Source organism: Rossellomorea sp. LjRoot5 (assembly GCF_964253455.1).
Classification (GTDB): domain Bacteria; phylum Bacillota; class Bacilli; order Bacillales; family Bacillaceae_B; genus Rossellomorea.
Window position 1 is genome coordinate 1 of record NZ_CAXUQN020000001.1, and the last position, 57,671, is coordinate 57,671.

The 57,671-nt window shown below is 43.7% G+C and carries 51 protein-coding genes, 3 tRNA genes, 4 rRNA genes, 1 other RNA gene and 1 other annotated feature (1 of these 60 running past the window's edge); of the genes, 27 read left to right on the top strand and 32 right to left on the bottom strand.

Features of this window, described 5'->3' with window-relative positions; all coding sequences use genetic code 11:
• From ACSQ2E_RS00005 to ACSQ2E_RS00020, 4 genes are all read right to left on the bottom strand, one after another.
• Positions 1-75 (bottom strand): 16S ribosomal RNA (locus ACSQ2E_RS00005); the annotation flags it as partial.
• Between the two features lie 387 nt (positions 76-462).
• Entirely contained in the window at positions 463-648 is a 186-nt protein-coding gene (locus tag ACSQ2E_RS00010) for a FeoB-associated Cys-rich membrane protein (protein WP_435988804.1), read from the bottom strand.
• A gap of 14 nt (positions 649-662) precedes the next feature.
• Positions 663-2,654 (bottom strand): ferrous iron transport protein B, encoded by a 1,992-nt coding sequence (gene feoB, locus ACSQ2E_RS00015; RefSeq protein WP_435988805.1) that lies wholly within the window; start codon positions 2,652-2,654, stop codon positions 663-665.
• Positions 2,654-2,881 (bottom strand): FeoA family protein, encoded by a 228-nt coding sequence (locus ACSQ2E_RS00020; protein ID WP_435988806.1) that lies wholly within the window; start codon positions 2,879-2,881, stop codon positions 2,654-2,656. The genes feoB and ACSQ2E_RS00020 overlap by 1 nt, the downstream gene beginning before the upstream one ends.
• 181 nt (positions 2,882-3,062) lie before the next feature.
• On the opposite strand from ACSQ2E_RS00020, the gene ACSQ2E_RS00025 reads away from it, so the two are divergent.
• Entirely contained in the window at positions 3,063-3,539 is a 477-nt protein-coding gene (locus ACSQ2E_RS00025) for a PaaI family thioesterase (protein WP_435988807.1), read from the top strand.
• A 65-nt stretch (positions 3,540-3,604) separates the two neighbouring features.
• On the opposite strand, the gene ACSQ2E_RS00030 is transcribed toward ACSQ2E_RS00025, so the two are convergent.
• The 7 genes from ACSQ2E_RS00030 to tadA form a co-directional block, all read right to left on the bottom strand.
• Positions 3,605-3,868, bottom strand: coding sequence for a pro-sigmaK processing inhibitor BofA family protein (locus ACSQ2E_RS00030; protein WP_435988808.1), 264 nt, complete (start codon positions 3,866-3,868; stop codon positions 3,605-3,607).
• Positions 3,869-3,930: 62 nt separating this feature from the next.
• Positions 3,931-4,149, bottom strand: coding sequence for a YaaL family protein (locus ACSQ2E_RS00035; protein WP_435988809.1), 219 nt, complete (start codon positions 4,147-4,149; stop codon positions 3,931-3,933).
• A gap of 17 nt (positions 4,150-4,166) precedes the next feature.
• On the bottom strand, positions 4,167-4,763 hold the full coding sequence (gene recR / locus ACSQ2E_RS00040; RefSeq protein ID WP_435988810.1) for a recombination mediator RecR: 597 nt from the start codon (positions 4,761-4,763) through the stop codon (positions 4,167-4,169).
• A gap of 11 nt (positions 4,764-4,774) precedes the next feature.
• Complete coding sequence (locus ACSQ2E_RS00045; RefSeq protein WP_375162873.1) at positions 4,775-5,101, bottom strand: YbaB/EbfC family nucleoid-associated protein; 327 nt, start codon at positions 5,099-5,101, stop codon at positions 4,775-4,777.
• Positions 5,102-5,131: 30 nt separating this feature from the next.
• Positions 5,132-6,820, bottom strand: coding sequence for a DNA polymerase III subunit gamma/tau (gene dnaX / locus ACSQ2E_RS00050; RefSeq protein WP_435988811.1), 1,689 nt, complete (start codon positions 6,818-6,820; stop codon positions 5,132-5,134).
• Between the two features lie 150 nt (positions 6,821-6,970).
• Positions 6,971-7,235: signal recognition particle sRNA large type (gene ffs, locus ACSQ2E_RS00055), an RNA gene on the bottom strand.
• Between the two features lie 98 nt (positions 7,236-7,333).
• Positions 7,334-7,822 carry a tRNA adenosine(34) deaminase TadA gene (gene tadA / locus ACSQ2E_RS00060; RefSeq protein ID WP_435988812.1) on the bottom strand — a complete coding sequence of 163 codons (489 nt, stop codon included), beginning with the start codon at positions 7,820-7,822 and terminating at the stop codon, positions 7,334-7,336.
• An 88-nt stretch (positions 7,823-7,910) separates the two neighbouring features.
• Here tadA and ACSQ2E_RS00065 point away from each other — a divergent pair, with 88 nt between their 5' ends.
• The 5 genes from ACSQ2E_RS00065 (at position 7,911) to ACSQ2E_RS00085 (ending at position 12,175) form a co-directional block, all read left to right on the top strand.
• A complete protein-coding gene (locus ACSQ2E_RS00065; RefSeq protein ID WP_435988813.1) occupies positions 7,911-8,450 on the top strand; it encodes an isochorismatase family cysteine hydrolase in 540 nt (179 codons plus the stop codon).
• 78 nt (positions 8,451-8,528) lie between these two features.
• A complete protein-coding gene (locus ACSQ2E_RS00070; protein WP_435988814.1) occupies positions 8,529-9,815 on the top strand; it encodes a glycosyl hydrolase family 18 protein in 1,287 nt (428 codons plus the stop codon).
• A gap of 230 nt (positions 9,816-10,045) precedes the next feature.
• On the top strand, positions 10,046-10,702 hold the full coding sequence (locus tag ACSQ2E_RS00075; protein WP_060675048.1) for a deoxynucleoside kinase: 657 nt from the start codon (positions 10,046-10,048) through the stop codon (positions 10,700-10,702).
• Positions 10,686-11,354: a deoxynucleoside kinase gene (locus tag ACSQ2E_RS00080; protein WP_044340684.1), complete on the top strand. Its 669-nt coding sequence runs from the start codon at positions 10,686-10,688 to the stop codon at positions 11,352-11,354. Before ACSQ2E_RS00075 ends, ACSQ2E_RS00080 begins: the two co-directional genes overlap by 17 nt.
• Positions 11,355-11,812: 458 nt before the next feature.
• Positions 11,813-12,175, top strand: coding sequence for a hydrolase (locus ACSQ2E_RS00085; protein ID WP_435988815.1), 363 nt, complete (start codon positions 11,813-11,815; stop codon positions 12,173-12,175).
• Positions 12,176-12,281: 106 nt separating this feature from the next.
• Here ACSQ2E_RS00085 and ACSQ2E_RS00090 read toward each other — a convergent pair.
• The 6 genes from ACSQ2E_RS00090 to guaB form a co-directional block, all read right to left on the bottom strand.
• A tRNA-Ser gene (locus ACSQ2E_RS00090) sits at positions 12,282-12,374 on the bottom strand.
• Positions 12,375-12,489: 115 nt separating this feature from the next.
• Complete coding sequence (gene serS, locus ACSQ2E_RS00095; protein ID WP_435988816.1) at positions 12,490-13,764, bottom strand: serine--tRNA ligase; 1,275 nt, start codon at positions 13,762-13,764, stop codon at positions 12,490-12,492.
• Positions 13,765-13,814: 50 nt separating this feature from the next.
• Positions 13,815-14,024, bottom strand: a binding site (T-box leader).
• 53 nt (positions 14,025-14,077) lie between these two features.
• On the bottom strand, positions 14,078-14,668 hold the full coding sequence (gene pdxT, locus ACSQ2E_RS00100; protein ID WP_435988817.1) for a pyridoxal 5'-phosphate synthase glutaminase subunit PdxT: 591 nt from the start codon (positions 14,666-14,668) through the stop codon (positions 14,078-14,080).
• A gap of 11 nt (positions 14,669-14,679) precedes the next feature.
• The gene (gene pdxS / locus ACSQ2E_RS00105; RefSeq protein ID WP_435988818.1) at positions 14,680-15,561 is read right to left on the bottom strand and encodes a pyridoxal 5'-phosphate synthase lyase subunit PdxS; all 882 of its coding nucleotides are present in this window, start codon (positions 15,559-15,561) and stop codon (positions 14,680-14,682) included.
• A gap of 264 nt (positions 15,562-15,825) precedes the next feature.
• Positions 15,826-17,178, bottom strand: coding sequence for a serine hydrolase (locus tag ACSQ2E_RS00110; protein WP_435988819.1), 1,353 nt, complete (start codon positions 17,176-17,178; stop codon positions 15,826-15,828).
• A 194-nt stretch (positions 17,179-17,372) separates the two neighbouring features.
• Positions 17,373-18,836, bottom strand: coding sequence for an IMP dehydrogenase (gene guaB / locus ACSQ2E_RS00115; RefSeq protein WP_435988820.1), 1,464 nt, complete (start codon positions 18,834-18,836; stop codon positions 17,373-17,375).
• 112 nt (positions 18,837-18,948) lie between these two features.
• On the opposite strand from guaB, the gene ACSQ2E_RS00120 reads away from it, so the two are divergent.
• Complete coding sequence (locus ACSQ2E_RS00120; protein ID WP_435988821.1) at positions 18,949-19,884, top strand: YaaC family protein; 936 nt, start codon at positions 18,949-18,951, stop codon at positions 19,882-19,884.
• Positions 19,885-19,917: 33 nt separating this feature from the next.
• On the opposite strand, the gene ACSQ2E_RS00125 is transcribed toward ACSQ2E_RS00120, so the two are convergent.
• The 14 genes from ACSQ2E_RS00125 to dnaA form a co-directional block, all read right to left on the bottom strand.
• On the bottom strand, positions 19,918-20,403 hold the full coding sequence (locus tag ACSQ2E_RS00125; RefSeq protein ID WP_435988822.1) for a glutathione peroxidase: 486 nt from the start codon (positions 20,401-20,403) through the stop codon (positions 19,918-19,920).
• 963 nt (positions 20,404-21,366) lie between these two features.
• Positions 21,367-21,483, bottom strand: a 5S ribosomal RNA gene (rrf, locus tag ACSQ2E_RS00130).
• A 102-nt stretch (positions 21,484-21,585) separates the two neighbouring features.
• A 23S ribosomal RNA gene (locus ACSQ2E_RS00135) occupies positions 21,586-24,522 on the bottom strand.
• A gap of 188 nt (positions 24,523-24,710) precedes the next feature.
• Positions 24,711-24,786 (bottom strand) — tRNA-Ala (locus ACSQ2E_RS00140).
• A gap of 14 nt (positions 24,787-24,800) precedes the next feature.
• Positions 24,801-24,877 (bottom strand) — tRNA-Ile (locus ACSQ2E_RS00145).
• A 143-nt stretch (positions 24,878-25,020) separates the two neighbouring features.
• Positions 25,021-26,572: ribosomal RNA gene (locus ACSQ2E_RS00150) — 16S ribosomal RNA — on the bottom strand.
• A gap of 318 nt (positions 26,573-26,890) precedes the next feature.
• Positions 26,891-27,976, bottom strand: a complete 1,086-nt coding sequence (locus ACSQ2E_RS00155) for an HD-GYP domain-containing protein (protein ID WP_435988823.1) — start codon at positions 27,974-27,976, stop codon at positions 26,891-26,893.
• Between the two features lie 150 nt (positions 27,977-28,126).
• On the bottom strand, positions 28,127-30,661 hold the full coding sequence (gene gyrA / locus ACSQ2E_RS00160; protein WP_435988824.1) for a DNA gyrase subunit A: 2,535 nt from the start codon (positions 30,659-30,661) through the stop codon (positions 28,127-28,129).
• A gap of 108 nt (positions 30,662-30,769) precedes the next feature.
• Entirely contained in the window at positions 30,770-32,698 is a 1,929-nt protein-coding gene (gene gyrB / locus ACSQ2E_RS00165) for a DNA topoisomerase (ATP-hydrolyzing) subunit B (protein WP_435988825.1), read from the bottom strand.
• 42 nt (positions 32,699-32,740) lie between these two features.
• Positions 32,741-32,995: an extracellular matrix regulator RemB gene (remB, locus tag ACSQ2E_RS00170; protein ID WP_034764730.1), complete on the bottom strand. Its 255-nt coding sequence runs from the start codon at positions 32,993-32,995 to the stop codon at positions 32,741-32,743.
• Positions 32,996-33,004: 9 nt separating this feature from the next.
• Positions 33,005-34,123, bottom strand: coding sequence for a DNA replication/repair protein RecF (gene recF / locus ACSQ2E_RS00175; RefSeq protein ID WP_435988826.1), 1,119 nt, complete (start codon positions 34,121-34,123; stop codon positions 33,005-33,007).
• Between the two features lie 17 nt (positions 34,124-34,140).
• Positions 34,141-34,359: a S4 domain-containing protein YaaA gene (yaaA, locus tag ACSQ2E_RS00180; protein ID WP_034764734.1), complete on the bottom strand. Its 219-nt coding sequence runs from the start codon at positions 34,357-34,359 to the stop codon at positions 34,141-34,143.
• Positions 34,360-34,519: 160 nt separating this feature from the next.
• Positions 34,520-35,656, bottom strand: a complete 1,137-nt coding sequence (dnaN, locus tag ACSQ2E_RS00185; RefSeq protein WP_435988827.1) for a DNA polymerase III subunit beta — start codon at positions 35,654-35,656, stop codon at positions 34,520-34,522.
• A gap of 206 nt (positions 35,657-35,862) precedes the next feature.
• The gene (gene dnaA, locus ACSQ2E_RS00190) at positions 35,863-37,206 is read right to left on the bottom strand and encodes a chromosomal replication initiator protein DnaA (protein WP_435988828.1); all 1,344 of its coding nucleotides are present in this window, start codon (positions 37,204-37,206) and stop codon (positions 35,863-35,865) included.
• Between the two features lie 914 nt (positions 37,207-38,120).
• On the opposite strand from dnaA, the gene rpmH reads away from it, so the two are divergent.
• The 11 genes from rpmH (at position 38,121) to ACSQ2E_RS00245 (ending at position 48,301) form a co-directional block, all read left to right on the top strand.
• Positions 38,121-38,255, top strand: a complete 135-nt coding sequence (gene rpmH, locus ACSQ2E_RS00195; RefSeq protein ID WP_034764748.1) for a 50S ribosomal protein L34 — start codon at positions 38,121-38,123, stop codon at positions 38,253-38,255.
• 164 nt (positions 38,256-38,419) lie between these two features.
• A complete protein-coding gene (gene rnpA / locus ACSQ2E_RS00200) occupies positions 38,420-38,794 on the top strand; it encodes a ribonuclease P protein component (RefSeq protein ID WP_061811180.1) in 375 nt (124 codons plus the stop codon).
• A 140-nt stretch (positions 38,795-38,934) separates the two neighbouring features.
• Positions 38,935-39,723, top strand: coding sequence for a YidC family membrane integrase SpoIIIJ (gene spoIIIJ / locus ACSQ2E_RS00205; RefSeq protein ID WP_435988829.1), 789 nt, complete (start codon positions 38,935-38,937; stop codon positions 39,721-39,723).
• Positions 39,720-40,337 carry an RNA-binding cell elongation regulator Jag/EloR gene (jag, locus tag ACSQ2E_RS00210; protein ID WP_435988830.1) on the top strand — a complete coding sequence of 206 codons (618 nt, stop codon included), beginning with the start codon at positions 39,720-39,722 and terminating at the stop codon, positions 40,335-40,337. The genes spoIIIJ and jag overlap by 4 nt, the downstream gene beginning before the upstream one ends.
• Before the next feature lie 270 nt (positions 40,338-40,607).
• Positions 40,608-41,993 carry a tRNA uridine-5-carboxymethylaminomethyl(34) synthesis GTPase MnmE gene (mnmE, locus tag ACSQ2E_RS00215; RefSeq protein WP_435988831.1) on the top strand — a complete coding sequence of 462 codons (1,386 nt, stop codon included), beginning with the start codon at positions 40,608-40,610 and terminating at the stop codon, positions 41,991-41,993.
• Between the two features lie 57 nt (positions 41,994-42,050).
• Complete coding sequence (gene mnmG / locus ACSQ2E_RS00220) at positions 42,051-43,943, top strand: tRNA uridine-5-carboxymethylaminomethyl(34) synthesis enzyme MnmG (RefSeq protein WP_435988832.1); 1,893 nt, start codon at positions 42,051-42,053, stop codon at positions 43,941-43,943.
• A 21-nt stretch (positions 43,944-43,964) separates the two neighbouring features.
• Positions 43,965-44,681, top strand: coding sequence for a 16S rRNA (guanine(527)-N(7))-methyltransferase RsmG (gene rsmG / locus ACSQ2E_RS00225; protein WP_435988833.1), 717 nt, complete (start codon positions 43,965-43,967; stop codon positions 44,679-44,681).
• Between the two features lie 119 nt (positions 44,682-44,800).
• Positions 44,801-45,664: a nucleoid occlusion protein gene (gene noc, locus ACSQ2E_RS00230; RefSeq protein ID WP_336201483.1), complete on the top strand. Its 864-nt coding sequence runs from the start codon at positions 44,801-44,803 to the stop codon at positions 45,662-45,664.
• A 216-nt stretch (positions 45,665-45,880) separates the two neighbouring features.
• Positions 45,881-46,642, top strand: a complete 762-nt coding sequence (locus tag ACSQ2E_RS00235) for a ParA family protein (RefSeq protein ID WP_435988834.1) — start codon at positions 45,881-45,883, stop codon at positions 46,640-46,642.
• A complete protein-coding gene (locus tag ACSQ2E_RS00240) occupies positions 46,635-47,474 on the top strand; it encodes a ParB/RepB/Spo0J family partition protein (protein WP_435988835.1) in 840 nt (279 codons plus the stop codon). Before ACSQ2E_RS00235 ends, ACSQ2E_RS00240 begins: the two co-directional genes overlap by 8 nt.
• A gap of 113 nt (positions 47,475-47,587) precedes the next feature.
• On the top strand, positions 47,588-48,301 hold the full coding sequence (locus tag ACSQ2E_RS00245) for a DUF554 domain-containing protein (protein WP_435988836.1): 714 nt from the start codon (positions 47,588-47,590) through the stop codon (positions 48,299-48,301).
• Positions 48,302-48,339: 38 nt separating this feature from the next.
• Here ACSQ2E_RS00245 and yyaC read toward each other — a convergent pair whose 3' ends face one another.
• Positions 48,340-48,960: a spore protease YyaC gene (gene yyaC, locus ACSQ2E_RS00250; RefSeq protein ID WP_435988837.1), complete on the bottom strand. Its 621-nt coding sequence runs from the start codon at positions 48,958-48,960 to the stop codon at positions 48,340-48,342.
• A gap of 248 nt (positions 48,961-49,208) precedes the next feature.
• On the opposite strand from yyaC, the gene ACSQ2E_RS00255 reads away from it, so the two are divergent.
• The 9 genes from ACSQ2E_RS00255 to ACSQ2E_RS00295 all read left to right on the top strand — a co-directional run.
• Entirely contained in the window at positions 49,209-50,120 is a 912-nt protein-coding gene (locus ACSQ2E_RS00255) for a mechanosensitive ion channel family protein (protein ID WP_435988838.1), read from the top strand.
• 13 nt (positions 50,121-50,133) lie between these two features.
• Positions 50,134-50,334, top strand: a complete 201-nt coding sequence (locus ACSQ2E_RS00260; RefSeq protein WP_034764770.1) for a DUF951 domain-containing protein — start codon at positions 50,134-50,136, stop codon at positions 50,332-50,334.
• A gap of 252 nt (positions 50,335-50,586) precedes the next feature.
• A complete protein-coding gene (ychF, locus tag ACSQ2E_RS00265) occupies positions 50,587-51,687 on the top strand; it encodes a redox-regulated ATPase YchF (RefSeq protein ID WP_435988839.1) in 1,101 nt (366 codons plus the stop codon).
• Between the two features lie 164 nt (positions 51,688-51,851).
• Positions 51,852-52,139: a 30S ribosomal protein S6 gene (gene rpsF, locus ACSQ2E_RS00270; RefSeq protein WP_201716174.1), complete on the top strand. Its 288-nt coding sequence runs from the start codon at positions 51,852-51,854 to the stop codon at positions 52,137-52,139.
• Positions 52,140-52,218: 79 nt separating this feature from the next.
• Positions 52,219-52,734 (top strand): single-stranded DNA-binding protein, encoded by a 516-nt coding sequence (gene ssb / locus ACSQ2E_RS00275; RefSeq protein ID WP_435994345.1) that lies wholly within the window; start codon positions 52,219-52,221, stop codon positions 52,732-52,734.
• 41 nt (positions 52,735-52,775) lie between these two features.
• Complete coding sequence (gene rpsR / locus ACSQ2E_RS00280; RefSeq protein ID WP_034764780.1) at positions 52,776-53,012, top strand: 30S ribosomal protein S18; 237 nt, start codon at positions 52,776-52,778, stop codon at positions 53,010-53,012.
• A 347-nt stretch (positions 53,013-53,359) separates the two neighbouring features.
• Positions 53,360-55,420: a methyl-accepting chemotaxis protein gene (locus ACSQ2E_RS00285; RefSeq protein ID WP_435988840.1), complete on the top strand. Its 2,061-nt coding sequence runs from the start codon at positions 53,360-53,362 to the stop codon at positions 55,418-55,420.
• Between the two features lie 209 nt (positions 55,421-55,629).
• A complete protein-coding gene (locus ACSQ2E_RS00290) occupies positions 55,630-56,553 on the top strand; it encodes a YybS family protein (RefSeq protein ID WP_435988841.1) in 924 nt (307 codons plus the stop codon).
• Between the two features lie 26 nt (positions 56,554-56,579).
• On the top strand, positions 56,580-57,671 hold the 5' portion of the coding sequence (locus tag ACSQ2E_RS00295; RefSeq protein ID WP_435988842.1) for a DHH family phosphoesterase. 882 nt of this gene lie beyond the right edge of the window; only the first 1,092 of its 1,974 coding nucleotides appear in the window; its start codon is at positions 56,580-56,582; the stop codon falls past the right edge of the window.

Consider the following 57,671-nt stretch of genomic DNA (forward strand, 5'->3'; position numbering starts at 1 on the left):
ATCAATCCGCTCGACTTGCATGTATTAGGCACGCCGCCAGCGTTCGTCCTGAGCCAGGATCAAACTCTCCGATAAAAGTTTGAATAGCTCTTTAAAAATAAATCTAGAATTAACGTTGACGTATTGTCTTGTTTTGTTCAGTTTTCAAGGTTCAATATTTCGTTAGGCTCTCTTGAGCACCTCTTAAATATAACATTTTTCGATATGAAGCGTCAAGCTTTTTTTGAAATTTGTTTCTCGCCTTGTTTTGGCGACAAGGAATATAATAGCATCTTTCACTAATGAGCGTCAATACTATTTTTGCATCTTTACTAATTATTTCAGAAAGTGCTTTTGTTTCTGCCCGATTCCACTCTATTAAGAAGGAGAGATTTAGTGAAGTGCGAATAATGGGTAACGAGTTTCACCCTGATTTTTAAAAAAGGTGTGGCTTCCTTATAAGAAAACCACACCTTCTACCACTCATTTCGAAATGCTTTCCAATACACTCTGTCGCTGGTCCCTGCTTACTGCCCCGCATCCTGATTTACATGTTTTATTTAAAGCACATGTTCCGCATTTGCCTTGGCGGCTTTTCTTAAAGAAGGAAAAGACCATCCAAGTGGCATATCCAAAGATGAGAAGTCCAATAATTATACTGAAAATCATGATAGAACCTCCTATCAGAAAATGAACTGACCTACCCTGTATACGATGAAAGCTACAATATAGGCGACTACAAAAGAATAGACAATCGATAACAGGGTCAACTTCATACTCCCTGTTTCTTTCTTCATGATGGCAACCGTTGCTAAGCAAGGTGTATACAACAAAATAAAGACTAAGAACGTATAGGCAGCGAGCGGCGTGTAGAATTGAGGTAGTAAATGGGCCAATGTCTCCCCTGCCGGAACATGATATAGAATATTCATGGTCGAAACAACGACTTCCTTCGCTAAGAACCCAGTGAATAATGCAGATACCGCTTGCCAGGAAGCAAAGCCGAGCGGTGCAAAGACGGGCGCAAATACTCCACTGACGATCGCCATAAAGCTTTCGTCAATCGGCACACCCGCTCCGTTCGGTCCTAAATAGGAAAAGAGCCAGATAAATACCGTTCCCCCAAAGATAAATGTACCCGCTTTACGCACAAACCCTTTTCCCTTATCCCATGTACTCCTTACTAGCTGTAAAGGCTGTGGGACGTTATATGGAGGAAGCTCCATAACAAAATAAGATTTCTCATTTTTTAAAAACAAGGAAAAGACCTTGGCTACCAAAATGGCTACAACGATCCCTAACACGTAGAGGGATAACACGATAATAGCTTGATGCTCACTAAAGAATGCTGCAACAAACAAAGCATAGACAGACAATCTTGCAGAACAAGACATGAATGGTGAAATAAGGATGGTCAAAAGCCTCTCTTTAGGCTGCTCGATCGTACGCGCTGCCATGATGGAAGGTACATTACATCCAAATCCAATGATCAACGGAATGAACGCTTTCCCATTTAGCCCAATGAATTCCATCAGTCTGTCCATCACCACTGCCACACGGGCCATATACCCAGAGTCCTCCAATAAAGAAATAAAGAAGAACAGGATAAAGATTTGCGGAACGAATACAAGCACTCCACCGACACCGGCGATGATTCCTTCTAGGATGACAGCCTTGATGAATGGCAAGGCATTCACTTGATCCAATAGATATTGGGCACCGGTTGTCAACGGCCCGGCAAAAAAGGAATCAAGGGCATCTGAGATCGGTGTTCCCAGCCAACCGAATGTCAATTGAAAGACGACAAGTAAGACTAATAGAAAGAACGGGATTCCAAATACCGGGTGTGTGGCAATATGATCGAGCCAGGCAGTCAGTGGAAGACTGTCCTGTTTCTTTTCTTCTTTTGTTACTTGAACGACGATTTTTTGAATAAACGACTTCCGTGTGGCATAAAGTGCTTCCTCAAGGAATTGTCCAGCCTCTTTTATAAGAAGAGCTTCTGCCTGTTTTTTCACCGCCTGCATACCGGAATACGATTCGTCCAACGTCTGCTGAACCAGCTCATTCCCGATGAGATACTGAATTGCCACCCAGCGTTTTTTCAGATTTCCTTCTTTTCCCATCAGCAAGAGAAGCCTGGAAATGGCTTCTTCCACAACTGGACCATAATCAATGGTAAAAAGAGAAGCCTGTTCAATGGGGCGTTCCCGGAAGAGTTGAATGATCTCATTGCAGCCCATGCCTTTTCGGGCGATGGTAGAATAACTCTTCACCCCTAAAAGCTCTCCCAGAAGCTGCACATTCACCTTGATCCCACGCTTTTCCGCAAGGTCCATCATATTAAGGACAATCGCAGTCGGAAGATTCGTCTCCAGTAATTCAATTGTTAAATACAAACTGCGTTCCAGCTGATTGGCATTCACGATATTAAGGATTTGCCCAGCTTCTTCCTGCAATAGTGCCATCGATGCCACTCGTTCATCATGCGACAGGGGGTTGAGTGAATATACACCGGGTAAGTCAATTAACGATTGATCAGAATCCTTGATCCGACCAACCTTTTTCTCTACTGTCACTCCACTCCAGTTGCCGACATATTCATATGATCCGGTAATCTGATTAAACAAAGATGTCTTACCGGTGTTGGGATTTCCCAAGAGTGCCGTCTCCATTATATCCGTGCCCCTTTAATGCAATCTGTATCTTTTCTCCGGATCCCCACACGCTGACCTGAGCATTCCAACAGACACGGGCCACCAAACAGACAATAACGGATGACCTTGACCTTACTGCCTTCACATACTCCCATATCCTTTAATCGACGCTTAACAAATGGGTGAAGCTCTGTTAAGTCTATTATTTGAAAAGTTTCATTCCTTTGGATCTGACTTAGGTTCATGGTGTATCACCTCATATATTTGAATCGATACTGATATTCATTATCATTTATAATTCAATTTTAATAGAATTCAGCTAATTCGTAAAGGGAAGAATGAATCGCTTTCCAGTTTAAAGGGGATCGAAGGGGGCTTATAGAAGAGTATGATAGAGAAAGTTGAATCGAGAGAGGAGAATGAGATGTGAAAGAAGTTACTCGTGCAATTCAGGATGACTATCCCGATGATTTTTCGTGGTGTTACGGTTGTGGCCGACTAAATAAAGAAGGGCATCATTTCCGCACAGGAGTTGATGGCAATCAAACCGTCACCATCTATACACCAAAGCCGGAACATACTGCTTTACCGGGTTATGTGTATGGCGGGTTGATTGCTTCTTTAATCGACTGTCACGGTACCGGTTCAGCGGCAATCGCTCTTCACCATAAAAATGGCGGGGAGATCGGGGACGGTCAGGAACCTCCCCGCTTCGTGACGGCTTCCTTGCAAGTTGATTTCATGAAACCGACTCCACACAATGTTCCATTAAAAGCAGTAGGAACCGTTCACGAGGTTCATCCGAAGAAGTTTAAAGTGGAAACAGAAGTGTTCGCAGAGGGGAATCTATGCGCACGAGGAGAAGTAGTGGCGGTTGTTATGCCAAAGACATTCGTCAAATAAAAAGCAGTCAAGACCCGGGTAACCTCCACCTGGATCTTGACTGCTTTTTCAATCATCTTTGACGATTATAAAATCCACATCTGAATCACCGTAAGTCCCACTACCCCGGGAATACCTAATATCCCTGAAATAGATGAGGTGGCGACATTAATCGGAACATGAATTCCGTACTGACTTCCAAAGGCGTTCAGGAAAAATAAAAAAAGCGCTCCGATCATGACCTTCATGGCGACTTGTCCAACAAACCTTAGTGGCTTGATGGGTGTCCCCGTCGCTAACAGCAGTACGATCAGGCCACTGATCACCGCTATGACGATAACTGGATTCATACCCTTCTCTCCTCTCAACAAAGAACATATTTAGTCTCTTATTGAAAGGATATGATGGTTGTCTACCTTTTTATGACGATCTTTCTATGTTTCGCTTCTCTAAAAAGAAAAAAATATTTGGCTTCTGCAATTTCCGAATGACAATGGATGTTCAAATTATAATCCACACTCATCTCTTCTATGGAACGCTGCTGATTCCAATGATCCTTTGTTTCGTCTAAAACGTGAAGTAAGGATTGGTCATACTCTTTTTTCAGCTTTCCTTTTTTCCTGAAAAACATAGGTATCCTCTCCTTCGTTAAACGTCTCTTCTTCCTTCTAAGGCTTTCGATAACGTTACTTCGTCTGCGTACTCGAGGTCTCCGCCGACAGGAAGTCCGTGGGCGATCCTTGTGATCCGGATACCGGATGGTTTAACGAGTCTCGAGATGTACATGGCTGTCGCTTCCCCTTCGATGTTAGGGTTGGTTGCCAGGATGACTTCCTGGACTTCATCATTTTGAAGACGTTTGATGAGGTCAGGTACATTAATGTCTTCAGGTCCGATCCCGTCCATCGGGGAGATGGCTCCATGAAGCACATGATATTGTCCGTTATATTCTTTCATCTTCTCCATCGCAATGACATCCTTGGGATCCTGCACGACACAGATGATGCTGCGGTCACGTCTTTGATCCTCACAGATATAGCAGGGATCTTGATCCGTTATGTGCCCGCAGACGGAGCAGTAACTCAAGTTACGTTTTGCATTGACCAGTGCTTTCGCAAAGTCCAATACGGTATCCTCTTTCATACTGAGAACAAAAAAAGCCAGGCGGGCCGCAGTTTTCGGCCCGATTCCCGGCAGTTTCATAAAGCTGTCGATCAGCTTTGATATAGGCTCAGGATAATGCATATTTTTGCCTCCTAGAACATTCCCGGTAGGTTCATTCCTTTAGTGAACTGACCCATGGTTGAGTTCGTTAGTTCGTCCGCTTTCTTCAGTGCATCATTAGTCGCTGCAAGAACTAGGTCTTGTAACATTTCGACATCATCCGGATCAACCGCTTCTTCATTGATTTTCACATCAATGACTTGTTTGTGACCGGACACGATGACTGTTACCATTCCGCCGCCTGCTGTTCCTTCGATTTGCTTTTCACCCAGTTCTTCCTGAGCTTCAGCCATCTTCTTTTGCATTTTTTGCATTTGCTTCATCATGTTTTGCATATTTCCATTTCCACGCATCATCATCATTACCTCCAGTTTATTATTGAAAAAATATTAATCGTTAAGTTCTATTAAATCCATACCGACAAGCTTTTCAGCTTCCGTTAAGAGAGAATCTTCTTCTTGATCCCCGCCGGGTGAATCTCCATCCTCTGGTTTCGAGTTCCGGATGAAGTCTTCCCTTATGGACATCCACTGATCTTCAGGAATTCCAATAGCCGCATAGCTATTTCCGGTTAACTCTTCCAAAATGGAAGCAATGGCTGAAGTAAAAGCTTGATTCTCCATTGCCATCTGACAATGGATATCATATTTGAATTTTAACACAAATGAGCCATTTGTTGCTGCTACAGGTTCAGCATCATTCAATAATGCCGACTGCGAACGCATCTGACGCTGATTTAAGGTTTCCACCATGTCTCCCCAGCGGCTCTTGATAAGATTTAGATCTTCTTTCGTAGCCGTCCGGAGTACTTCTTGAATCTTACCGGTAGGGGCACGGAACCCTTTCTTTGCCCTTATCGGCTTTTTGGCAGCCTGTGCAGCAGGCTCCGCTTGAACCTTGACTCCATTTGCCTTCAGCTGTTCGACCTCTTTTTCAAGAAGGTTGATCTTTTTCATCAAATCATTTACTTCCGGTGAAGAAGCCGATACCGGCGCTTCCATCTGACAAAGCTTAACGATGGAAACCTCCAGGTATATCCGGGCATGGTTCGTAAACTTCATTTCCTGACCGGCCTGATTCAGGACGTCAATGTACTGATAAATCTGTTCCGGCTGAGTACGCTCTGCCAATTCTTTGAAATCATCGTCGAGCATCACTCGTTCCAGTGATTCTTCAAGGTTCGGGGCTGTCCGGTATAACAACATGTCCCGGAAATAAAGGATGAAGTCTTCTGCGAACCTTGCAGGGTCCTTCCCTTGAAACAGGAGCTCTTCCAGGGCCCCTAAACCAGTTGTTACATCTCGTTCTAAGATAGCTTTTGCCAGGGTATTCAAGTAACCTTGAGAAACGGCTCCCGTTACCGTCAAGGCATCGTCGACTGTGACCCGACCCTGACTGAAGGAGATCGCTTGGTCGAGAAGACTGAGAGCATCACGCATTCCGCCCTCGGCTGCCCTTGCAATGATCGTCAGGGCATTTTCTTCAAAATCCACACCTGATTCTGTCGCAATATGACTCATTCTTCCCACAATATCCATGGCGGTGATCCGTTTGAAGTCAAATCGTTGACAGCGCGAAATGATTGTCAGGGGAATCTTATGGGGCTCGGTCGTCGCCAGGATGAATATGACATGTTTAGGCGGCTCCTCCAATGTTTTCAGAAGCGCATTGAATGCTCCGATGGACAACATATGGACTTCATCGATGATGTAGACTTTATACTCGACAACGTTTGGAGAATATTTGACTTTATCCCGGATGTCCCGGATCTCCTCCACCCCGTTATTGGAGGCAGCATCGATTTCTATGACATCAGGGATCGAACCGTCCGTGATCCCTTTACACGCATCGCACTCATTACAAGGTTCCGCTACAGGTGTACGTTCACAGTTAACGGCTTTTGCCAGGATCTTCGCTGCGCTCGTCTTTCCTGTTCCTCTTGGTCCCGAGAATAAATAGGCATGGGAAATCTTCTGATGAAGGAGGGCATTTTGCAACGTTTTCGTTACATGCTGCTGTCCAACTACATCAATAAATGACTGAGGACGCCACACACGATATAAAGCTTGATATGCCAAAATACTCCCCCCTCTTTTATGTACTATAGTGTTTCTATTATAACGTAATGTAAATCCCTTTTACAAAGAAAACCGGAGATCAATTTAAACCTTTGCACAAACAAAAAACTCATCCGGAAATGGATGAGTTGTTGTATATAATTGAAACTGCCGTGCACCTTTCGTCGACAAGCATCCATAGGCGTTACTCAAGCAGTTAGCTCGGCCCAGGCAACCCTGCGGCACATGGGAGCTTCCACTTAATGCTGCTTCCTTCCGGACCTGACATGGTTCATGGATTCCCATTGCGCAGGACCCAGGCGTCAACACCACTTACTTGAGGCAGGCCCTACAGAGTGCGAGCCTCGGAAAGGAATTCGGTCTCGCTGGAGCGGATTGCGAGTACAGGGCACCGCTACCTCCCCACCTAGCACGGCAAAATTGATACCATATTTAGTTGCGTCATTAGTGCGACGCAAGATTAAGTATACTAGGATATACGGTAAAAAGCAATGATGGAATGATGTAAGTTATTTACAGATCATCCATCCCCATCTTCTTCTCCCTCTTCTTCCGCTCCCTTAATCCTTTGAAAAATCGGGAAAGGATTCCACCGCACTCTTCCGACAACACTCCAGGCACTACTTCACACTGATGATTGAACCGGTCATCCTCAAGTAGATTCATTAATGTTCCAGCACAACCCGCTTTCGGATCCTTTGCCCCATAAACGACTTTCTCGATTCTCGAAAGGAGGATGGCGCCGCTGCACATGGGACAAGGTTCAAGCGTGACATAAAGTTCCGCTCCTTCGAGACGCCAAGTGCCAAGTTTTTCACAAGCCTCTTGAATGGCCAGTGTTTCAGCATGGGTGATGGCGTTTTGGCTCGTTTCCCTCAGATTATGAGCCCGGGCGATGATTTCGTCATCCATGACAATCACCGCCCCAATCGGAACTTCCTGGATGGCCGCTGCTTTCTCTGCTTCTTTCATTGCTTCTTTCATAAATCGTTCTTCTCTCATACCCATCATGTACTCCTGTAAATTTATTTCTCAATCCTTTATAAAATATGCCGATTCACACCAAACTATAGTAGAAAGGGGCTTTCACATGATACCTAACGATACTGCTCTCCTCGTCATCGATATTATGAATCCGTTCGACTTTAAACACGGGGAAACCCTGGCACAACACACCTCAAGGATTGTCGATCCCATTAACTCCCTGCGTCGCTATTGCATGAAACATCAGCTTCCTACCATCTATATTAACGACCATTATGAGCTTTGGAAAGCAGATTACAAAGAGATATACAAAAAGTGTCATAACAAAATGAGCGATAGCATCATGACACCTCTCCAACCGATGGAAGACGATTACTTTCTTATTAAACCGAAGCACTCTGCCTTTTATGGTACGGCATTAAACACGCTTCTTCACCACTTATCCGTCAAGAACCTGATCATAACAGGGATTGCCGGCAATATATGTGTACTCTTCACAGCCAACGATGCCTATATGAGAGAGTTTAACCTGATGGTTCCTGGTGACGCCATCGCTTCTGTCAGTGAAGAAGATAATCTCTACGCCTTGACGATGATGAAAAACGTATTAAAAGCAAAAATTGATCCTACCGGCAAGATTTTATAAAAATTCTAACAGAAAACATATTCAACCCTCCCTTTTCATACGCTGATTATAGTGAATGAATTAGAGGAGGGTCTGTTTATGCAAATCCATGTTGTCCAGCCGAACCAATCTTTATTTGGTATCGCTCAAGCGTATGGATCAACAGTTAACGATATAGTGGATGCAAATAAATTGCCGAACCCAAATAACTTAGTGATCGGCCAATCACTGGTCATCCCGATTATAGGAAGTTTTTATTTTGTTCAACCCGGGGATAGTCTTTGGGGCATCAGTCAAAAGACGGGCGTCCCTTATCAAGAACTGGCAAGGGTGAATGGAATCTCTCCTAATCAGCCTCTACAGGTGGGGTTTCGTTTATACATCCCCCAGAAACCTAAGGTGAAAGCTGAGTTTAATGGCTATGTTGAGCCATACGGTAAGGAAGTGGCCGCGAACCTTGAACAAAGCGCCAAGGAAGCTGCCCCCTACCTCACATATCTCGCTCCTTTCAGTTTTCAGGCGAAGCGGGATGGCACTTTGAAAGAACCTCCCCTCGGAAACCTCATTCAAACGGGGAAAGACAATAATAATGTCATGATGATGGCAATCACCAACCAGGAAGAAGGGACATTCAGTGATGAACTGGGCAGAATTCTATTAACTGATCAGAACATCCAGAATAAGTTTCTGGATAACGTTGTCCAAACCGCTAAGAAATATGGATTCAGGGATATTCATTTTGACTTTGAGTACTTGCGTCCACAGGACAAAGAAGCCTACAACCAATTTTTACGAAAGGCAAAACAGCGCTTCAATCAAGAAGGTTGGCTGCTTTCAACCGCCCTTGCCCCGAAGACCAGCGCCGATCAAAAAGGGAAATGGTATGAAGCCCATGATTACAAAGCCCACGGTGAAATTGTCGACTTCGTGGTCATCATGACGTACGAATGGGGTTACAGTGGTGGTCCCGCCATGGCAGTGTCCCCTATCGGACCGGTTCGGGATGTTCTTGAGTATGCTGTTTCCGAGATGCCTCCATCCAAGATTCTCATGGGGCAGAATTTATATGGATATGACTGGACACTCCCCTTCGTACAGGGAAGTACAGCTAAAGCCATCAGTCCTCAACAAGCAATCCAGATAGCAGCTGATAATAATGTCAAAATCGATTATGATCAAAAAGCGCAGGCACCATTCTTCAAGTACCGTGATGCAAGCACCGGAAAAGATCATGAAGTTTGGTTTGAAGATGCACGTAGCATCCAGGCTAAGTTCGACCTCATGAAAGAATTGAAATTGAGGGGGATGAGCTATTGGAAGCTTGGTCTCTCTTTCCCTCAAAACTGGCTGTTAATTTCCGACAATTTCAACGTTGTAAAAAGATAATTTATAGAAGCTGATGGATGGGTAAATCTATAAACACCTATCCATCAGCTTTTTATGTGCGTCTTCATAAAACTCCCTTACAGGAAGCCGATATAATGAAGGTGATGTGTTTTCTCTATCACAGAAAATATCCTGAACAAACCATCCATATATTGTGTTACAATAATTCCTGTCGTAATTTTTCACACTATATACGAGAAAAGATTGCCGTAATATGAGGAGGACAATTAATGGGGCGCATTCCTTTCATTACCGTTGAAGGCCCGATTGGAATAGGAAAAACCTCTCTTGCAAAAGCGATTTCCGATCATTTTCAATTTCACCTGCTTAAAGAAATCGTAGATGAGAACCCATTCTTAGATAAGTTTTATGATGACATTGAAGAGTGGAGCTTTCAAACAGAGATGTTTTTCTTATGCAATCGATATAAACAATTAGAAGATATCGAGAAACACTACTTATCTCAGAACAAATCTGTCGTTGCAGATTATCATATTCTTAAAAACATTATCTTCGCAAAACGCACGTTGAAGGATGAACAACAATTCAAGAAATACCTCAACATCTATGACATCCTGACTTCAGATATGCCGAGACCCAATGTGGTCATTTACTTGAACGCGAGCTTAGATACGCTCCTGAAGCGCATCGAAAAAAGAGGACGTGATTTTGAAAAGAAAATCAGCCCCCTTTACCTAAAGCAGCTATCACTTGATTATGAAGAATACATGAATACATTCGAAGAAACACACCCGGATATCCCTGTTCTTCGCTACAATGGCGACCACGTAGACTTCGTTCAAAACAAAGAGGATCTAGATCATATTCTTACTCAATTAGAAACTACACTGAAAAAAGGAGTTCACTATCATGAATCTTCGCACTAAATACGGGATCCCGAACAATGCCGTGATTACCATTGCCGGAACAGTCGGTGTCGGGAAATCCACCATGACAAACGGATTGGCGAACGCTTTGGGCTTCCGCACGTCATTTGAAAAAGTGGATACGAATCCATATCTCGATAAATTTTATCAGGATTTCAAAAGCTGGAGTTTCCATCTTCAAGTCTACTTCCTGGCAGAACGCTTTAAAGAACAGAAGAAAATATTTGAATACGGTGGCGGCTTTATCCAAGACCGCTCCATCTACGAAGATACAGGCATATTTGCCCGCATGCATTATGAAAAAGGGAATATGAGTGAAATCGACTATGAAACTTATACAAGCCTTTTCGATGCCATGGTCATGACGCCGTACTTCCCACACCCTGACCTGTTGATTTACCTTGAAGGATCCATTGATAACGTCGTGGATCGCATCCGTGAGCGAGGTCGCCCGATGGAACAGCAAACGCCTGTTGCTTATTGGGAGGAAATGCACGAGCGCTATGAAAACTGGATCAATTCCTTTAACGCATGTCCCGTCCTCAGACTCGACATCAGCGAATACGACCTCGTCAACGACCAAAACTCCATCGAACCAATCGTCGAAAGAATCGGCTACTTCATAGAACAGACGAGAATGTTAAAAAGCTAATAAAGAAAAGACTACTCTGCAGTAAGAGTAGTCTTTTTTTGATGTAGCGACGAGTCGGATGCTTACAACCCAGTCATTTTCTTTTGAATGCAGAAGAAATGAATTATTAGTCGATGTTCTTTGCCTTTACTGATTTTCAAAAACTATTTAGCTCTGTCAATAATTGCTACTATAGAGAGTGAGGGGAACTGCGTAGACTCCTACGGAAAACGGGCGCGCCGAGACCCCGGAAGCGATCTGTGCTGAGGAGGCTCGGCCGAACGTCCGTGGAAAGCGGAGCAGTTCCCCTCACTCTCCGGCACACCCTCAATGACAGAGCATTTGCAAATCATAGTCTGTGTAAGAATATCGACAAATTAAGAAAGAACCAACAAGGTCTAAAAACAACACCCATCCGTTTATTTCCATTCAAAAAGAGGTATAGGTAGTAACAAATAATCGATTAAGGGGATGAAGAGATGATGGAATCGAAACAAACATATTTTGTTGATATCAGCAGTGGGGATATTCTGCAGGATCCGAATCAAAACGCCAGTCCGAGCTTTCGGATATTCGCAACCCCTACAGAGGTGAACGAGCTTAAAATGCTCTTTAACGATAACTATGATGACGACATGTCGACCATGAGACGGGCCCAGGTTCCATTCCGCCAGTATCATAATTCACCAGAAGATAATCATTATGATCAATCGATGAGGGATATTTATGCGAAGATCTACCTACTGGGGGATAAAGAAGCACGCAGTCATATTACAGCGATCGGTGTACTCGAAAAGACGTCCGATCACCATGTAAGAGAAGACATAGAGAACCTTAAGTAAGAGGTACCAGGTCCTTTGACATGGGGATAAAACAAAAAAATTCGTTACATAAAATGTAACGAATTCTATCTCCAAAGTTTATGCGCGATGGTTATAAAAAAATCAATGGAGGAGGAAGGGGGATTCGAACCCCCGCGGGCTGTTACACCCCTGTCGGTTTTCAAGACCGATCCCTTCAGCCGGACTTGGGTATTCCTCCGTATCGACAAGAATTATAATAACATGGTGTATAAATGGAGTCAAGCATATTTCATAAAAAATCAAAAGAAGTCTCACGGTTTAACGCGAGACTTCTTTTTGTTGGTTTAAAGAGCTTATTTAATGACTTCCACTCCACCCATATATGGACGAAGGGCTTCTGGTACGATGACACTGCCATCTTCCTGCTGGTAGTTTTCCAGGATTGCGGCTACTGTACGTCCGATTGCTAAACCAGATCCGTTTAACGTATGCACATGTTCAGGTTTCGCGTTAGGCTCTCTTCTGAAGCGGATGTTGGCACGTCTCGCTTGGAAGCTTTCAAAGTTACTGCAAGAAGAAATCTCACGGTACGTCCCGTAACTTGGAATCCAGACTTCAATATCGTATTTCTTGGCTGCAGTAAAGCCCAGGTCCGCTGTACACATAGATAATACGCGGTATGGAAGGCCGAGGAGCTGAAGAACTTTTTCAGCGTGACCCGTCAATTTCTCTAACTCATCATAAGAGTCCTCAGGCTTCACAAAGCGCACTAGCTCGACTTTGTTGAACTGATGCTGACGGATTAACCCTCTTGTATCACGTCCTGCAGATCCAGCTTCAGAGCGGAAGTTGGCGCTGTATGCCACATAGCTTACAGGCAGCTCGTCAGCCTTCAGGATTTCATCACGATGATAATTCGTTACAGGCACTTCTGCCGTAGGAACCAAGAAATAGTCTTCGCTCTCGATTCTGAAAGCATCCTCTTCAAACTTTGGAAGTTGACCTGTCCCTGTCATACTCGCCCGATTCACAAGGAATGGAGGAATCATTTCCGTATAGCCATGTTCATCCATGTGAAGGTCCATCATGAAGTTGATAAGGGCTCTTTCAAGTCTTGCACCAAGGCCTTTATAGAAAACGAAACGGCTTCCTGTCACTTTCCCTGCCCGTTCGAAATCAAGGATTCCAAGGTCCGTTGCCACATCCCAGTGAGGCTGTGCTTCGAAATCAAATTCCCTAACCTCTCCCCATTTACGCGCTTCAACATTATCATCTTCTGTTTCCCCGACAGGTACCGTTTCATGGGGGATATTTGGAATAGAAAGAAGGATGCGCTCAAGCTCCTCTTCGATGCCTCTTAATTCCTCATCCAATTTTTTCACCTTGGCACCGACTTCACGCATTTCCAAGATCATATCCTGAGCATCTTTTTTCTCTTTTTTCAGCTCGGCAATTTGTTGAGATACTTCATTACGCTTGCTCTTTAGATCTTCACTTTCCACAAGGAGCTCTCTTCTTCTTTTATCAAGCTCTTCAAACTTACCGAAGTCCTCCAGGTTCTCACCACGGTGTTGAAGTCTTGCTTTTACATCTTCCAGATTGTTACGTAAATACTTAATGTCTAACATGCATGTTTCTCTCCTTTTTTATAAAAAAATAAAAAACCCCCATCCCTGGTAAAAGGGACGGAGGTTTCCGCGTTGCCACCCTAATTGAAGACACTCTCGCATCTTCCTCTTAAGAGATGGTAACGGAATCACCGAAAATACCTACTTCATTCAGTACTTCACTCAAGGATGGATTCGTAAAGCTCCTGCATCGATTCTCACCGGCCATCGACTCTCTTTAGCAAGCCTTCTTTACTACTATTTCCTATCAACGATTTAAATTTTTATTGGTTATTTCATAATCTACTACAATGTTTTCCATTTTGCAATAGAATTATGCGATTGTTTTCTCCATGCTTTCCTTCACCATTTCAACGAAGAAAGCAGTCAAACGATGATCATCCGTCAATTCAGGATGGAATGAACAGCCGAGGAACTGTCCGTGGCGCGCTAGCACAATGCGTTCATTATGCTTCGCCAGGATTTCAACATCCTCTCCCGCTTCCACGATATGAGGCGCACGGATGAAGACGGCATTGAATCCTTCTCCTACATGGGCAATCGAAAGATCCGCTTCGAAGCTTTCTTTCTGACGGCCAAAGGAATTACGCTCCACCGTCACGTCCATTACCCCAAGATGAGGTTCTTCGTAACCGACGATATGCTTCGCTAAGAGAATCAAACCGGCACATGTTCCAAAAATCGGCTTCCCTGCTGCTGCAAATTGTCTTAACGGCTCCATAAAGCCATAGCGATCAATCAGCCTTCTCATGGTCGTACTTTCCCCGCCAGGCATGATAAGGCCCTGAATCTCTTCCAGTTGTTCTACACGCTTCACGACGATCGCCTTGGCACCAGAGGCTTCAATCGAACGCACATGCTCCCTGACGGCACCTTGAAGTCCTAATACACCGATGTTCAACATAGAATCACACCTTACCATCCACGATCTTGCATACGGTTTTCAGGGAGGATAGAAGAAATTTCTACACCCTTCATGGCGACACCAAGCTCTTTAGAAAGCTCTGCGATCAACTTGTAATCCTGGTAGTGAGTAGTCGCTTCTACAATCGCTCTTGCGAATTTCTCAGGGTTCTCTGATTTAAAGATACCAGAACCTACGAATACTCCGTCAGCCCCGAGTTCCATCATAAGGGCAGCATCAGCTGGTGTGGCAATTCCGCCTGCAGCAAAGTTTACAACAGGTAAACGTCCGTTTTCTTTAATTTCTAACAATAATTCGTATGGAGCTCCCAATAACTTCGCTTCTGTCATGATCTCATCTTCATTCATGCTCACTAGCTTACGTACTTGAGCATTTACCTTACGCATATGACGAACCGCTTCAACGATGTTACCTGTTCCAGGCTCACCCTTTGTACGAAGCATAGATGCCCCTTCTCCGATACGGCGGGCAGCTTCACCTAAATCACGGCATCCGCATACGAAGGGAACCGTGAAATCTCTTTTATTTAAATGGTACTCTTCATCAGCCGGCGTCAATACTTCACTTTCATCAAGATAATCAACACCCATTGATTCAAGGACTCTAGCCTCAACAATATGACCGATACGAGCCTTCGCCATTACTGGAACCGACACAGCACCCATCACTTCTTCAATAATACGAGGATCTGCCATTCTTGCTACTCCACCTGCAGCACGGATGTCTGCCGGAACTCGTTCTAGAGCCATTACCGCCACTGCACCCGCAGCCTCAGCAATCTTCGCCTGCTCTGCATTGACAACGTCCATGATCACGCCGCCTTTTTGCATCTCAGCCATACCTCTTTTTACACGATCTGTACCAGTCTTCATATCAATATCCCCCTTATATTTATCCCTTGCCTGCCCCACAACTTCCCAAAAAAGGAAAAAAACGCGACTAAAACAATCGGAATGATTATGTAACCCTACTGCTAAATAAACAATAAAAATGGGCTTATGTCAAGACGAAAAGCGGAGGGGCTTTGTTCAGAGGCGACAAGCATTCCTTTAGTCCCTTTGTATAATCCCCTACAATAATTCAATTATGAAAAAACACCAAGACCTGTCCAACTTAAGTCTTGGTGTTTCACTATATTAGAACCAGCCTTTAACTGTAGAAGTAATGGAATCCCAGATGTCTCCGAAGAAGCCACCTACGGCTCTCATGGAAAGGACGAACCAGTTTGCTTTCTCGACACCATCCACTGTCACAACAGATGCTTTTGAAGCGTTTGTCCCTTTATCCGTAAGATAACCTAAATCTTTTTCACCTTTCGCTTCCAGCATGACATACCCGACCTTCTCCCCTTCTTTAACAGGAGCTGTCAGTTCGCCATCATTCAACTTCTTCTTATCCAATACAAATTTAGGCTTGTATTGATCCTCTTCACCGTTCTTAACCACCATGCTTAATGGAGAATCGGTTTTGATCTGAACTTCTTTTTCTTTTCCTTTTTGAACTGGAAGTGTTTTATGTCCTTTTACTTTGTAGTCAGCAGGGAGGACTTCTTCCATTGTAAAATTAGCAAAAGCATAATCCAACATTTTTCTCGTTTCATTAAATCGCGCATCATAAGAATTTTCTCCAGAGCTGATATCCACGTTCATCACCACTGTAATATAACGCATTCCATCTCTTTCAGCTGTTCCGGTAAAACATCCACCCGCAAAATCAGTCGTACCGGTTTTTAAACCGTCCATACCTTCATATTCACGAATCAATCCAGGCAGCATCCAGTTCCAGTTTTTCATAGGGAAAGCATCTTCAGTACCTTCAGCGAATGTTTTCTTCGCAATGCTTGATGTATCAAGAATTTCAGGGAAATCTTTCATCAACCGGTAAGCAAGTGTTGCGGTATCTTTCGCAGACATCACATTTTCTTCATCCGCTCCGCCTACTACTTGATCCACGTAAGGAGCTAAATCTTTATTATTCAATCCCGTCACATTGACAAATTTATAGTTTTCCAAGCCCAGTTCTTTGGCTTTATCATTCATCATTTTAACAAATTTCTCTTGAGAACCGGCTACAGTTTCAGCGATAGCCATCGCTGCAGCATTAGCAGATTCAATCGCCATAGCCTCATACAAATCTTTGAGTTTATATGTACCTTCTTCTCTTAATGGAACATTACTCAGATTATCATTATGGGACATATTCGAAATTTTTGTCGGAACCGTGTATGTCTGATCCCATTTCACTTTACCTTCTTTAACCGCTTCAAGTAACACGTACTCCGTCATCATCTTTGTCATACTTGCAATTCCTTGAGCAGTATCGGAATTCTTTTCATACAGAATCTTACCTGTACTTGCTTCTACTAAAATCGCAGCTTTTGCGTTTACGTCCAAGTCACCTTGAGCATTGGCAGGTTTCTGCACCATACTCATTGCCATCATACAAACCATCATACAAACAAAAGATTTTTGAATCCAACTTCTTTTCACTGTTAGCCCTCCAAGATTTTATGTACACCTTCGTTATTTTAACATAGTTCCAAAGGTAAGAATAGACAGAGAATATGACTAGTTTTGGCATAGGTCAAGGGACTTGCGGCCTCTTAAAAAAGACGGAGAATGACACTCATTCCCACTAAAAAAAGCTGACCAGGAAAAACTGATCAGCTTTTGTCATTATTTTCTTATAAAGAGTAGTTTGGTGCTTCTTTCGTAATCTGAACATCATGGGGATGACTTTCACGTAGGCCGGCACCTGTCATTTTAATGAATTGCGCCTTTTCTCTTAAGTCGAATAAGTCTTTTGTTCCACAATAACCCATACCTGAACGTAAGCCTCCGACTAACTGATACAAGGTATCAGCCAATGGTCCCTTATAAGGAATACGCCCCTCGATACCTTCTGGAACGAACTTTTTCGCTTCTTCTTGGAAATAGCGGTCCTTCGATCCTTTTTCCATGGAGCTGACAGAACCCATCCCTCTGTATACTTTAAAGCGGCGGCCTTGGAAGATTTCCGTTTCGCCGGGGCTTTCAGATGTCCCCGCCAATAAGCTTCCAAGCATGACTGCATGTCCTCCGGCTGCCAGGGCTTTCACGATATCGCCTGAATACTTGATGCCTCCATCGGCGATGATGCTCTTACCGTGCTTCCTTGCTTCCGTTGCACAATCATACACAGCGGTAATTTGTGGAACACCCACACCTGCAACAACGCGGGTTGTACAGATCGAACCAGGTCCGATTCCCACTTTGACCACATCTGCACCTGCTTCAATCAATTCTCTCGTCGCTTCAGCCGTCGCTACATTACCTGCTACGATATTTAACGTTGGATAAGCTTCACGTATTTCACGAACAATAGAAAGGACTCCAGCGGAATGACCGTGAGCCGTATCGATTACAATGACATCCACATGAGCTTTCACTAAATGCTCTACCCGGGTTAAGGTATCTTTTGAAATTCCTACAGCCGCACCTGCTAATAAACGTCCTTGATCGTCTTTGGCCGAATTCGGGAACTCGATGACTTTCTCAATATCCTTGATCGTAATCAATCCTTTAAGTGTTCCTTCTTGATCGATCAATGGCAGCTTTTCAATCTTATATTGCTGAAGAATTTTTTCCGCTTCTTCTAGGGTAGTGCCGACTGGAGCCGTTACAAGATTCTCCTTCGTCATGACATCCGAGATCTGGATCGAATAATCCTGAATGAAACGAAGGTCACGATTCGTTAAAATCCCGACAAGCTTCTGTTCTTGCTCGTTGTTCACAATCGGAACACCGGAAATTCTATATTTGCCCATCAAGTGCTCTGCAGAGAAGACTTGATGATCCGGAGTTAAAAAGAATGGATCAGAGATAACTCCACTTTCGGAACGTTTTACTTTATCGACCTGTTCAGCTTGCTGCTCAATACTCATATTCTTGTGGATGATACCAAGTCCACCTGTTCGAGCCATTGCAATCGCCATTTCAGCTTCGGTTACGGTATCCATCCCTGCACTGATGACAGGCACATTCAACTTAATTGATTCCGTTAATTCAACAGAGATGTTTACATCCTTTGGTAACACCTCTGATTTAGCTGGTAATAATAACACATCGTCAAACGTTAAACCTTCTTTAGCAAATTTAGAATCCCACATGTTTTCGGCCTCCCTAGTCCCAAAATATTATTAGTAGGTTATCAATTGGTTAAAATACTGTCAAGAAGAATAGGATTAATTTAACTTTTCAGAATAATTAGAAGGTGATCTCTTGAACGAAATACGTCAGCACTGGGACTTCATTCACTATTTTCAATCAGCGGAATACTCCCAGAAGTTTCTAAAAAAATGTTACGAAAAACTGGGTTCCATTCAAGCTGAAGTAAAGAGCTATGACAACTGTTATCCATTCATGTATTACTTGGAACAAGGAGAACTTTATTATAAACAAGCCATGATGTCTCCTTTTTCACTAAAGCCCATATTGCTTTTTTATGGATACATTCATTTCATTAAAGCAATTGTCCTGACAGAAGATCCGGAATACCCAGAAACAACTACCGTACTTGCTCATGGAATTACCTCAAGAAAAAGAAAGAAGCAGCAGTACAGGTTTCTACAAGATGAAGTAAAGGTTCAGAAAAACGGGCTCTTTTCACATTTTTCGGACCTCGTGTTCCACGTGAAACATATCATCGGAGAAAAATACAAAATGGAAGATCTGCTCGTCCAAATACCTGAACTCGAAGAAGCATTTTTTATTCTGCTCAAAAAGAAAACCATGTTCTGGTTCACCGACCAGCATAAACTGACGATCGACGAATCCTTACTATCCCACTTTCATATGTCCGAGTCTTTATTTACACAATACATGAACGAAAAAATAGCGGGGAATTCAATCTCTATTACAGAGGACACGCTGCACGCATCCAGCACTGAGGAACAACTCCCTGTCAGATGGCATTTAAACAAAAATCGATTGGCACTGCCGGGAATACGAAATGAAGCATCCGGTATACCTGAAGTACTCATCCACTATGCCATCCTATATAACCTTAGCATGATTGCCCGGTACGAAACGGAATGGTGGGTGGAACTATTAAAAAACCGTACCAATGAAGACTATCCAATCATTACGACTTTTCTTAACGTCACAACAGAAAAGTCACCCTATCTATTACTCAAGATCCTTAAGGATAAAACATAGGAGAAAGAGAAAGGTTAAGCCTTTCCTCTTTCTCTATTCAGCATGAAGCAACTTCTTAATATCATCCTCAATTTTACGAGGATTGGTTTGTGGCGAATACCGATCAAATACCTCACCATTTTTTCCAACCAAAAACTTAGTAAAGTTCCACTTAATATTGGAAAGAAGGCCACCCTTTTTCTCCCGGGTTAAGAATGTGAACAATGGGTGAGCTTCCTTCCCCTTTACATCGACCTTTGCAAACATCGGGAATGATACTCCGTAATTCACCTGACAGAACTCCATGATATCATCTTCATTATCAAACTCCTGGTTCATGAATTGATCACACGGAAATCCAAGTACGACAAGCCCTTCTTCTTTATACTCTTCATACAGGCCCTGTAGCTCCTCAAATTGGGGCGTAAAGCCACACTTACTTGCTGTGTTCACAATCAGCATGACCTTCCCCCGATACTCGTCCAACGACGTCACAGATCCATTCGCTCTCTTAACAGTGAAATCATAAATTGTCGTCATGTTTTTCTCTCCTTGTGTAAACTCTTACTTAAATAATACGTTAGGAGGCTCTGAGATAGCAATTTTGAGTGGTTGAGTAGTTGAGTAGTTGAGTGGTCAGATGACTGATCTCCGACCTCGTACTTCTAATAGATTCGATTTTTAGAATAAAAAAGTTTTATAAGTCCTTAGTATCTTAGAAAAACACTTCGATTTAGAACAAAAATGAACCAAAAAGGTGTCCTGGATTAACTAAAGGGGCTTAAAATTGCGAGGTTACTAGTCTTTTTGAGGGATCTCGTAATGATGAGAAAAGGAAGAGAGGTTAATTGCGTCATATTTGGAAGGGATTGCGTCGTTTTTGAAATTATTGCGTCATTTTTGGAGGGAAATGCGTCATTTTTTCCTTTTATGCGTATTTTACCATTTTATTCCATTGGTATTTAAGCTGGAATCATGCGAGTTTCAAAGAATAGAGTTCATACCGGATTTACGATAATCATGCTAGAGATGGATCTTTCATGCGGCGTTGTGATTTATCATGCGACATTTCAAATAATCATGCCAAGATGTCGAATTTTCTTTACATCGTCATCAGCAGTGTACTCATCCCTCACCCCGTTCCCTTCTTCGTCAACAGGCAGTCATTTTGTTCCTAAAAAAAAGACAAATCAAAAAGAGTAACTCCTAAGAGCTACTCTTTTTCCTATTTGCCTGGCGACGTCCTACTCTCACAGGGGGAGCCCCCACCTACCATCGGCACTGAAGGCTACGGCTAGTGATGAGCGGCGAATCTCTTCGTCCGCTTCACTCGTTCAGATCCTCGTGTGGATACCACACTCCGGTCTTCTCTCCCTCGCGTCCTCGACCTTCTTGCTCCTCCCTACCCTCGCACTGCGGTCGAGGAGAGACCGAATGTTCTTCGAACAAAAAATCAAAACCAAAAAAAGAGTAACTCTCAATGAGCTACTCTTTTTCCTATTTGCCTGGCGACGTCCTACTCTCACAGGGGGAGATCCCCCAACTACCATCGGCGCTGAAGAGCTTAACTTCCGTGTTCGGCATGGGAACGGGTGTGACCTCTTCGCCATTGTCACCAGACGACTATTCAATTGAAGGGATTGTTCCTTCAAAACTAGATAAAGAATTGATGTCAAGAAAGCCGAATATCGACCAATGTTGTTCATATAAATATGACTCTTTGTGGTTAAGTCCTCGATCGATTAGTATCAGTCAACTCCACATGTCGCCATGCTTCCATCTCTGACCTATCTACCTAGTCATCTTCTAGGGATCTTACTCACTTACGTGATGGGAAATCTCATCTCGAGGGGGGCTTCATGCTTAGATGCTTTCAGCACTTATCCCTTCCGCACATAGCTACCCAGCGATGCCTTTGGCAAGACAACTGGTACACCAGCGGTGCGTCCATCCCGGTCCTCTCGTACTAAGGACAGCTCCTCTCAAATTTCCTGCGCCCACGACGGATAGGGACCGAACTGTCTCACGACGTTCTGAACCCAGCTCGCGTACCGCTTTAATGGGCGAACAGCCCAACCCTTGGGACCGACTACAGCCCCAGGATGCGATGAGCCGACATCGAGGTGCCAAACCTCCCCGTCGATGTGGACTCTTGGGGGAGATAAGCCTGTTATCCCCGGGGTAGCTTTTATCCGTTGAGCGATGGCCCTTCCATGCGGAACCACCGGATCACTAAGCCCGACTTTCGTCCCTGCTCGACTTGTAGGTCTCGCAGTCAAGCTCCCTTGTGCCTTTACACTCTGCGAATGATTTCCAACCATTCTGAGGGAACCTTTGGGCGCCTCCGTTACTCTTTAGGAGGCGACCGCCCCAGTCAAACTGCCCACCTGACACTGTCTCCCACCCCGATAAGGGGCGCGGGTTAGAATTTCAATACAGCCAGGGTAGTATCCCACCGATGCCTCCACCGAAGCTTGTGCTCCGGTTTCCAAGGCTCCTACCTATCCTGTACAAGCTGTACCAAAATTCAATATCAGGCTACAGTAAAGCTCCACGGGGTCTTTCCGTCCTGTCGCGGGTAACCTGCATCTTCACAGGTACTATAATTTCACCGAGTCTCTCGTTGAGACAGTGCCCAGATCGTTACGCCTTTCGTGCGGGTCGGAACTTACCCGACAAGGAATTTCGCTACCTTAGGACCGTTATAGTTACGGCCGCCGTTTACTGGGGCTTCGATTCGCACCTTCGCTTACGCTAAGCACTCCTCTTAACCTTCCAGCACCGGGCAGGCGTCAGCCCCTATACTTCGCCTTACGGCTTCGCAGAGACCTGTGTTTTTGCTAAACAGTCGCCTGGGCCTATTCACTGCGGCTCTCTCGGGCTTGCACCCTACCAGAGCACCCCTTCTCCCGAAGTTACGGGGTCATTTTGCCGAGTTCCTTAACGAGAGTTCTCTCGCTCACCTTAGGATTCTCTCCTCGCCTACCTGTGTCGGTTTGCGGTACGGGCACCTTTTTCCTCGCTAGAGGCTTTTCTTGGCAGTGTGGAATCAGGAACTTCGCTACTATAATTCGCTCGCTGTCACAGCTCAGCCTTCTAAGATGATGGGATTTGCCTCATCATCAGCCTAACTGCTTAGACGCACATATCCAGCAGTGCGCTTACCCTATCCTCCTGCGTCCCCCCATTGCTCAAACGGAAAAGAGGTGGTACAGGAATATCAACCTGTTGTCCATCGTCTACGCCTATCGGCCTCGACTTAGGTCCCGACTAACCCTGAGCGGACGAGCCTTCCTCAGGAAACCTTAGGCATTCGGTGGATGGGATTCTCACCCATCTTTCGCTACTCATACCGGCATTCTCACTTCTAAGCACTCCACCAGTCCTTACGGTCTAGCTTCGCAGTCCTTAGAACGCTCTCCTACCACTGACACCAAGAGGTGTCAATCCACAGCTTCGGTGATACGTTTAGCCCCGGTACATTTTCGGCGCAGAGTCACTCGACCAGTGAGCTATTACGCACTCTTTAAATGGTGGCTGCTTCTAAGCCAACATCCTGGTTGTCTAAGCAACTCCACATCCTTTTCCACTTAACGTATACTTTGGGACCTTAGCTGGTGGTCTGGGCTGTTTCCCTTTCGACTACGGATCTTATCACTCGCAGTCTGACTCCCATGGATAAGTCTTTGGCATTCGGAGTTTGTCTGAATTCGGTAACCCGATGAGGGCCCCTAGTCCAAACAGTGCTCTACCTCCAAGACTCTTACACATGAGGCTAGCCCTAAAGCTATTTCGGAGAGAACCAGCTATCTCCAAGTTCGATTGGAATTTCTCCGCTACCCACACCTCATCCCCGCACTTTTCAACGTGCGTGGGTTCGGACCTCCATTCAGTGTTACCTGAACTTCATCCTGGACATGGGTAGATCACCTGGTTTCGGGTCTACGACCACATACTAAATTCGCCCTATTCAGACTCGCTTTCGCTGCGGCTCCGTCTTATCAACTTAACCTTGCATGGGATCGTAACTCGCCGGTTCATTCTACAAAAGGCACGCCATCACCCGTTAACGGGCTCTGACTACTTGTAGGCACACGGTTTCAGGTTCTATTTCACTCCCCTTCCGGGGTGCTTTTCACCTTTCCCTCACGGTACTGGTTCACTATCGGTCACTAGGGAGTATTTAGCCTTGGGAGATGGTCCTCCCAGCTTCCGACGGGATTTCACGTGTCCCGCCGTACTCAGGATCCACTCAAGAGGGAATGAAGTTTCAACTACAGGGTTGTTACCTTCTTTGACGAGCCTTTCCAGACTTCTTCGTCTACTTCATTCCTTTGTAACTCCGTATAGAGTGTCCTACAACCCCAAGAGGCAAGCCTCTTGGTTTGGGCTATATCCCGTTTCGCTCGCCGCTACTCAGGGAATCGCAATTGCTTTCTCTTCCTCCAGGTACTTAGATGTTTCAGTTCCCTGGGTCTGCCTTCCATACTCTATGTATTCAAGTAAGGATATTGTTCCATTACGAACAATGGGTTCCCCCATTCGGAAATCTCTGGATCAAAGCTCACTTACAGCTCCCCAAAGCATATCGGTGTTAGTCCCGTCCTTCGTCGGCTCCTAGTGCCAAGGCATCCACCGTGCGCCCTTCATAACTTAACCTAAATTTCGCTTTATCAGCTTTGCTGCTAAATCAAAATTTGATCACTTACTAATTAAGGTTTAAACCCTAAAATGGCGATACTCGGTAATTTCTTGACTATCAATTTATCTTTATCTAGTTTTCAAAGAACAATCATGGATCTCGAAAGAGATCGTATGGTTAGATATTTTGCTTGCGCAAAAATCTTTGGTGGAGCCTAGCGGGATCGAACCGCTGACCTCCTGCGTGCAAAGCAGGCGCTCTCCCAGCTGAGCTAAGGCCCCAAGGGGTGAGAATATGGTGGGCCTAAGTGGACTCGAACCACCGACCTCACGCTTATCAGGCGTGCGCTCTAACCAGCTGAGCTATAGGCCCATATTCCATAAAAATGAATGATAAGCAATGCTTACCATTGTTTGTTTGATGAAGAGTTTTTTTGCTTTCGCAAAAAACTTTATTGAACCATCAAAACTGAACAAAACTTCGACGTGTCAAACGTTTTTGTAAATCTTCCTTAGAAAGGAGGTGATCCAGCCGCACCTTCCGATACGGCTACCTTGTTACGACTTCACCCCAATCATCTGTCCCACCTTAGGCGGCTGGCTCCAAAAGGTTACCTCACCGACTTCGGGTGTTACAAACTCTCGTGGTGTGACGGGCGGTGTGTACAAGGCCCGGGAACGTATTCACCGCGGCATGCTGATCCGCGATTACTAGCGATTCCAGCTTCATGTAGGCGAGTTGCAGCCTACAATCCGAACTGAGAACGGTTTTATGGGATTGGCTAAACCTCGCGGTCTTGCTGCCCTTTGTACCGTCCATTGTAGCACGTGTGTAGCCCAGGTCATAAGGGGCATGATGATTTGACGTCATCCCCACCTTCCTCCGGTTTGTCACCGGCAGTCATCTTAGAGTGCCCAACTGAATGCTGGCAACTAAGATCAAGGGTTGCGCTCGTTGCGGGACTTAACCCAACATCTCACGACACGAGCTGACGACAACCATGCACCACCTGTCACTCTGTCCCCCGAAGGGGAAAGCCCTATCTCTAGGGTTGTCAGAGGATGTCAAGACCTGGTAAGGTTCTTCGCGTTGCTTCGAATTAAACCACATGCTCCACCGCTTGTGCGGGCCCCCGTCAATTCCTTTGAGTTTCAGTCTTGCGACCGTACTCCCCAGGCGGAGTGCTTAATGCGTTAGCTGCAGCACTAAGGGGCGGAAACCCCCTAACACTTAGCACTCATCGTTTACGGCGTGGACTACCAGGGTATCTAATCCTGTTTGCTCCCCACGCTTTCGCGCCTCAGTGTCAGTTACAGACCAGAAAGTCGCCTTCGCCACTGGTGTTCCTCCAAATATCTACGCATTTCACCGCTACACTTGGAATTCCACTTTCCTCTTCTGCACTCAAGTTCCCCAGTTTCCAATGACCCTCCACGGTTGAGCCGTGGGCTTTCACATCAGACTTAAGAAACCACCTGCGCGCGCTTTACGCCCAATAATTCCGGACAACGCTTGCCACCTACGTATTACCGCGGCTGCTGGCACGTAGTTAGCCGTGGCTTTCTGGTTAGGTACCGTCAAGGTGCCGCCCTATTCGAACGGCACTTGTTCTTCCCTAACAACAGAGCTTTACGATCCGAAAACCTTCATCACTCACGCGGCGTTGCTCCGTCAGACTTTCGTCCATTGCGGAAGATTCCCTACTGCTGCCTCCCGTAGGAGTCTGGGCCGTGTCTCAGTCCCAGTGTGGCCGATCACCCTCTCAGGTCGGCTACGCATCGTTGCCTTGGTGAGCCGTTACCTCACCAACTAGCTAATGCGCCGCGGGTCCATCTGTAAGTGATAGCTAAAAGCCACCTTTCAACATTTCCTCATGCGAGGAAATGAGTTATCCGGTATTAGCCCCGGTTTCCCGGAGTTATCCCAGTCTTACAGGCAGGTTACCCACGTGTTACTCACCCGTCCGCCGCTGATATCAGGGAGCAAGCTCCCATCAATCCGCTCGACTTGCATGTATTAGGCACGCCGCCAGCGTTCGTCCTGAGCCAGGATCAAACTCTCCGATAAAAGTTTGAATAGCTCTTTAAAAATAAATCTAGAATTAACGTTGACGTATTGTCTTGTTTTGTTCAGTTTTCAAGGTTCAATGTGTAAGCGCTTCGTTTGAAGCGACCTTTATAATATATCATTTACAACGTTTATCGTCAAGGTATTTTTATTATTTTAGAAAAGTTATTTTCTTGATAATTATGTAATGCCTTTCGGACAACAAATAATAGTATACACACTATCAAACACGTTTGCAATAGGTAAATGATAAAAAGTCGCAGGTCTCTTTATTGACCTGCGACTTTTTTCATTCGGATGCTAAATCCGTAGTCGATCTTAGATAAAAACCTCTGTAATATAGATGTTCTTTTGCTGAGATAAATCTACTATTTCATCTGTCTTGAGTTTAACGATCGGACTGATGAAGGCGTTCGGTTTGGTATAAATGACTTCTCCAAATTCTCCGGTTGATAACTTTACCGGGGTGCCTGTTCTTAAGTCTCCCATTAATTGAAGGAGTCCTTCCACTACTTTAATATCAAATTTACCAAACAAGTCTTTGCTGATCATATCCAATACTTTGAAGATCGGCTGCTTGCTTCTGTACATTCTCTCTGATGTCATGGCATGAAACACGTCGGCAATCCCGACAATCTGTGAATAGAGGTGAATACGTTCGCTCTTTTCCGATGCAGGATATCCTGTTCCATCGAAACGTTCATGATGCTGAAAGATTGCGAGCTTCGTTTCCGTTTTTAATAGTGGAGTGTCTTTGACCATTTTATACCCGTTTGCCGTATGTAGCTTCACTTCTTTAAATTCACTTTCTGTCAGCGGTTGATCCTTGGATAATATATGTGGGCTCACCTTAGCCATCCCACAGTCAGCCAGTGCTCCCGCTAATGCCAGTTGATTGATCTGTCCCGATTGTAAACCGATCTTCTTTCCTATTAAAGCACTGATGATACTTACTGAAACAGCATGATGATAGAGATAATCTTTCTTCGTTGAATAGTGATGAAGGGAATATATATATATATGATTTTTTTCCACCTCTTGAATAACCGGGAGTATGAGTTCTCTCACTCTTGCCACGTTAACGGCCGTACCCGACTGCCAATTCATGAATTCCTTCTTGAATTCCTTTACTGTCGTTAAGTAAAGGTCTACAAATCCTAAAGTCTCCTGAGAATTTGTCTCCTCCTGATTGGAGGCCTTATCGGAAGAGAGCGGTGACTTGAATGAATTTCCGTCGGCTTTTGTTTTCTCTATGTATAACTCGTTGATATGGAATGCTTGAAGGATATTAAAATGTTCATCTTCAAGCACCGTATTCTTCGGGATGATCGGGTTTGCTGCCATTCCCATGATATCTTCAGCTACGATGCAGCCTAATTGTATTTCCCCACGATGGACCTTCAACTATCCAACACCTCACGTCTGTTCTTTTAGTTTATTTTACCAAATTTAGTGAGGTATAGTTGTTATTTTCAAAAAATAAATGTGTCATTTCCAAAAAAATAAGCTATTTTCAGAATGGTTATCATTACTGAAAATAGCTTATTCTATCATTTATTCTTCTGTGTCTTCATTAGCCTCATCAGAAGCTGCTTGGTCTTCCATGTCGTTCTGTTCCATTTCCTCAACAGATTCGACAGGCGCTTCCGTTTCTTCTTCATCTTCTTTTTCAACTTTGGCGACGGTTGAAACAAATTCACTTTCTTGAAGACGGATCAGCTTGACCCCTTGAGTGTTACGTCCCGTTGTGGAAATGTCATTTACGTCCATACGAATGAGGACGCCATGGGCGGTGATGATCATTAAATCTTCTTCGCCTGTGACAGCTTTAACAGAGACGAGTTCTCCATTACGCTCAGTCACGTTACATGTCTTCAATCCTTTACCACCACGGGTTTGGACTCTATATTCACTGGCTGGAGTACGTTTTCCATAACCATTTACAGTGACAACCAAGACATCACTCTTGTCTTCAAGGATTTCCATACCGACAACGATATCATCGTCGCTGAGGTTGATTCCTTTTACTCCAGTGGCTGTTCTGCCCATGGAACGAACGTCTGTTTCAGGGAAACGGATCAGCATCCCCTGCTTCGTTCCGATGATCATATCTTTTTCGCCATCGGTCAGTTTGACGGAAATCAGTTCGTCATTTTCCCGAAGGTTGATGGCGATCAGCCCGTTCGTCCGGATATTGGCGAAATCGGAGACCGGAGTCCGTTTGGATATCCCTTGCTTCGTCGTGAAGAATAAATACCAGTCGTCCACAAATTCTTCGACCCGGATCATGGCGTTGATCCACTCATCTTTTTCCACTCCGAGCAGATTGATGATCGGAAGTCCTTTCGCAGTACGACTGAACTCAGGAATTTCATATCCTTTCGCACGGTATGCTTTTCCTTTGTTTGTAAAGAATAGAATCGTATCATGAGTCGACGTGGTCAATAAGTTTTCAACAAAGTCTTCATCATTGGTACCCATTCCCTGGATTCCTCTTCCTCCACGCTTTTGACTGCGGTAGGTTGAGACAGGCAGTCGCTTGATGTATCCGTTATGAGTAAGAGATACGACAATGTTTTCTCTTGGAATTAAGTCTTCATCTTCAATATTCTCAATTCCACCCGCTACAATTTCTGATCTTCTTTCATCATTGAAGCGTTCTTTGATTTCGATAAGCTCTTCACGAATGATTTCGAGAACTTTTTCATCATCTGCAAGGATCGCTTTTAGTTCAGAAATTAGCTTCACCAGTTCCTGGTACTCATCTTCAATTTTTTCTCGTTCTAAACCAGTTAAGCGTTGAAGACGCATATCCAGGATCGCTTGAGCTTGTTTGTCAGATAGGGAGAAGTTCTCCATCAAGCCTTGTTTCGCAAGTTCCGTAGTTTGAGAGCCACGGATAAGGGCAATGATTTCATCAATATGATCTAAGGCGATACGCAGTCCTTCTAAGATATGAGCTCTTGCTTCAGCTTTGCGTAATTCGAATTCCGTTCTACGGCGAATGACTACACGTTGGTGCTGAAGATAATGATAGAGACATTCTTTTAAGTTCAATACCTTCGGCTGACCGTCTACAAGTGCCAGAAGATTGATCCCGAAGCTTGTTTGAAGTGCTGTTTGTTTATATAAGTTATTGAGGAGTACGTTAGCATTGGCATCTTTTCTTACTTCAATGACGATGCGCATACCATTACGATCCGATTCATCACGGAGATCCGTGATACCATCAATCTTCTTATCCCGGACCAGATCCGCGATCTTCTCAATGAGTCTCGCTTTATTTACTTGATAAGGAATTTGATGGACGATAATCGTTTCTTTTCCGTTGCTCTTTGTTTCAATTTCCACACGGGCACGCATGGTGATGGAACCTTTACCTGTTTCGTAGGCACGACGGATCCCGCTTCTTCCTACAATTAGCCCTGCAGTAGGGAAATCAGGTCCATAGATGAATTCCATCAGCTCTTGAATCGTAATGTCGGGATCTTTACTTAATGCAAGGATTCCATCGATGACTTCTCCAAGATTATGGGGAGGGATGTTCGTTGCCATCCCTACGGCGATTCCTGAAGAACCGTTTACTAACAGGTTAGGGAAACGGGCAGGTAATACTTCCGGCTCTCTCTCGGTACCATCATAGTTATCTTTATAATCAATTGTGTCTTTATTAATATCACGAATGAGTTCCATAGAGATTTTAGACATACGTGCTTCTGTGTAACGCATGGCAGCAGCTGCGTCTCCATCAACGGAACCGAAGTTACCATGACCGTCCACAAGCATATAACGATAGTTGAAATCCTGTGCCATACGCACCATTGTGTCATACACAGCTGAATCACCGTGGGGGTGATACTTACCGATTACTTCACCGACGATACGTGCTGATTTCTTGTACGCTTTGTCAGACGTCATGCCGAGGTCATTCATCGCATATAAAATACGGCGATGGACGGGCTTAAGGCCATCACGTGCATCAGGTAAGGCACGTGAAACGATGACACTCATCGCATAATCCAGGAAAGACGAGCGCATTTCACTACTAATATTAATTTCTTTAACATTCGATCTTGGTATTTCTGCCATAGTAAAAGGGACCTCCTTTTAAAGAAAGATTTATACCTTTCTCATTCTTTACCTTGTCCGCTATGTAAAAGACAGGATAGCACATGGTCTATCCTGTACTATTTTATTTTAGATATCCAGGTTCTTAACGTACGCTGCGTTTTCTTCGATGAAGTTACGTCTTGGCTCAACTTTGTCACCCATCAGGATATCAAAGGTTTCGTCAGCCTCAATCGCATCTTGAAGACTTACCTGCAGCAGGGTCCTTGTTTCCGGATCCATTGTTGTTTCCCAAAGCTGCTCAGGGTTCATCTCTCCAAGACCTTTGTAACGCTGGATTCCAGGTTTAGGTGTCGGGGAAATTTCTGCAAGTATGCGATCCAGTTCCTTATCATTGTAGGCGTACTCGATTTTCTTCCCTTGTTGTATTTTGTACAAAGGCGGTTGAGCGATGTAGATATAGCCTGCTTCAATGATATTTCTCATGTAACGGTAGAAGAACGTTAATAATAGCGTACGAATATGAGCGCCATCAACGTCGGCATCGGTCATGATCACGATTTTATGGTATCTCGCTTTAGCCAGATTGAAGTCTTCACCAATCCCTGTCCCAAGAGCTGTAATAATCGCACGGACCTCGTTATTAGAAAGGATCTTGTCAAGACGTGCTTTTTCTACGTTGATGATTTTACCACGCAGAGGCAGGATGGCCTGGAAGTGACGATCCCGGCCCTGTTTGGCCGATCCACCGGCTGAGTCACCCTCAACCACATAGATTTCACTGATGCTCGGGTCCTTAGATGAACAGTCCGCCAGTTTACCAGGAAGGCTCGAGATTTCCAGGGCGCTCTTACGACGGGTAAGTTCCCTTGCTTTTTTCGCAGCCAGTCGGGCACGGGCAGCCATAAGACCTTTTTCCACAACTTTTCGTGCAACAACCGGGTTTTCAAGTAAGAACGTTTCCAGATGCTCCGAGAAAAGTGAATCTGTGATCGTCCTTGCTTCTGAGTTTCCGAGTTTCGTTTTCGTTTGACCTTCGAATTGAGGGTCAGGGTGCTTGATCGAGATGATGGCTGTCAATCCTTCACGGACATCTTCCCCTGAAAGATTGGCATCATTCTCTCTGAAGACATTATTTTTACGGGCATAATCATTGATGACCCTCGTCAACGCCGTTTTAAATCCAGACTCATGGGTTCCACCTTCATGGGTATGGATATTATTGGCGAATGAGTAAAGATTACTTGCGAAACCGTCATTGTATTGAAGGGCGATTTCAATGGTGATTTCATCTTTCTCCCCCTCAATGTAGATCGGTTCTTCATGGATGACTTCTTTCGAACGGTTAAGGTGCTCAACGTAGGACTTAATTCCACCTTCATAATGGTAGTCCTTTCTTTTCCCTTCGCCGCGCTTATCTTCAATACTGATTTGGATCCCTCTGTTTAAGAAAGCCAGTTCACGAATACGGTTTGCAAGTATGTCATATTCATATTCCGTCGTTTCAGTAAAGATTTCAGGATCTGGAGTAAAGTGAATGATCGTTCCGGTCTTGTCCGTTTCTCCGACCACTTTAAGGTCGAAGCTCGGGACACCTTTTTCGAATTTCTGGTAGTAGATGTTTCCATCACGATGGACATGTACCTCAAGTTCCGAGGAAAGGGCATTAACAACCGATGCCCCGACACCGTGCAGTCCGCCGGATACTTTATATCCGCCGCCGCCGAACTTACCACCCGCGTGAAGGACGGTCATGATGACCTCTACGGCAGGACGTCCCATTTTTTCGTGGATACCGACCGGAATACCCCGTCCATTATCCGTCACGGTAATACTGTTATCCTCTTCAATGATGACTTCGATTTCGTCACAGTGACCGGCTAATGCTTCATCAATACTGTTATCAACGATTTCCCACACCAAGTGATGCAGACCTCTGCCGCTTGTTGATCCAATATACATACCCGGTCTTTTTCGAACGGCCTCCAAACCTTCTAAAACCTGAATCTGATTTTCATCATAGGAGCCGCCTTGCGCTTGATTTTGTTCTATAGCCATACTGATTCACCTACACTTTCTAACCTTCAGGGCTTTATATTTCTATAATAAATTCTCATAGTTTGAGTATTTCTTTGATCGCTTCTTTAACGTACTGGATGCCAGCGGTGAGAGATACAACTGGCCCGTTGTGATAACAAGAGATTTATATGAACCCTTTGCAAGGTTGCAAAGGTTATGATCTTTCGTTTTTAGAAAATGTTGAATTTCCTCTGAAAATTGAACGGTGTCTCGATCAATAATTGCGATGATTTCATCTGTACGTACCATGACATCTTCTCCAACATGTATGTACAAGGTAACACCTCATTTCAATCTTTTCATGGATCCGGCTTCTACTTCGAACGTAGTGGCCTCGTTTAAGGTTTGATGATCAATTCCATCCACATTGGTCGTGGTCACGAAGGTTTGAACTTTCCCCTGGATGGTATTTAATAAGTGAGACTGACGATAATCGTCCAACTCAGATAACACATCATCCAGAAGTAAGATGGGATACTCTTTGATTTCAGAGTGTATCAGCTCGATTTCTGCAAGCTTCACAGAGAGGGCCGTCGTCCGTTGCTGCCCTTGTGACCCGAATGTTTGAACATCCCGTCCATTCACAATAAATTGAAGATCATCCCGATGGGGTCCGACCAGGGTCACACCCCGATCAATCTCCCGTTCGCGGATACCATTGAATTTCTGCTCATATATATCTACCATTTTTGACCATTCTTGATTATCTGATACATCTAAAGACGGTTTATATACGATTTCCAACGTTTCTAAGTTTCTTGAAATCCCTGAATGGATCGGTTTCGCCCAACTTTCCAATAGCTGAACGAACTCAAATCGTTTCTTCGTGATTTTCACCGCCATCCCGATGAACTGTTCAGTCAAGACATCAAGCATCGTCTGGTCTTTTTGTTTTCTCGTTTGCAACTGTTTTAAATAATGGTTGCGTTGCTGTAATATTTTTTGATAAAGGCTGATATCATGTAAATAAACAGGAGAAACCTGACCGATTTCCATATCGATAAAACGGCGCCTGACTTGAGGGCTCCCTTTTACCAAATGAAGATCTTCAGGTGCAAACATGACAACATTCATATTCCCGACATATTGACTCAATTTAGATTGTTCAAGGTGATTACTCTTCGCCCTTTTTCCCTTTTTGGACAGGATCAGCTCCAAAGGTAATCCACCGTTATATTTCTGAATCCTACCTTTTATTTTAGCATATTCCTGGTCCCAACGGATTAAATCTTTATCATTTGAGGTCCGGTGGGATTTAGCCATTGCCAGGACGTAGATAGACTCCATGATATTCGTCTTCCCCTGGGCATTTTCTCCAAGAATGACGTTCACCTTATTTTCGAAACTAACGTCGATTGATTCGTAATTGCGATAGTTTCTTAATTCTAATTGTTCAATGTACATGGACATAACACCCTTTATTATTCTCCAGCAACCACAAAGACCCCTACTTCAGGAATTTCTACTTTGTCTCCAACCGTAAGCTTTCTTCCTCTTCTTTGGTCTTGTTCCCCGTTTATGTATACTTCATATTCACTTAAGAACCATTTCGCCATCCCACCGGACTGAATCACTTCAGCAAGCTTCAGGAATTGTCCCAATGTGATGATTTCTGTTTCAATGGTGATCTCTTTTGCCATTAAAATCACTACTTTCCGTATAAAGTCTCTAATATATTATTTTACTCTAAATGGAGTTAAGTCACAACTAACGAAAAATGGAGAAAGTAGTTGCAGTGGATTTCCGCTAAAAATAAAGCCAACACCCAAACTTCTCGAAGGTGCTGGCTTTTTTGCTTTTTTAGTACGTCCTTACTGGAAGAATCAATTGAAGAATCGAGTCGTCATGAAGTGGCTTCAGAACGAACGGTCTCATCGCTCCCGTGAAGTTTACATGGATTTCGGTTCCTTCAATGGCTTTTAACGCGTCCATCATATATTTCGCGCTGAAGGAGATTTTCAATTCCTCCCCTTCGATTGATTGGCTTTCCACCTGCTCGATGACCTTCCCGATTTCAGGCGTGTTTGATGAAATTTCAATGATTCCGCCATCAAGCGTCGAAAGTTTCACAACGTTATTACGTCCTTCTCTAGCCAGTAGCGATGCACGATCGATCGCTTGTAAAAATTCTTTTGTACTAAGGGTCAATTCTGTTTTCGTATCAGATGGAATCAATCGACTTGTGTCAGGATAGTTCCCTTCTAATAATCTCGAGAAAAATAATAAATGTTTCGCTTTGAACAAAACCTGGTTTTCCGTAATGACGATTTCAACGGGTTCATCCGTATCATCCAGAATCTTGTTCAACTCATTTAAGCTCTTTCCTGGAATCACGATATTGTAGGATGCATCATGATTTGTTTCGATCGGTGCTTTTCTCATGGCAAGTCTGTGACTATCTGTTGCAATACAGCTTAACTCCCCGTCTTCGATCTGACAGTTTACACCTGTCAAGATGGGACGTGTTTCTGAGGTGGACACTGCGAATACGGTTTGTCTAATCATCGTTTTAAGAAGATCCGTTGAAACCTTAATTCCGTTTCCTTCTTCTATTTGTGGAAGATGCGGATATTCTTCAGGATCCAGACCGTTTAAATTGAATTCTGCCTGCCCCGATCGGATGACTGTTTGGAAGTGACTTTGAACTTCGATTTCCACCGTATCTTTCGGTAATTTCTTTACAATCTCACTAAAGAACTTTGCCTGCAGGACAATGCCTCCTGTTTCCATGATTCCAACGATCTCAGTACCTTCTTCCTCACTCGGGATAAAGGATTCAATCGAGATATCCGAATCACTACCTGTCAATGTGACTCCATCTTCGGTGGCAATGATTTTGATCCCTGTCAGGATGGGAATCGTCGTTCTTGATGTGACGGCTTTCATGACGTCTTGGACGCTCTGGACTAGATGGTCCCTTTGAATAACAAATTTCATGATTTATTCCTCCAATTTGCACATAAGTTTATGGACTGAATCATATACTAATAATTTATTTAAAAAATAGTAATAGAAGTAGTAGGGCCTGTTGATATGTGGATAAGTGTGTGAATCGAACGTAAACACAGCCTATCCACATGTGGACAGACTGTGTGCTAGTTAGTCGGAGTTATTCACATTATCCAGTTTGGTTGTGTGTAGATTCAGGCCTTTAATGTTTCACGAATTTCCTTCAATTGCTGCTGAAGAAGTGCATCCGTTCCGAGTAATGTACTGATCTTCTCATGAGCATGAATGACAGTCGTGTGATCACGTCCGCCAAACTCTTCCCCGATCTTCGGAAGGGAGGAATCCGTCATTTCCCTGGATAAATACATGGCGATTTGTCTCGGAAATGCGATGGACTTTGTTCGTTTTTTCGCTTTGAAATCCTCGAGCTTCACATTGAAATGCTCGCCAACGACACGTTGAATTTCCAGGATGGTAATCGCCCTTGGCTTCGAGCTCGGGATGATATCCTTCAACGCTTCAGCTGCAAGATCTGCATTGATGTCTTTATTTATAAGAGAAGAGTACGCGACGACACGGATCAATGCGCCCTCTAGCTCACGAATATTGGAATCGATTTGATTAGCTATATAAAGCATGGCTTCATTTGGAATATCCAGTCCTTCAGCCTTTGCTTTTTTTCGTAAAATCGCAATTCTCGTCTCGAGATCCGGTGGTGTGATATCTGTAATAAGCCCCCATTCGAATCGAGAACGAAGTCTATCTTCAAGTGTCGGAATTTCTTTCGGTGGCCGATCACTGGAAATGACAATTTGCTTGCTTTCTTCATGTAAGGTATTAAAAGTATGGAAAAATTCCTCTTGTGTTTGTTCTTTACCCGCTAAAAATTGAATATCATCAATTAATAAAACATCTACACTACGGTATTTATTGCGAAAATCGACTGCTTTATTATCCCTGATGGAGTTAATGAATTCGTTGGTGAATTTTTCAGATGACAAGTAAACTACTTTCGCAGCAGGATTATGTTCGAGTACATAATGGCCGATGGCATGCATCAAGTGAGTTTTCCCAAGGCCGACTCCCCCATAAATAAATAAGGGATTATAGGCTTTGGCAGGTGCTTCCGCCACAGCCAAAGAAGCGGCATGGGCGAACCGGTTGCCCGAACCGATAACAAACGTGTCGAAAGTGTATTTGGCGTTCAGCATATTTTGATTGATATCCTGCTGATCATCATCTTTCATCGACTTTGGTGGTATTTGAATATCAAACTCTTCCGGCTCCTGGTTTTGAGGAATGATAAATTTCACGACTAGTTCTTCGCCCGTAATATCATACAAAACCCCTGAGATTAGCTGAGAGTAACGGCCTTCCAGCCAATCTCTTGCAAATTCATTTGGAGCTGTAATTACAAGGGTGTCCCCTTGAATGGAATGGGCCTTAGTTGATTTCAACCAAGTATCAAAGCTTGGTTTACTGATCTTTTTTTCAATATTTTCTAAGGCCTTGCTCCAAAGATCCCCGATATTCTCCAATCCTGATCCCTCCTTTTCTTAGTTTGTATAACTTCTGTACAATCATTACGCGCTATACAGTCCCTAAAATCACGCTATTTTATAAAAATACAATTCACTGAATGTGGAAAATATATATAATAAGGAAGGAAAATGGTTTTTCGACATTATCCACCACTTGTGGACAACGTTTTACAAACCCTCTGTATAAGTTACCCACATAATATCCACACTTTGTGGATAAGTTATTTCCTTAAACACAGTTATCAAGAGTGAAAACACAATAATCATATCAAAATATCCTTAGAGGTGCAATGCTTTTTAAATTTTATCCACAACCCCCAACACCTTGTGGAATGAAATTGTCCACAACCCAAGAACTTGTGAAAAAGTTGTCAGTATGTGTTGTGGATAATTTAAAACCATGTCGAATCCTATCCACAGGCACGTTTAATAGAAAAATGGGATAGGGTTTGTAGAAGGGAAATTATGATGAATAATTTGAGTGTTCTTGGAGATACCTGACGATCAGAGGAAATCTTTTAAAAAAGATTATGTGGTTAAAAGTGTAGCTGGCACCTTAAAAAGATTTGAAATGATTTTTTGTCTGATTATTAAAGAGTTTATTCTTATCAAACAAGATGTAAAACTCAAATAGTTGATTGAAGCGGAAGGTGCTCGACTCCTGCGGGAAACGCTGGACAGGTGAGACCCCGCAAGGCGAAGCCTGAGGAGGCTCACCGCCAGCCCCGCGGAAAGCGAGCACCTGCAGCGGAAATCAACCACCACTGGCTCCTAGCAAATGAGAAAAGACGGATTAAGTAGCACTTAAAAAGAAAAATAATCTGAGTGTTGACTTTTTATGGGTACCGTCTTTATAATAGTGAGGAATGTCTTTAACTTTTTTAAAGATATCCTTCAGGGAGGTGTCATAGATGAAAAGAACGTTTCAACCAAATAACCGCAAAAGAAAAAAGAATCACGGTTTCCGTGCACGTATGAGCTCTAAAAACGGACGCAATGTTTTAGCTCGCCGTCGCAGCAAAGGAAGAAAAGTATTATCTGCCTAGACCACTGAACTGACTCAGTGGTCTTTTTTTTCCTTTCTATTATGAGAAAAGACGATTTGGCTCGTTCGTATTTTGTTTTGCGAGAAAAAGTACTTATAATTTCATATGAATGAGCCAATAATGTCGAGGGTAGATCAAGACAAAAAGAAAATTAGGTGTGGTCCATGCGGAAAGAGCAAAGAGTCAAGAAAAATAAAGAGTTCCAGGAAATATTTAAAAAAGGAACATCTTTCGCGAATCGTCAATTCGTCTTGTATCTATTAAAGAAAGAAGAGCCTCAGCCATTTCGGATCGGAATTTCCGTCAGTAAGAAAATCGGAAATGCTGTTTGCCGAAATCAAATTAAGCGATATGTCCGGCAGGCCTTTTTAGAATTACAAGAAGAGGTACACGACCAGTACGATTATCTTATCATCGCCAGAAAACCGGCGGCCGAAATGAATTTCCATGAGGTGAAGGGGAGTCTCACCCATGTATTAAAAAGAGGAAAAGTATTGAAAAGGTCTTCTTATGGCAAATATGATAGGAAGAAGTCATAACATTTTGAGAGAATGACAGGTTTCGTCATCACAAGCCAAGGAAAAGATGTTACAATACGGGGGATTGTACTTTTTTGGTGCGGGTTGATGGTACTTGTTTACATTTAATTTGAAAGATATTAGTTGGGAGGAAAATAAGGGTGAAAAAGAGAATGATAGCCCTGGTGGGAATCATTGGGCTAATGGCTATTCTATCAGGTTGTACAGATTACAATAAGCCGATTACATCTGATAGTAGCGGAATATGGAATGAATATATTGTCTATCCTTTATCGCAATTGATTACAATGGTTGCAGAGTTCATGGGCGGATCTTATGGATTAGCGATTGTCATCGTTACATTGCTCATTCGTTTAGCGATTCTGCCATTGATGATCAAACAAACGAGAAATTCAAAAGCCATGCAGGCATTACAACCTGAAATGAAAAAACTGCGTGAAAAATATAGATCTAAAGATGCACAAACTCAGCAAAAGCTTCAACAAGAAACGATGGCTTTATTCCAAAGTCATGGGGTGAATCCGTTAGCGGGTTGTTTCCCATTGATCGTTCAAATGCCGATCTTGATCGGTTTCTACCATGCGATCGTTAGAACACAGGAAATTAAAGCGCATAACTTCTTATGGTTCGATCTTGGTAATCCGGATCCATACTATATTTTACCTTTAGTAGCAGGTTTAACAACGTTCATCCAACAAAAATTAATGATGGCGGGTACAGCGAATCAAAATCCGCAAATGGCCATGATGCTTTATATTATGCCGGTCATGATCATCATTTTTGCGATTAACTTCCCTGCAGCTCTATCCCTTTACTGGGTAGTCGGAAATCTATTCATGATTGCTCAAACTTACTTCATCAAGGGACCTGAGATTAAAGAAGCGCAAGCCGTCAAAGCTGGTGGGAATTCGGGAGGAAAGAAAAAGTGAGAGAAGTAGAAGTGACTGGTCAAACGGTGGAAGAAGCCATTGAATCAGCCTTGTCTCAACTGAATATCACCAAAGAAGAAGCAGAGATCGACGTCATTGATCAAGGTAAAAAAGGTTTATTCGGATTGTTCGGCGGAAGGCCGGCAGTCGTCAAAGTGAAGAAAGCGGTTGATCCGGTAGAGGAAGCGAAGGATTTTCTTATATCCGTTGCACGTGAAATGGGCGTGGAAGCGACCATAGAAGTGAAAAGGGATGGAAGAGATGTGGAATTCAACATTTCCGGTGAAAAAATGGCTCTATTGATTGGAAAAAGAGGGCAAACGTTGAATGCTCTTCAACATTTATCGCAATTGGTCGCCAATCGGGTATCCGGTCAGTTCATCACGATCCTGTTGGATGCCGAAAACTATCGGGAAAGACGGAAGCAGACGCTGACAACACTGGCGGAACGTTTAGCAGAAAAGGCACTGCGCACCAATCGCTCTGTTTCATTGGAACCGATGCCCTCTTATGAACGAAAAGTGATCCACACCGCTTTAGTGGATTCCAAAAGGGTCGATACCCATTCAGAGGGAAGAGAACCCAATCGATACATTGTCATTGCACCAAAATAATGAAAGACGATTCCTTTCGGGGGATCGTTTTTTTTATTGCTTCTGCCTGTAGAATCTTATTTTCACCCCGGTTTATTGTTATTCACATGTGGATAAGTTAAAATAATAGAGATGAGATGTTATCTGTGTGGATAACATTATTTGGTGACGAACAACGGGTTTCCTTTCTTTAGTATTAAAACGGATTGTGATATTCTAATAAATTGGGGAAACATTACTTTCTACTATACATTTCATATAAATAGATCAGCTATAAGAGAGGTGAACATAATGGAATTAGATACAATTGCAGCCATATCCACGCCGATGGGAGAGGGAGCGATCGCCATCGTCCGTTTGAGCGGTGACCAGGCATTCGAGATCGGTGATAAAGTCTTTAAGGGAATGAAAGGGATTTCTATGAAGGAATTTGCCTCCCATACCATTCATTATGGACATATCGTTGATCAGGGCACCGATCAGGTGGTGGAAGAGGTCATGGTTTCCGTGATGAGAGGTCCGAAGACATTCACACGGGAGGACATTATCGAGATCAACTGCCACGGAGGACTTGTGTCGGTGAATAAAGTTCTGCAGCTGGTGTTGAAAAACGGGGCGAGACTCGCAGAACCCGGTGAATTCACGAAGCGGGCTTTCCTGAATGGGCGAATCGATCTTTCTCAGGCAGAAGCCGTGATGGATCTCATTCGGGCGAAAACCGACCGGGCCATGAATGTAGCGCTGAATCAAATGGAAGGCCGCCTATCCAATTTGATCAGGAAGCTCCGTCAGGAAATTCTTGAAACACTTGCCCATGTCGAAGTGAATATCGATTATCCGGAGTATGATGATGTAGAAGAGATGACGCATAACGTCCTTCTGGAAAAATCCAAACACGTCCGGGATGAAATCGACCGGCTGGTCCGCACATCTGAACAAGGGAAGATTTTAAGGGAAGGTCTCTCTACGGTGATTATCGGAAGGCCCAATGTAGGGAAGTCCTCCCTCTTAAACAGCCTTGTTCACGAAAATAAAGCCATTGTGACGGATATCCCCGGGACGACACGTGATGTGATCGAGGAGTATGTCAACGTAAGGGGGGTACCGCTCCGTCTTGTTGATACGGCGGGGATTCGTGAGACCGAAGATATCGTTGAACGGATTGGCGTTGAACGCTCGAGACAGGTGTTAAAGGAAGCCGATTTAATTTTACTCGTGCTCAATTATGCAGATGAATTAACCTTTGAGGATGAACAGTTATTTGAAGCGGTGAGGGGAATGGATGTCATTGTCATCGTGAACAAAACGGATCTGCCTCAGAAGATTGATATAGATAAGGTAAGGGAACTGGCTGTCAATCATCAGTTGGTAACGACGGCTTTACTGGAAGAACAGGGAATCGATGAACTGGAAGAAGCCATTTCATCTTTATTCTTTGCGGGATCCATCGAAGCGGGGGATATGACATACGTATCCAACAGTCGTCATATCGCCTTACTCAACCAGGCATCCCTTGCAATCAATGAAGCGATCGACAGCGTGGAAATGGGGACACCGATTGATATTGCGCAGATCGATCTGACGAGAACGTGGGAACTATTAGGTGAAATCATCGGGGACAGTGTTCATGAAAGCCTGATTGATCAGCTGTTTTCTCAGTTCTGCTTAGGAAAATAAACACTATTATAAATGTGGACGGGACTTATCCGTCCTACAAGGAGGAAATAATAAACCATGCAATATGACGCAGGGCAATATGATGTCATTGTCATTGGTGCTGGCCATGCCGGGGTAGAAGCGGGACTTGCTTCTGCACGTATGGGAGCGAAAACGTTAATGGTAACCATCAACCTTGATATGGTCGCCTTTATGCCGTGTAATCCATCGGTTGGTGGACCGGCCAAAGGAATCGTTGTAAGGGAAATCGACGCTCTCGGTGGAGAGATGGGTCGTAATATAGATAAAACGCATATACAAATGAGGATGTTGAATACAGGAAAAGGTCCTGCTGTACGTGCGTTACGGGCACAGGCAGATAAATTCCTCTACCAGCATGAAATGAAACGGACAATCGAAAACGAACCGAACATGACCTTGATGCAGGGAATGGTCGAGGAACTGATCGTGGAGGATGACGAATGTAAAGGTGTCGTCACGATGACAGGTGCTGCCTACCGTGCCAAAACGGTCGTCATCACCACAGGTACCTTCCTTCGTGGTGAAATCATATTGGGAGACCTGAAATATTCAAGCGGTCCCAATAACCAGCAGCCTTCCATCAGACTTTCTGATCATTTGCATGAGCTTGGCTTCGATACGGTCCGGTTTAAAACCGGGACACCGCCGCGGGTCAATAGCTCGACGATCGATTATTCGAAAACAGAAATTCAGCCTGGTGATGACGTTCCACGGGCATTCAGCTATGAGACGACGAAATACATCACGGATCAACTTCCATGCTGGCTGACGTATACGAATGAACTGACTCATCAATTAATCGACGACAATCTTCATCGTTCGCCAATGTATTCAGGGATGATCAAAGGAACCGGACCTCGTTACTGTCCTTCTATTGAAGATAAAGTCGTGCGTTTCCACGACAAGCCGCGTCATCAGATCTTCCTTGAGCCGGAAGGAAGAAATACTCAGGAAGTGTACGTTCAAGGTTTATCAACAAGCCTGCCTGAAGATGTGCAGCAAAAAATCCTGCAGACCATTCCGGGTCTTGAGAAGGTCCAAATGATGCGCGCCGGTTATGCAATCGAGTATGATTCCATCGTACCGACGCAATTATGGCCGACCCTTGAAACGAAAAAAATTAAAAACCTGTATACCGCGGGACAAATCAATGGAACATCCGGCTATGAAGAAGCGGCTGGTCAAGGATTGATGGCCGGAATCAACGCTGCGTGCCGTGCTCTTGATAAAGACGAGGTGATCTTAAGCCGGTCCGACGCTTATATCGGGGTACTGATCGATGACCTTGTGACGAAAGGGACGAACGAACCGTATCGTCTCCTGACTTCCCGCGCGGAATACCGCTTGTTGCTCCGCCATGACAATGCTGATCTTCGTTTAACGGATATCGGTCATAAGATCGGATTGATCTCCGATGATCGTTTTGAGCGATTCACGGCGAAGAAAGAAACGATATCAGCCGAGAAGAAGCGACTTGAAACCGTCCGCATCAAGCCGACTGACGATACTCAAAGGGTTATCCGTGAAGCAGGCGGAAGCGAGCTGAAAGACGGGATATTGGCAGCTGATCTCCTGAAGCGTCCTGAAATGAATTACAGTCATATCAAGACACTCGTCCCAAACGACATCGAGCTTGATCCCGACGTAGAGGAGCAAGTTGAAATCCAGGTGAAATATGAAGGTTATATTGAAAAATCTCTTCAACAGGTCGATAAAATGAAGAAGATGGAAAATAAACGAATTCCTGAAAATATTGATTACAGTGCGATCAGCGGGTTAGCTTCTGAAGCAAGACAGAAATTAATCGAGGTCCAGCCTCTTTCCCTTGCCCAGGCATCCCGCATTTCAGGCGTGAATCCCGCAGATATCTCTATTTTAATGGTCTATATCGAGCAAGGGAAAATCGCCAAAGTATCCGGTGGTCAATAGAGGTAAAGGAAGGATAATTTCATGAACGTAAATGAATTTCAATCAATGCTTGAGGACAAAGGGATCTCCCTTTCTTCCAGGCAATTAGATCAGTTTGAACGCTACTATGAATTGCTTGTTGAATGGAATGAAAAAATGAATTTGACGGCAATCACTGACAAAGAAGACGTGTATTTAAAGCATTTTTACGATTCGATCAGTGCAGCATTTTATGTAGACTTCACGGAAGTTCAATCTCTTTGTGATGTTGGGGCAGGTGCCGGTTTTCCAAGTATCCCGCTTAAAATATGCTTCCCGCATCTACATATTTCGATTGTTGATTCCTTGAACAAGCGCATCACATTCTTAAATCATTTGTCCGATGAGCTGGGACTTGCAAATACCCATTTTTATCATGATCGTGCAGAGACCTTTGGAAAAAACAAGGCTCATCGCGAAAAATATGATATGGTTACAGCAAGAGCCGTAGCCAGAATGTCCGTATTAAGTGAATTATGCCTGCCGCTTGTAAAAAAAGGTGGCGCATTTGTCGCCATGAAGGCTTCTAATGTCAATGAAGAGCTGTCTAACGCAAAGAAAGCCATCGGGACACTTGGTGGACAAACGGATAAAATGTATTCCTTCCTTCTTCCTGAAGAGGAAAGTGAACGGAATATCGTGAAAATCAACAAAGTGAAAGAAACGCCTAACAAATATCCCAGAAAACCCGGGACACCGAATAAATTACCGTTAGAATAGTATTGTCACTCTCCTGCCTTAATTGGTCATGGTATAATTGACATATAGTGAGAAGGCAGGAAATTGACATATTTTAGAGAATATTAATAAAGGGAGTTTCTTAAAGGTGGTGTAGGAAGATGAAGCATCCTTTCTCTCGTTTTTTTGGCCTAGGTGAAAAGGAGCAAGATGTTGAATCTGAAGAGTCGAATGTAGTGGAAGAAGATCGTGATGAAGTGAGAAAGATACAGGTCTCGCAAATCATCCCGAATCGATTTCAACCAAGGACTGTGTTTAATGATGAAAAGATAGAAGAGTTATCCAGAACGATTCACACTCATGGCATCATCCAGCCGATCGTGGTGAGACAATACGATGATGACCAGTTTGAAATCATTGCGGGTGAACGGAGATACAGAGCCGTTCAAAAGCTTGGCTGGGAAACCGTACCTGCGATTGTGAAGAATCTTAACGATACCGAAACAGCCTCTGTCGCATTAATTGAGAACTTACAAAGAGAAGAGCTCTCTCCTATAGAGGAAGCAATCGCATATGGAAAACTGTTGGAATTACATGATCTAACCCAAGAAGCCCTTGCTCAACGCTTAGGAAAAGGACAATCAACCGTGGCGAACAAGCTTCGTCTCCTAAAGCTTCCAGAAGAAATTCAATCAGCTTTATTAGATAAACAAATCACAGAACGTCATGCCAGGGCTTTGATTCCTCTGAAGAATTCTGAAAAGCAGATCCAGCTTCTTCAAGAAATCATTGAAAAGAGCTTGAATGTCAAACAGACCGAAGACCGGGTTGTAAAAATGCAAGAAGGAACGACGCAAAAGCCGAAGCCTAAACGGAAGGCTTTCAGCAAAGACATGAGAATTGCCGTGAATACGATTCGACAATCGCTGTCCATGGTATCCGATAGCGGAATCAATCTCGACTCAGAAGAAGAAGAGCACGAGGAATTCTATCAATTCACCATTCGTATTCCGAAAAAAAAATAGATTCGTAGTCTAAAAGTGAGAAACATATCCGATCCGTTTCTCACTTTTTCTATTGCGAGCCATGGGATGTAAACCGAACAATAACTATATCCTATTTATGGTAACGTGTTCCTTTTTGAAAAATTGACAGACAATTATCCGGGAATTTTGATAGAATAAAAGAATACTGTGTAAAAATGAAATCAATTTTAGGAAGTCAAAAGGTAGGTGACAACCTTGGGCAGAATCGTAGCCGTTACAAACCAAAAAGGCGGGGTGGGAAAGACCACGACATCCGTCAATTTGGGGGCTTGTTTAGCTTATATAGGGGAAAAGGTTTTACTTGTAGATATCGATCCTCAGGGAAACGCCACTAGTGGTGTCGGCGTGGAAAAAGGGGATGTACAGCAGTGTATCTATGATGTGTTAGTGGATGATGTAGATGTTAAAGACACGATTAAACAATCAAAAGTAGAGAACTTATCGATTGTCCCTGCAACGATCTCACTTGCCGGTGCAGAAATTGAATTGGTTCCGACCATCTCCCGTGAAGTCCGTTTAAAGAAAGCATTGGAGAAGGTAAAGGACGAATTCGATTATATTATTATCGATTGTCCCCCTTCCTTGGGACTTCTGACGATCAATGCGTTAACCGCTTCGGATGCTGTCGTCATACCGGTCCAGTGTGAATATTATGCCCTCGAGGGATTAAGTCAGCTGTTAAGTACGGTCCGTTTAGTGCAGAAGCATCTGAATCATGACCTTATGATTGATGGTGTATTGTTAACGATGCTTGATGCCAGGACCAATCTGGGGATCCAGGTCATCGAAGAAGTGAAAAAATACTTTCAAGACAAAGTGTATCGCACAATTATCCCACGTAATGTTCGTTTAAGTGAAGCACCCAGTCATGGTGAACCGATTATCATCTATGATGCGAAATCCAGGGGAGCAGAAGTTTATTTAGAACTGGCAAAGGAAGTGGTGGCGAATGGCTAAAGGTTTAGGAAAGGGCATCAATGCTCTCTTTACCAATATGCAAACAACTCAAAATGAAGAGGCCGTCCAGGAAGTGAGCCTGAAAGAAATGAGGCCGAACCCTTATCAGCCACGAAAGATCTTTGAGCCGCAGGCAATCGAAGAATTGAAGGAATCGATCCTGGAACATGGGATCCTCCAACCAATCATTGTCCGTAAGTCCATTAAAGGATATGAGATTGTGGTCGGTGAACGCCGCTATCGTGCAGCCACAGCGGCTAAGTTAGAGACAGTTCCCGTTGTCGTGCGTGAATTGAAGGATCAACAAATGATGGAACTCGCCGTTTTGGAAAACCTTCAACGTGAGGACCTGACGCCGATCGAGGAAGGCGCAGCCTATCAAATGCTAATGGATAAGTTGAATCTTACACAGGAAGAACTGGCGAAACGATTAGGGAAGAGCAGACCTCATGTCGCGAACCATATTCGCTTACTCTCCCTCCCTTCACCCGTTCAGGAATTTATTTCTGAAGGGAAGCTGTCAATGGGACATGGCCGTGCCCTTCTTGGATTAAAAGATAAAAAGAAGCTGTCCATGATCGTCAATCGGATCCTTAAAGAATCATTAAACGTCCGTCAATTAGAAAAAATCATTCAAGAAGCCAATGACAATGTTCCACGTGAAACAAAAAAGACCGAGAAAAAAGATGTTTTCATCCAGGAACAGGAATCGCTCTTGCGTGAACGCTTCGGTACAACCGTAACGATTAAACATTCGAAGAAAAAAGGGAAAATCGAACTGGAATTCTTTTCGAAGGAAGACCTGGATCGGATTTTGGAGTTATTACAGTAACGTCATTGTAAAAAGGGACTGACTAAAGTGGTAGATCTCATGCCATTTAAGCCAGTCCTCTTCCATATAATACATACACTTTTCTTTGGGAAATAATTATAAGGAGAAACGTCATGGTACTTTTAGGAACGCTAGTAAATGGAGTATGTATTATCATCGGGACGCTTCTCGGGAAGATTCTGCACCGCATACCTGAAGATATGAAGGGAACGGTCATGAAAGCGATCGGACTTGCCGTTATCGTTCTTGGTTTACAGATGGGGTTGAAAAGCGAGAACTTTCTTATCGTGATCATCAGCCTTGCCCTTGGTGCTGCCTGGGGAGAGTGGATGAATCTAGAGGACAGGCTCAATGCCCTGGGAAACTGGTTGGAAACAAAGATAGGCAGCAAGAATGAAACGTCCATATCTCAAGGCTTTGTCACCGCCACCCTGATTTTTGTCATCGGGGCCATGGCTGTTATTGGTGCGCTGGATAGCGGGATCAGGGGAGATCATGATGTTCTTTTGACCAAGTCAATCATTGATGGATTTACGTCGTTAATTCTAACGACCACCCTCGGGATCGGTGTTATGTTCTCAGCGATTCCAGTCGTCCTTTATCAGGGAATCATTGCCCTATTCGCCACTCAAATCCATCAATGGGTGCCTCAGGAGCTCATGGATGCTTATATTGTCGAAATGACGTCAACAGGAGGCATCATGATTTTTGCGATTGGACTCAACCTCCTTGGTGTAACGAAAATAAGAGTCGCCAATTTACTTCCAGGCATCATCGTGGTAGGCATGGTGGTTGGAATCATCCACGCCTATCAAATGTATATGTAATCAAAAAGGGAGATGGCGGAACGCGCCATCTCCCTTCTTTATTGTTGCAGTTCTTCCCGCCATTTTTCAATACTGACGGCATTTCTCCGTTCTACAGAATGACCCGCCAGCACAATTGCTTCAGCAATCGTCCTCGCCATTTTCATGACAAGATTCAAACGTGTATTCTGCAGGACAAAAAACTCCATGAACCCACTGACATTTACTATACCGGTCAAATGAATCTCCCCGACCTCAGGTAACTCTTTATTTACGCCGGCTCCTGGTCGTAAGGGACCTTCATTTAATTGAATGGCTCCAACACTCTTTAATCGCCCGAGACAGGCATCCACACCTATGATAAAGGGATTGATATGTTTCGACGCGATTTCCTTTAGCTTCTCTTCCAGATTGACAGCGTGGATCGGGTCATCCAATGTTCCATAGACATGGAATGGTTTGATATCCTGTTCCTCTATTAATGTACCGACCAAGGGTCCAAGTGAATCCCCTGTAGAGCGGTCGGTGCCGATACAGACAAACACAATGGGTCTTGTACGATAATAAGTGGGAAGCATCGAAGACAATTGAACTGAAAGCTCCTGTGCTGCACCCTCTTCCTGATGAAGGACTCTAAAAGGTTCAGGTCTTCGTTCAAATAATCCTTTTTTTAGATTCATCGCTTCCACTCCTTTGGATGAGTTTAAGAGGTGACCTTGCGCCCGCCGTCCCCTTAAATCACAGTCAGAATTTTAAGTACTATCAGTATACGGACGAATTCTTTTTTTCATACATAAGTTGGCCCGATTTTTCATAAAATAAAAATTTTCTAGAATCTATTCTTTATGAGGTTATATCTACACAAGGAGAGGGAAAGTTGATAAAATAAGGAATACTTCTTATTGAATGATAAGTGGAGGTTCGATAAATGACAGATACAAAAGCTGAAGCTAAAAAAGTTGCAGATAAAATTATAGATAATGATTTATGGGTTGCCTTAGGGTCAGGTACCTTAAAAATTGTTGCGATTATGGTCATTACCTATATTGCACTAAGGTTAGGAAGGTCGGCTATCCGAAACGTATTCAAAGTACGTTCTCGTTCCCCTCTTAAGTTTACTGAACGAAGGGAAGCCACATTATCCAAACTGTTGGAGAACGTATTGACCTATGTGATCTATTTCATCAGTCTGATGACAATATTGTCGACGCTTGACATCGATGTAAAAGGACTCATCGCCGGTGCCGGTATCGTCGGCCTTGCCGTCGGTTTCGGAGCGCAGAATCTGGTGCGTGATATCATCACCGGTTTTTTCATTATCTTCGAGGATCAATTTTCAGTAGGCGATTATGTTCGCATCGGTTCTGCAGAGGGAACTGTCGAAGAAATAGGCCTGCGAACGACAAAGATCAAAAGCTGGACCGGGGAATTACATATCTTTCCCAATGGGAATGTTACGGAAGTAACGAACTACTCCATTCATAACAGTATTGCTGTCGTGGATGTCAGCATTGCCCATGAGGAGAATATTGAAGAAGCAGAGAAAGTGATGCAGAAACTTCTTCTCGCTTTGCCGCAAAAGTATGAGGAACTTGTGAATCCACCAGAGCTGTTGGGGATTCAAACCCTGGGTGCATCTGACATTGTAATCCGGATTGTGGCTGAAACCGTGCCGATGAGTCATTGGTATATGGCCAGGATGATCCGAAAAGAAGTGAAACTATGTCTGGATGAGCATGGTATCGAGATTCCGTACCCTCGAATGGTGATGTATTCACGTAAAGATGAAGAAGAGCTTCACCCCCGTGAAGAGAAACAAAGAAGACTTGAAAGCGAATGAGGAGGAGTAACCAGTGGAACCAAAGACATTCACATTAAATGATATTGTAGAAATGAAGAAGCCTCATCCATGTGGGACGAACCGCTGGAAAGTGATCCGTATGGGGATGGATATTCGCATCAAGTGTGTCGGGTGCGGTCACAGTGTCATGATCCCCAGAAAAGACTTTGCGAAAAAAATGAAAAAGGTCATTTCAAGCGGTGAAGAAGAATAAGTATTCTTTTTTTACCCATAATTCTTTTGACCTAATCCACCTTATGGTTACTTGAATGCAATCAAGGGCATCCACTCGTTTTCTCAAGAGCGGATGCTTTTTTCTGCAGGAATGTTTTCCTATGGAACACCGGAAGCTTCACTTGTCTTTTCCCACTATTATCTCTATAATTGTGAAAGGTTCGACCGTTTACTTATTTTTAGATCTTACAGGATTTTTAATAGATAAGAATTTGGATGAGGAGTGACTGAAATGGCATTAACAGCTGGTATTGTTGGACTACCTAACGTAGGTAAATCCACTCTATTCAACGCAATTACAAAAGCAGGTGCAGAATCTGCGAACTACCCGTTCTGTACCATTGATCCAAACGTAGGAATCGTAGAGGTTCCGGATCACCGTCTGGATAAATTAACAGAACTCGTGGACCCGAAGAAGACGGTCCCTACTGCCTTCGAATTCACGGATATTGCCGGAATTGTAAAAGGGGCAAGTAAAGGGGAAGGGTTGGGAAACAAATTCCTATCCCATATCCGTCAAGTGGACGCGATCTGTCAGGTGGTCCGTTGTTTCGCAGATGATAATATCACACACGTATCCGGTAAAGTAGATCCGATTGCGGATATCGAAGTCATCAACCTGGAGTTGATCCTGGCTGACCTTGAAACGGTCGATAAGCGTCTTGCAAGAGTTCAAAAGATGGCGAAGCAAAAAGATAAAGAAGCAGTATTTGAGCATGATATCCTTGTGAAAATAAAAGAAGCTTTGGAAGCTGAACAGCCTGCCCGTACAGTTGAGTTCTCTGATGAGCAAATGAAACTTGTGAAACAGCTTCACCTCCTTACTTCCAAGCCTGTATTATATGTGGCGAACGTAAGCGAAGATGAAATTGCGGATCCTTCTGACAACGAGTATGTCCAGAAAGTACGTGGATTTGCCAAGGATGACAATGCAGAAGTAATCGTTGTCTGTGCAAAAATTGAATCTGAAATCGCAGAGCTTGATGATGAAGAAAAGACGATGTTCCTGCAGGAATTAGGCATTGAAGAATCTGGTCTTGATCAGTTGATCCGTGCTACCTATTCCCTATTGGGACTGGCAACTTACTTCACAGCAGGTGTGCAAGAAGTCCGTGCCTGGACGTTCCGTGAAGGAATGAAGGCCCCTCAATGTGCAGGAGTCATCCACACCGACTTCGAAAGAGGATTCATCCGTGCCGAAACGGTATCTTACGAAGACTTAGTGGCAGCAGGAACAATGGGTGCAGCACGCGAAGCAGGAAAAGTCCGCCTCGAAGGGAAAGAATACCTCGTAAAAGACGGAGACATCATCCACTTCCGCTTTAACGTGTAAGTTTTTATTTAAAAGACTAGAGTTTCGATTCTAGTCTTTTTTTTACGCCTTATTGCAATAATAGATATCCTATGCTATAATTTTATTTCGTGAGTAATGAACGCATTGCTCCTTGTTCTTTCGTAAAGAAAGGACCGCATAGACCACGAGGAGGTGACATTCAGATGAGAAAGTACGAAGTTATGTACATTGTCCGCCCAAACATTGACGACGAGTCAAAGAAAGCAGTAGTTGAGCGTTTCGATAACGTTTTAACAACTAACGGCGCGGAAATCATCGAGTCAAAAGATTGGGGTAAACGTCGTTTAGCGTATGAAATCAACGATTTTCGTGATGGTTTCTATCAACTAGTTAAGATGAGCGCTACTTCTGATGCAGTTAACGAATTCGATCGTTTAGCTAAAATCAGCGATGATATTATCCGTCATATCGTTATTAAAGAAGAAGAATAATCCGTACGTTTTTTAAGATATACACTTCTATCATCTGTTCCACGTGAAACAGGAAACTAGAAGGAAGGGGTTGATTCTGATGATGAACCGAGTTGTATTAGTAGGGCGTTTAACCAAAGACCCTGAATTAAAATATACTCCAAGTGGAGTGGCTGTTGCTTCGTTTACACTGGCTGTGAATCGTAGTTTTACGAACCAATCAGGAGAACGGGAAGCAGATTTTATTAACTGTGTTGTATGGCGTCGCCCTGCAGAGAATGTGGCAAACTTTCTTAAAAAAGGCAGCTTAGCTGGCGTTGACGGTCGTATTCAAACACGTAATTTCGAAGGACAGGATGGACGCCGTGTGTTTATGACGGAAGTTGTAGCAGAAAGCGTTCAGTTCTTAGAACCGCGTAGTGCGAACCAAGGCGATCGTGGAGGAAGTCCGGGCTATTCGGGTGGAGGTCAGCGTGACCAAGGAAATTCGTATAGTCAGAATCAGAATCAACAACGCAACAACAATAATAACAACAACTATACACGTGTAGATGAGGATCCATTTGCAAATGACGGTCAGCCGATCGACATTTCCGATGATGATCTGCCATTCTAAACGAACGATAACGAATCCAAACAAGATAGGAGGCGAAACAAATGGCAGGAGGACGTAGAGGTGGACGTAGACGTCGTAAGGTGTGCTACTTCACAGCAAACGGAATTACACATATCGATTTCAAAGATGTTGATCTTCTTAAGAAATTCGTATCTGAACGTGGAAAGATTCTTCCACGTCGTGTAACTGGAACTAACGCTAAGTACCAACGTAAGTTGACTCGTGCGATCAAACGCGCTCGTACAATGGCATTACTTCCATACGTTACTGGTGAATAATATCATCGATCTAAAAGCAGCAGAGACTTGTCTCTGCTGCTTTTTTTATTGGCTGTTTTCGTAAATATTGTTGCTTATAGATGAGTGAGTGCTGGTTGATTTCCGCTGCAGGTGCTCGCTCGCCATGTAAAAGCACAGAGTGGATTGTAGCGGAAGGCACTTGACTCCTTCGGGAAATAGAGGAAAGCAAGTGCCTGGAGCGAAAAGGAACGGTCTTATTTCCACACCACGACTGATTCAAAGAAAAATAACTTTTGAATTCCCCCCCAAACTATAAATAATCACCGGAAAATGTCGATGAATAAGTGTGTACATTGATGTTTTTTGTAGTGAAAGGGGGAATTTTGGTGAAAAAAATCAGAAAGAAAAACAAAAAAGACCATAAAAAGAGATTTATTTTATCATCCATCAGAATGAAGCTTATTGTCATCATTTCTATTTTATTTATGGTTTCTTTGGCTGTCATCATATCCATTACCAGTTGGCAGACAAGAATGAAAACAGAGGATGAAGTCATCAGTCAAACCCAAGGGATCGTCGGGGAGCTCAATAATTCCGTACAGCTATTCCTGGGACAGTATGAAAAGAGTATTGATCAATACTCTGTGTCCAATTCATTGAAAAACTATGCAAAGGCACAAATGCAATCAGAAACAGAAGTAGATAATACGGAGCTATATGCGAATATCCAGTCGGATTTTGATAATTATCTCGGTTTGTACGAGGAAGCCACTTCGATCTACTTCGCATCACCGAATAAGAAACTGAAAATCGTCCCTTCCGTCTCCCTGCCGAGTGATTTTGATCCGACGAGCAGAGATTGGTATAAAACCGCTGCAGAAGCAAGGGCAGGAGTCGTATGGAGCGAACCTTATGTCGATACGGCAACGGAGGAATACATCATAACGGCTTCAAGGGCGATTGTCTCTGAAAACAAAGTGGTGGGTGTCCTCGGTGTCGATGTTAACCTGTCGAAACTGACCGACCGTGTTTCCAAGATGGAAATCGGATATAATGGTTATCCGTTTCTCATCGGTCTTGATGGAACAGCCATCGTTCATCCGACCAAACGCGGTGAAAATTTGTCTAAGTTACCGTTTATCAGCAAGATGTTAAAATCTGAAAAAGAGTCAGATACCATCCGCTATGACTTAGATGGCGATAAAAAATTATTGGTATATAGTACGGTACCGAAGACGAATTGGAAAGTGGGATCCGCTTATAACATGGAGGATCTCATTCAATCTTCGAAAGACATTGAACGTTTACTCCTGGTTACGGCCCTGATTACACTGGTCATCATGCTGGTACTGGTTGTCATTGTAGCTAATATGATGACAAAACCGATTAAAGAACTGCAAAAAACGGTAACCGACGTGTCGTCCGGTGATTTATCCATTCAATCTACGATTAACAGAAAAGATGAAACGGGACTACTGGCTACAGATTTAAATAAAATGATCGTGAATATGAAAGATACGATAAAAGTCGTTCAGGAATCGATTTATAATGTACGGGAATCCGCCGAAGGGCTAAGTGCGGTTTCTGAGGAAACAAATGCGTCAAGTGAGGAAATGGCAAGGGCCGTAACTGAAATTGCCAGCGGAGCTTCACAGTCAGCAGCTGACTCTGATCGGGCTCATCTTCAAACAGAGCAATTGGGGACGAGAATTGATGGGGTTTATGAAAAATCCAAAGCCATGTCTGAACTTGCAGGGAAAGCGGATACCATGAACCAGTCTGGATTGGATCAGGTGAAAGAATTGGAGAACGCTTACCACTCTTCCAGTGAATACATCACTTCCATGGAAAAAGTCATCCTTAGCCTGGAAGCGAAAGTGAAGACGATTGAATCCGTCATGGGAACGATCACGGAAATTTCGTCTCAAACGAATCTGCTTGCCCTCAATGCGAGCATTGAAGCGGCAAGAGCCGGAGAGCATGGCAAAGGCTTCGCAGTGGTAGCCGAAGAGGTCCGCAAGCTTGCAGATCAATCCGTTAAAGCAACGGAAGAGGTAAAACGCACGATCGTTGAGATCCAAAAGGGCTCTCATCAGGCGGTGGACGAAATGGTCAAGACAAAAGAAACATTCGAGGTGCAGAATGATGTGATTCAAAAAACGAATCATGTATTCGACGAAACCTCGCAATTAATGAAATCCATGCAGCGTGAAATCGAGAATATGTATAACGAAGTGGGTCAAATCAATCTCGAAAAGGATGAAGTGGTCAATGTGATCCAAATGATGGCTGCGACAGCCGAAGAGACAGCCGCTTCCTGCGAGGAAATGAGTGCTTCGACAGAGGAGCAGGTAAGGGCCGTACAATCCGTTACAGAAGCAGCGGAGCGTCTGACGGACCTAAGCCAGGAGCTTCAGTCATCCATTGAACGATTCAAAATTTCATAATCTAGGGTGGTCCTGACACATTGCCATTCTTTATCTACTACGTATACTCCTTTTTAGAGTGAGTGCATACTAGTGTAGATGAAGAGAGTTGCATGTTGAAGGACCGCCTTCTTTTTTTGTGTGAGTCATTAAGATGAAATCTATCTCTAAAATTGATATGATAGTGCTATTGCATGTTGTTGTTTATTTTATTGTAAGGAGCGTTTTGAGTGAGGAATCCCCGTGTTTTGACTGAAGGTGCGCTTATGCTCGCCATCTTTACTGTGTTAATGTTAGTGAGTTTATATGTTCCGCTTATTGGGACCCTGGCATTCTTTGTGTTGCCCCTCCCTCTTATTTTATTCAGTTCCAAGTATTCGTTATGGAATTCAATCTTAGTATTGATCGGATCACTGGGTCTGTCTTTCTTATTTGGAGGACTGCTTGCATTGCCGGTTGCCTTTATGGTGGCTACAACCGGGTTGGTCATTGGCTGGTGTGTGAAGGCAAGAGTGGATAAGATGAGGCTGTTTATGGCAGCAAGTCTCACACTTGTTATAAACATTGTGATCGGCTATGTTGTATCCATTCTATTTTTAGGTGTAAATGTAATTGAAGACAGCCTGAAGGAATCGAAGGCTGCTTATTATTCTATTTTTGAAAAGCTCGGCCAGCAACCGGATAAAAGGCTGGTTGAAAGTCTGGAGAGTTCAGTCGATTTGATCCATACCTTGATTCCTACTTTGTTTGTAGGGATAGCTGTGGCACTTGCTTTACTGTTCATCTTGATCAATTTCCCGATCATGAAGCGTCTGGGAAGGGATGTACCGGTCTTCAAGCCATTCAGGGAATGGAAGCTCCCAAAGAGTATTCTTTGGTATTATTTGATCACACTTGTGCTGTCGATGATCCTTCAGCCGGAAAAAGGAACATACGTTTATACGGCACTGATTAATATCTTGTATGTACTGCAGACTCTGATGGCGGTGCAAGGCTTGTCTTTCATTTATTTCTTTGCTCATCTGAAAGGGTGGTCCAAAGGGATTTTGGTATTAATTACAATCATTTCGATTCCTCTTCTTTATCTCGTGCGAATTTTAGGTATAATTGACTTAGGATTTGATCTAAGACAACGCCTGCAACGCAAGTCATAGAAATTTAAGATCCAGGAGCTGAAATCATGCCATCTTATTTTAATAAGCGAATGATCCGCTACCCATTGTACGGACTAGCTATATTAACAGCTCTCTTGTTAGTATCGGTTTCCTTTTACCAATGGATCATTTCGTTAATAGGGTTGATTGTCTTTGGAATCGTGTACTTTCTCGCTTTCTATTTTGAAAGAAGGTCACACGAAGAAACAGAGGAATATATCTCCACTTTATCCTATCGTGTCAAACGTGTAGGGGAAGAAGCATTAATGGAAATGCCCATTGGGATCATGCTGATCAATGATGAATATTACATAGAATGGACGAATCCTTTTCTTGCCTCTTGTTTCAATGAAGACACAATCGTAGGAAGGTCCCTTTACGATGTGGCTGAATCACTCGTTCCATTAATCAAACAGGAAGTCGATTCGGAAATTGTGACGATTAATGAACGAAAGTATCATGTCGTATTGAAGCTCAAAGAAAAACTACTCTATTTCTTTGATGTCACAGAGCAGAAAGAAATAGAAAAGCAATATCATGATGAACGTACGAATATTGGAATCATTTTTCTAGATAACTATGATGAGTTGACGCAAGGCATGGATGATCAGACGAGAAGCAGTTTGAACAGCCTTGTGACATCCATCCTGAATAAGTGGGCGAAAGAGTACGGTGTGTTCTTGAAGAGGGTGTCTTCCGAGCGGTTCATCGCCGTCATAAATGAGAAAATCCTTCAAGTATTGGAGAAGGAGAAGTTCGGAATCCTGGATGATGTACGGGATACGACCTCGAAGCAAAATGTCCCACTTACATTGAGTATCGGTGTCGGGACGGGGGTCTCTTCCCTTCCTGAACTCGGGACACTGGCTCAATCAAGCCTCGACCTTGCCCTTGGACGAGGCGGGGATCAGGTCGCGATTAAACAGACCAATGGAAAGGTCAAGTTCTATGGCGGTAAAACCAATCCGATGGAAAAACGTACCCGTGTACGGGCAAGGGTCATTTCCCATGCATTGAAAGAAATTATGATCGAAAGTGACAAGGTCATCATCATGGGACACAAGCATCCTGATATGGACGCCATCGGAGCGGCAATCGGGATCCGGAAAGTGGCCCAG

What these genes read in the sequence shown, in the direction of transcription:
- ychF (WP_435988839.1), top strand. Translation starts at nt 50,587, where the DNA reads ATGGCATTAACAGCTGGTATTGTTGGACTACCTAACGTAGGTAAATCC.
- yaaA (WP_034764734.1), bottom strand. Translation starts at nt 34,359, where the DNA reads ATGGCAAAAGAGATCACCATTGAAACAGAAATCATCACATTGGGACAA.
- gyrB (WP_435988825.1), bottom strand. Translation starts at nt 32,698, where the DNA reads ATGGCTATAGAACAAAATCAAGCGCAAGGCGGCTCCTATGATGAAAAT.
- gyrA (WP_435988824.1), bottom strand. Translation starts at nt 30,661, where the DNA reads ATGGCAGAAATACCAAGATCGAATGTTAAAGAAATTAATATTAGTAGT.
- ACSQ2E_RS00035 (WP_435988809.1), bottom strand. Translation starts at nt 4,149, where the DNA reads ATGTTTTTCAGGAAAAAAGGAAAGCTGAAAAAAGAGTATGACCAATCC.
- rpsF (WP_201716174.1), top strand. Translation starts at nt 51,852, where the DNA reads ATGAGAAAGTACGAAGTTATGTACATTGTCCGCCCAAACATTGACGAC.
- rpsR (WP_034764780.1), top strand. Translation starts at nt 52,776, where the DNA reads ATGGCAGGAGGACGTAGAGGTGGACGTAGACGTCGTAAGGTGTGCTAC.
- ACSQ2E_RS00030 (WP_435988808.1), bottom strand. Translation starts at nt 3,868, where the DNA reads ATGAATCCAGTTATCGTCATAGCGGTGATCAGTGGCCTGATCGTACTG.
- rpmH (WP_034764748.1), top strand. Translation starts at nt 38,121, where the DNA reads ATGAAAAGAACGTTTCAACCAAATAACCGCAAAAGAAAAAAGAATCAC.
- tadA (WP_435988812.1), bottom strand. Translation starts at nt 7,822, where the DNA reads ATGAGAGAAGAACGATTTATGAAAGAAGCAATGAAAGAAGCAGAGAAA.
- rsmG (WP_435988833.1), top strand. Translation starts at nt 43,965, where the DNA reads ATGAACGTAAATGAATTTCAATCAATGCTTGAGGACAAAGGGATCTCC.
- ACSQ2E_RS00255 (WP_435988838.1), top strand. Translation starts at nt 49,209, where the DNA reads ATGACAGATACAAAAGCTGAAGCTAAAAAAGTTGCAGATAAAATTATA.
- noc (WP_336201483.1), top strand. Translation starts at nt 44,801, where the DNA reads ATGAAGCATCCTTTCTCTCGTTTTTTTGGCCTAGGTGAAAAGGAGCAA.
- ACSQ2E_RS00065 (WP_435988813.1), top strand. Translation starts at nt 7,911, where the DNA reads ATGATACCTAACGATACTGCTCTCCTCGTCATCGATATTATGAATCCG.
- mnmE (WP_435988831.1), top strand. Translation starts at nt 40,608, where the DNA reads ATGGAATTAGATACAATTGCAGCCATATCCACGCCGATGGGAGAGGGA.
- ACSQ2E_RS00010 (WP_435988804.1), bottom strand. Translation starts at nt 648, where the DNA reads ATGATTTTCAGTATAATTATTGGACTTCTCATCTTTGGATATGCCACT.
- ACSQ2E_RS00245 (WP_435988836.1), top strand. Translation starts at nt 47,588, where the DNA reads ATGGTACTTTTAGGAACGCTAGTAAATGGAGTATGTATTATCATCGGG.
- feoB (WP_435988805.1), bottom strand. Translation starts at nt 2,654, where the DNA reads ATGGAGACGGCACTCTTGGGAAATCCCAACACCGGTAAGACATCTTTG.
- ACSQ2E_RS00080 (WP_044340684.1), top strand. Translation starts at nt 10,686, where the DNA reads ATGAATCTTCGCACTAAATACGGGATCCCGAACAATGCCGTGATTACC.
- ACSQ2E_RS00020 (WP_435988806.1), bottom strand. Translation starts at nt 2,881, where the DNA reads ATGAACCTAAGTCAGATCCAAAGGAATGAAACTTTTCAAATAATAGAC.
- rnpA (WP_061811180.1), top strand. Translation starts at nt 38,420, where the DNA reads ATGCGGAAAGAGCAAAGAGTCAAGAAAAATAAAGAGTTCCAGGAAATA.
- recF (WP_435988826.1), bottom strand. Translation starts at nt 34,123, where the DNA reads ATGTACATTGAACAATTAGAATTAAGAAACTATCGCAATTACGAATCA.
- mnmG (WP_435988832.1), top strand. Translation starts at nt 42,051, where the DNA reads ATGCAATATGACGCAGGGCAATATGATGTCATTGTCATTGGTGCTGGC.
- ssb (WP_435994345.1), top strand. Translation starts at nt 52,219, where the DNA reads ATGATGAACCGAGTTGTATTAGTAGGGCGTTTAACCAAAGACCCTGAA.
- yyaC (WP_435988837.1), bottom strand. Translation starts at nt 48,960, where the DNA reads ATGAATCTAAAAAAAGGATTATTTGAACGAAGACCTGAACCTTTTAGA.
- pdxS (WP_435988818.1), bottom strand. Translation starts at nt 15,561, where the DNA reads ATGAAGACTGGTACAGATCGTGTAAAAAGAGGTATGGCTGAGATGCAA.
- ACSQ2E_RS00240 (WP_435988835.1), top strand. Translation starts at nt 46,635, where the DNA reads ATGGCTAAAGGTTTAGGAAAGGGCATCAATGCTCTCTTTACCAATATG.
- guaB (WP_435988820.1), bottom strand. Translation starts at nt 18,836, where the DNA reads ATGTGGGATTCTAAATTTGCTAAAGAAGGTTTAACGTTTGACGATGTG.
- ACSQ2E_RS00075 (WP_060675048.1), top strand. Translation starts at nt 10,046, where the DNA reads ATGGGGCGCATTCCTTTCATTACCGTTGAAGGCCCGATTGGAATAGGA.
- ACSQ2E_RS00070 (WP_435988814.1), top strand. Translation starts at nt 8,529, where the DNA reads ATGCAAATCCATGTTGTCCAGCCGAACCAATCTTTATTTGGTATCGCT.
- serS (WP_435988816.1), bottom strand. Translation starts at nt 13,764, where the DNA reads ATGTTAGACATTAAGTATTTACGTAACAATCTGGAAGATGTAAAAGCA.
- recR (WP_435988810.1), bottom strand. Translation starts at nt 4,763, where the DNA reads ATGCATTATCCTGAGCCTATATCAAAGCTGATCGACAGCTTTATGAAA.
- ACSQ2E_RS00085 (WP_435988815.1), top strand. Translation starts at nt 11,813, where the DNA reads ATGATGGAATCGAAACAAACATATTTTGTTGATATCAGCAGTGGGGAT.
- ACSQ2E_RS00125 (WP_435988822.1), bottom strand. Translation starts at nt 20,403, where the DNA reads ATGACGACAATTTATGATTTCACTGTTAAGAGAGCGAATGGATCTGTG.
- ACSQ2E_RS00045 (WP_375162873.1), bottom strand. Translation starts at nt 5,101, where the DNA reads ATGATGATGCGTGGAAATGGAAATATGCAAAACATGATGAAGCAAATG.
- pdxT (WP_435988817.1), bottom strand. Translation starts at nt 14,668, where the DNA reads ATGTTGAACATCGGTGTATTAGGACTTCAAGGTGCCGTCAGGGAGCAT.
- dnaN (WP_435988827.1), bottom strand. Translation starts at nt 35,656, where the DNA reads ATGAAATTTGTTATTCAAAGGGACCATCTAGTCCAGAGCGTCCAAGAC.